General features: G+C 44.4%; 40 protein-coding genes (2 of these 40 cut by a window edge). 36 read left to right on the forward strand and 4 right to left on the reverse strand.

Annotation, left to right across the window (positions count from 1 at the left end):
• A protein-coding gene (locus tag AC0VYE_RS06585; protein WP_475446855.1) for an S-layer homology domain-containing protein crosses the window boundary here: on the forward strand, window positions 1-6,274 show its 3' portion. It extends 1,469 nt beyond the left edge of the window; the window shows 6,274 of its 7,743 coding nt (coding positions 1,470-7,743); its start codon lies off the left edge, out of view; it ends in the stop codon at window positions 6,272-6,274.
• 113 nt (window positions 6,275-6,387) lie between these two features.
• On the opposite strand, the gene AC0VYE_RS06590 is transcribed toward AC0VYE_RS06585, so the two are convergent.
• Complete coding sequence (locus tag AC0VYE_RS06590; protein ID WP_475446857.1) at window positions 6,388-6,864, reverse strand: small multi-drug export protein; 477 nt, start codon at window positions 6,862-6,864, stop codon at window positions 6,388-6,390.
• Between the two features lie 24 nt (window positions 6,865-6,888).
• Complete coding sequence (locus AC0VYE_RS06595) at window positions 6,889-7,917, reverse strand: peptidoglycan DD-metalloendopeptidase family protein (protein WP_475446859.1); 1,029 nt, start codon at window positions 7,915-7,917, stop codon at window positions 6,889-6,891.
• 193 nt (window positions 7,918-8,110) lie between these two features.
• Between AC0VYE_RS06595 and AC0VYE_RS06600 the strand changes: the two genes are divergently transcribed.
• From AC0VYE_RS06600 to AC0VYE_RS06610, 3 genes are all read left to right on the forward strand, one after another.
• Entirely contained in the window at window positions 8,111-8,869 is a 759-nt protein-coding gene (locus tag AC0VYE_RS06600; RefSeq protein WP_076271807.1) for a response regulator transcription factor, read from the forward strand.
• Window positions 8,866-10,632 (forward strand): sensor histidine kinase, encoded by a 1,767-nt coding sequence (locus AC0VYE_RS06605; protein WP_475446861.1) that lies wholly within the window; start codon window positions 8,866-8,868, stop codon window positions 10,630-10,632. The genes AC0VYE_RS06600 and AC0VYE_RS06605 overlap by 4 nt, the downstream gene beginning before the upstream one ends.
• A gap of 184 nt (window positions 10,633-10,816) precedes the next feature.
• The gene (locus AC0VYE_RS06610) at window positions 10,817-10,999 is read left to right on the forward strand and encodes a hypothetical protein (protein ID WP_475446863.1); all 183 of its coding nucleotides are present in this window, start codon (window positions 10,817-10,819) and stop codon (window positions 10,997-10,999) included.
• A gap of 79 nt (window positions 11,000-11,078) precedes the next feature.
• Here AC0VYE_RS06610 and AC0VYE_RS06615 read toward each other — a convergent pair whose 3' ends face one another.
• Both AC0VYE_RS06615 and AC0VYE_RS06620 read right to left on the reverse strand, forming a co-directional pair.
• Entirely contained in the window at window positions 11,079-11,741 is a 663-nt protein-coding gene (locus AC0VYE_RS06615; protein ID WP_475446865.1) for a PspA/IM30 family protein, read from the reverse strand.
• A gap of 62 nt (window positions 11,742-11,803) precedes the next feature.
• Window positions 11,804-12,019: a PspC domain-containing protein gene (locus tag AC0VYE_RS06620; protein WP_076271803.1), complete on the reverse strand. Its 216-nt coding sequence runs from the start codon at window positions 12,017-12,019 to the stop codon at window positions 11,804-11,806.
• A 597-nt stretch (window positions 12,020-12,616) separates the two neighbouring features.
• Between AC0VYE_RS06620 and AC0VYE_RS06625 the strand changes: the two genes are divergently transcribed.
• The 32 genes from AC0VYE_RS06625 to gatB form a co-directional block, all read left to right on the forward strand.
• The gene (locus AC0VYE_RS06625; RefSeq protein ID WP_475446868.1) at window positions 12,617-15,946 is read left to right on the forward strand and encodes an outer membrane protein assembly factor BamB family protein; all 3,330 of its coding nucleotides are present in this window, start codon (window positions 12,617-12,619) and stop codon (window positions 15,944-15,946) included.
• A 307-nt stretch (window positions 15,947-16,253) separates the two neighbouring features.
• Entirely contained in the window at window positions 16,254-16,925 is a 672-nt protein-coding gene (locus tag AC0VYE_RS06630) for a hypothetical protein (protein WP_475446870.1), read from the forward strand.
• Window positions 16,926-19,055: 2,130 nt separating this feature from the next.
• Window positions 19,056-26,360 (forward strand): endo-alpha-N-acetylgalactosaminidase family protein, encoded by a 7,305-nt coding sequence (locus AC0VYE_RS06635; protein WP_475446872.1) that lies wholly within the window; start codon window positions 19,056-19,058, stop codon window positions 26,358-26,360.
• A gap of 2,465 nt (window positions 26,361-28,825) precedes the next feature.
• Window positions 28,826-30,031, forward strand: coding sequence for an outer membrane lipoprotein-sorting protein (locus AC0VYE_RS06640; protein WP_475446874.1), 1,206 nt, complete (start codon window positions 28,826-28,828; stop codon window positions 30,029-30,031).
• 148 nt (window positions 30,032-30,179) lie between these two features.
• Entirely contained in the window at window positions 30,180-31,361 is a 1,182-nt protein-coding gene (gene alr, locus AC0VYE_RS06645; RefSeq protein ID WP_475446876.1) for an alanine racemase, read from the forward strand.
• A gap of 227 nt (window positions 31,362-31,588) precedes the next feature.
• On the forward strand, window positions 31,589-31,870 hold the full coding sequence (locus AC0VYE_RS06650) for a CopG family ribbon-helix-helix protein (RefSeq protein ID WP_028609437.1): 282 nt from the start codon (window positions 31,589-31,591) through the stop codon (window positions 31,868-31,870).
• 3 nt (window positions 31,871-31,873) lie between these two features.
• Window positions 31,874-32,224 (forward strand): type II toxin-antitoxin system PemK/MazF family toxin, encoded by a 351-nt coding sequence (locus AC0VYE_RS06655; protein ID WP_028609438.1) that lies wholly within the window; start codon window positions 31,874-31,876, stop codon window positions 32,222-32,224.
• A 247-nt stretch (window positions 32,225-32,471) separates the two neighbouring features.
• The gene (locus tag AC0VYE_RS06660; protein ID WP_475446879.1) at window positions 32,472-33,191 is read left to right on the forward strand and encodes a CpaB family protein; all 720 of its coding nucleotides are present in this window, start codon (window positions 32,472-32,474) and stop codon (window positions 33,189-33,191) included.
• Between the two features lie 2 nt (window positions 33,192-33,193).
• Complete coding sequence (locus AC0VYE_RS06665; protein WP_475446881.1) at window positions 33,194-34,042, forward strand: CpaE/TadZ family protein; 849 nt, start codon at window positions 33,194-33,196, stop codon at window positions 34,040-34,042.
• Window positions 33,997-35,412, forward strand: coding sequence for an ATPase, T2SS/T4P/T4SS family (locus AC0VYE_RS06670; protein WP_475446883.1), 1,416 nt, complete (start codon window positions 33,997-33,999; stop codon window positions 35,410-35,412). Before AC0VYE_RS06665 ends, AC0VYE_RS06670 begins: the two co-directional genes overlap by 46 nt.
• Window positions 35,405-36,340, forward strand: a complete 936-nt coding sequence (locus AC0VYE_RS06675) for a type II secretion system F family protein (RefSeq protein WP_475446885.1) — start codon at window positions 35,405-35,407, stop codon at window positions 36,338-36,340. Before AC0VYE_RS06670 ends, AC0VYE_RS06675 begins: the two co-directional genes overlap by 8 nt.
• A gap of 13 nt (window positions 36,341-36,353) precedes the next feature.
• The gene (locus tag AC0VYE_RS06680; protein ID WP_475446886.1) at window positions 36,354-37,244 is read left to right on the forward strand and encodes a hypothetical protein; all 891 of its coding nucleotides are present in this window, start codon (window positions 36,354-36,356) and stop codon (window positions 37,242-37,244) included.
• Between the two features lie 35 nt (window positions 37,245-37,279).
• The gene (locus AC0VYE_RS06685) at window positions 37,280-37,429 is read left to right on the forward strand and encodes a hypothetical protein (protein WP_179089950.1); all 150 of its coding nucleotides are present in this window, start codon (window positions 37,280-37,282) and stop codon (window positions 37,427-37,429) included.
• 45 nt (window positions 37,430-37,474) lie between these two features.
• Entirely contained in the window at window positions 37,475-37,621 is a 147-nt protein-coding gene (locus tag AC0VYE_RS06690; protein ID WP_179089949.1) for a hypothetical protein, read from the forward strand.
• Window positions 37,618-38,043 carry a hypothetical protein gene (locus AC0VYE_RS06695; RefSeq protein WP_076271747.1) on the forward strand — a complete coding sequence of 142 codons (426 nt, stop codon included), beginning with the start codon at window positions 37,618-37,620 and terminating at the stop codon, window positions 38,041-38,043. Before AC0VYE_RS06690 ends, AC0VYE_RS06695 begins: the two co-directional genes overlap by 4 nt.
• A gap of 21 nt (window positions 38,044-38,064) precedes the next feature.
• Entirely contained in the window at window positions 38,065-38,550 is a 486-nt protein-coding gene (locus AC0VYE_RS06700; RefSeq protein ID WP_475446889.1) for a hypothetical protein, read from the forward strand.
• A 63-nt stretch (window positions 38,551-38,613) separates the two neighbouring features.
• Window positions 38,614-39,834, forward strand: coding sequence for a M24 family metallopeptidase (locus AC0VYE_RS06705; protein WP_475449463.1), 1,221 nt, complete (start codon window positions 38,614-38,616; stop codon window positions 39,832-39,834).
• Window positions 39,835-39,858: 24 nt separating this feature from the next.
• Window positions 39,859-40,338 carry a PH domain-containing protein gene (locus AC0VYE_RS06710; protein WP_076271745.1) on the forward strand — a complete coding sequence of 160 codons (480 nt, stop codon included), beginning with the start codon at window positions 39,859-39,861 and terminating at the stop codon, window positions 40,336-40,338.
• Window positions 40,331-41,863: a PH domain-containing protein gene (locus tag AC0VYE_RS06715; protein ID WP_475446891.1), complete on the forward strand. Its 1,533-nt coding sequence runs from the start codon at window positions 40,331-40,333 to the stop codon at window positions 41,861-41,863. The genes AC0VYE_RS06710 and AC0VYE_RS06715 overlap by 8 nt, the downstream gene beginning before the upstream one ends.
• Window positions 41,864-42,010: 147 nt before the next feature.
• Window positions 42,011-42,544 (forward strand): RNA polymerase sigma factor SigY, encoded by a 534-nt coding sequence (gene sigY, locus AC0VYE_RS06720; protein WP_076271743.1) that lies wholly within the window; start codon window positions 42,011-42,013, stop codon window positions 42,542-42,544.
• Complete coding sequence (locus tag AC0VYE_RS06725; RefSeq protein ID WP_076271742.1) at window positions 42,531-42,869, forward strand: YxlC family protein; 339 nt, start codon at window positions 42,531-42,533, stop codon at window positions 42,867-42,869. Before sigY ends, AC0VYE_RS06725 begins: the two co-directional genes overlap by 14 nt.
• Complete coding sequence (locus AC0VYE_RS06730) at window positions 42,857-43,078, forward strand: sigmaY antisigma factor component (protein WP_475446894.1); 222 nt, start codon at window positions 42,857-42,859, stop codon at window positions 43,076-43,078. Before AC0VYE_RS06725 ends, AC0VYE_RS06730 begins: the two co-directional genes overlap by 13 nt.
• A gap of 40 nt (window positions 43,079-43,118) precedes the next feature.
• Window positions 43,119-43,328 carry a PLD nuclease N-terminal domain-containing protein gene (locus AC0VYE_RS06735; RefSeq protein WP_339207436.1) on the forward strand — a complete coding sequence of 70 codons (210 nt, stop codon included), beginning with the start codon at window positions 43,119-43,121 and terminating at the stop codon, window positions 43,326-43,328.
• Window positions 43,325-44,275, forward strand: coding sequence for an ABC transporter ATP-binding protein (locus tag AC0VYE_RS06740; RefSeq protein WP_475446897.1), 951 nt, complete (start codon window positions 43,325-43,327; stop codon window positions 44,273-44,275). Before AC0VYE_RS06735 ends, AC0VYE_RS06740 begins: the two co-directional genes overlap by 4 nt.
• Entirely contained in the window at window positions 44,272-45,117 is an 846-nt protein-coding gene (locus AC0VYE_RS06745; protein WP_083682735.1) for an ABC transporter permease, read from the forward strand. Before AC0VYE_RS06740 ends, AC0VYE_RS06745 begins: the two co-directional genes overlap by 4 nt.
• A gap of 104 nt (window positions 45,118-45,221) precedes the next feature.
• On the forward strand, window positions 45,222-45,605 hold the full coding sequence (locus AC0VYE_RS06750; RefSeq protein WP_339207439.1) for an ATPase: 384 nt from the start codon (window positions 45,222-45,224) through the stop codon (window positions 45,603-45,605).
• Between the two features lie 147 nt (window positions 45,606-45,752).
• Window positions 45,753-48,836: a hybrid sensor histidine kinase/response regulator gene (locus tag AC0VYE_RS06755; RefSeq protein ID WP_475446900.1), complete on the forward strand. Its 3,084-nt coding sequence runs from the start codon at window positions 45,753-45,755 to the stop codon at window positions 48,834-48,836.
• Between the two features lie 64 nt (window positions 48,837-48,900).
• A complete protein-coding gene (locus tag AC0VYE_RS06760; RefSeq protein WP_475449465.1) occupies window positions 48,901-50,007 on the forward strand; it encodes a response regulator in 1,107 nt (368 codons plus the stop codon).
• 170 nt (window positions 50,008-50,177) lie between these two features.
• Window positions 50,178-55,169, forward strand: a complete 4,992-nt coding sequence (locus tag AC0VYE_RS06765) for an Ig-like domain-containing protein (protein WP_475446902.1) — start codon at window positions 50,178-50,180, stop codon at window positions 55,167-55,169.
• A gap of 266 nt (window positions 55,170-55,435) precedes the next feature.
• On the forward strand, window positions 55,436-55,723 hold the full coding sequence (gatC, locus tag AC0VYE_RS06770; RefSeq protein ID WP_475446904.1) for an Asp-tRNA(Asn)/Glu-tRNA(Gln) amidotransferase subunit GatC: 288 nt from the start codon (window positions 55,436-55,438) through the stop codon (window positions 55,721-55,723).
• Window positions 55,724-55,758: 35 nt separating this feature from the next.
• Complete coding sequence (gatA, locus tag AC0VYE_RS06775) at window positions 55,759-57,216, forward strand: Asp-tRNA(Asn)/Glu-tRNA(Gln) amidotransferase subunit GatA (protein WP_076271889.1); 1,458 nt, start codon at window positions 55,759-55,761, stop codon at window positions 57,214-57,216.
• 36 nt (window positions 57,217-57,252) lie between these two features.
• A protein-coding gene (gatB, locus tag AC0VYE_RS06780; protein ID WP_076271890.1) for an Asp-tRNA(Asn)/Glu-tRNA(Gln) amidotransferase subunit GatB crosses the window boundary here: on the forward strand, window positions 57,253-57,671 show its 5' portion. Its footprint extends 1,021 nt past the window's final position; only the first 419 of its 1,440 coding nucleotides appear in the window; the start codon lies at window positions 57,253-57,255; its stop codon lies off the right edge, out of view.

Here is a 57,671-nt window from a genome sequence, read left to right on the forward strand (position 1 = left end):
ATCCTTCATTTTTAGAAACGTTGTTTATGCAAATAATCTATTTGTTGCTGTAGGAGCCAGTGGCAAAATATTTACCTCGTCAGATGGCGCCAGCTCAAACTGGACTAGTCAAGATAGTACAGCTACTGGTCTCTTAACAGGGATCGCATACGGAGCTGGACAGTTTATGGTTTCAGGTATTGGAGGGAAAATTGTATCTTCTCCGGATGGAGCAAGCTGGACTTCAGAAGCAACTAATGTAGCAGCTTTTCTTACAAATGTGGTTTATGACGGCAGTCGGTTTCTTTCACTTGGATATAATTTTACGACTATAGAGGCTGCTGCCGTAGTTCCTTCACCACCTTTAATTGTTGGGAATCCTAGCAATGCAACGATTAATGAAGGCGGGAACGCTACCTTCACGGTTGCTGCGTCTAATACGAACTCTTATCAATGGCAGGTAAATACGGGTGCTGGATTTTCAAATATTGTTAATAGTTCAACGTATAGTGGAGCAACTGCGTCAACGTTAACTATAACGGGTGCGACAGTGGGAATGAATGGATACCAGTACCGAGTCATCGCTACGGGCAGCACAGCGCCTTCGGCAATCTCAACTAGTGCAACGTTAACGATAAAAGCACCATCGATTGCTTCGACTATTATGTTTAAATCGAATGCTGGTATTGCTGGCAACGCAACCGTTGTGTCAGATGGGCAGGGCGGATCAGATGATATACCGGGCTTTTCGCTAGATTTTTCGGCAAAGGCTGCTGTAGATCCAAGTGAAAATCTTATACTCACTTATGAACGACCTTATACGCAAACAGGCGGCTTATCTGCTGGTTATGCGGATAGTGAATCCCAAAGATTATGGTCCATAAAGAGTCGCAATTCGTCTCAGAACTTCTCTTTAGAGTCTATTTATTTAGAGAATTCTGGCGGTGGCGATGTAAAAATCGGTGCATTTAATGATGGAGTTCAAGTTGGAGGATGGGTTAATCTATCCATTAATAAAGAACCATGGGTATTTACTTTCGACAGTTCTAACGCTCTAACTAATATTTTTGACAACATTGATGAGATTCAAATTGTTCCTCAAGGAACCGATATGTGGATTTCAATTAATAATGTTCAAATTGGTGACCCGATTGCAGCAGTGCCAACTCCTTCGATTACAAGCAATCCAAGCAATGCAACGATTAATGAGGGTGACAACGCTACCTTCACGGTTGCTGCATCTTATGCGAGTTCGTATCAATGGCAGGTGAATGATGGTGCAGGATTCACAAATATTATTGATAATACCGATTACACTGGAGCAACAACTGCGACTTTAGTTATAAAAGGCGCAAAAGCGGGAATGAGCGGATACCAATATCGCGTAGTCGCTTCGGGTAGTACTACGCCTGCGGCAACCTCGAATAGTGCAACGTTGACAGTAATTCCTATGAATGTACCTTTGACAAACTTTGCTAGTACGAGCAAGACCGGAACATCGGCGACATTTACATGGAGCGCAGCAACGGGCGCAACCGGCTTGAAAATTGAGCAATCGCCAACTGGCGCAAATACATGGTCAACAGCGACAACTGGAACACTTGCGGCCAATGCAACAACAGCAACGGTAACAAGTTTGTCCGCCGCAACGGGATATGATTTCCGCCTTGTTGTAACTGGCGGAGCGAATGCTGGCAACTCGAATGTAGTGAATGTGACTACTAATTCAGTTGCGTTAATAGACTTTGCTAGTACGAGCAAGACCGGAACATCGGCGACATTTACATGGAGCGCAGCAACGGGCGCAACCGGCTTGAAGATTGAGCAATCGCCAACTGGCGCAAATACATGGTCAACAGCAACAACAGGTGTGCTTGCGACCAATGCAACAACAGCAACGGTAACAGGTTTGTCGGCTGCAGCGGGATATGACTTCCGTCTTGTTGTAACTGGCGGAGCAAATGCTGGCAACTCGAATGTAGTGAATGTGACTACTAATTCAGTTGCGTTGATAGACTTTGCTAGTACGAGCAAGACCGGAACATCGGCGACATTTACATGGAGCGCAGCAACGGGCGCAACCGGCTTGAAAATTGAGCAATCGCCAACTGGCGCAAATACATGGTCAACAGCGACAACAGGAACACTTGCGGCCAATGCAACAACAGCAACGGTAACAAGTTTGTCCGCCGCAACGGGATATGATTTCCGCCTTGTTGTAACTGGCGGAGCGAATGCTGGCAACTCGAATGTGGTGAATGTGACTACTAATTCAGTTGCGTTAATAGACTTTGCAAATACGAGCAAGACCGGAACATCGGCGACATTTACATGGAGCGCAGCGACGGGTGCAACCGGCTTGAAAATTGAGCAATCGCCAACTGGTACAAACACATGGACAACAGCGGCAACAGGAGCGCTTGCGACCAATGCAACAACAGCGACGGTAACAGGCTTGTCCGCTGCAACGGGATATGATTTCCGCCTTGTTGTAACTGGCGGAGCGAATGCTGGCAACTCGAATGTGGTGAATGTGACTACTAATTCAGTTGCGTTAATAGACTTTGCTAGTACGAGCAAGACCGGAACATCGGCGACATTTACATGGAGCGCAGCAACGGGCGCAACCGGCTTGAAAATTGAGCAATCCCCGGCAGGAGCAAATACATGGTCAACTGCGGTAACAGGCGCGCTTGCGACCAATGCAACAACAGCAACGGTAACAAGTTTGTCCGCCGCAACGGGATATGATTTCCGCCTTGTTGTAACTGGCGGAGCGAATGCTGGCAACTCGAATGTGGTGAATGTGACTACTAATTCAGTTGCGTTAATAGACTTTGCTAGTACGAGCAAGACCGGAACATCGGCGACATTTACATGGAGCGCAGCAACGGGCGCAACCGGTTTGAAAATTGAGAAATCACCATCAGGAGCAAACACATGGACAACAGCGACAACTGGAGCACTTGCGACCAATGCAACAACAGCGACAGTAACAGGCTTGTCGGCAGCGACAGGATATGACTTCCGCCTAGTTGTAACAGGTGGAGCAAATGCAGGCGACTCAAACGTAGTAACGGTGACGACAAATCCAATCGCACTAACAGACTTCGCGGGTGCAAGCAAAACGGGAACAAGCGCAACATTCACATGGAGCGCAGCAACAAATGCAACAAACATTAAAGTGGAACAATCACCAACAGGTACAAACACGTGGACAACAGCGACAACAGGTGCGATTGCCACAAATGCAACAACAGCGACAGTAACAGGCTTGTCGGCAGCGACAGGATATGACTTCCGCCTAGTTGTAACAGGTGGAGCAAATGCAGGCGACTCAAACGTAGTAACGGTGACGACAAATCCAATCGCACTAACAGACTTCGCGGGTGCAAGCAAAACGGGAACAAGCGCAACATTCACATGGAGCGCAGCAACGAATGCAACAAACATTAAAGTGGAACAATCACCAACAGGTACAAACACGTGGACAACAGCGACAACAGGTGCGATTGCCACAAATGCAACAACAGCAACAGTAACAGGCTTGTCGGCAGCGACAGGCTACGACTTCCGCCTAGTTGTAACAGGCGGAGCAAATGCTGGCGACTCTAACGTAGTAACGGTGACGACAAACCCGATAGTACTTACAGACTTCGCGAGTGCAAGTAAAACGGGAACAAGCGCAACATTCACATGGAGCGCAGCAACAAATGCAACAAACATTAAAGTGGAACAATCACCAACAGGTGCAAATACTTGGACAACAGCGACAACAGGTGCGATTGCCACAAATGCAACAACAGCAACAGTAACAGGCTTGTCAGCAGCGACAGGTTATGACTTCCGTCTAGTAGTTACAGGCGGAGCAAATGCTGGCGACTCTAACGTAGTAACGGTGACGACAAATCCAATCGCACTAACAGACTTCGCGAGTGCGAGCAAAACGGGAACAAGCGCAACATTCACATGGAGCGCAGCAACAAATGCAACAAACATTAAAGTGGAACAATCACCAACAGGTACAAACACGTGGACAACAGCGACAACTGGCGCTATTTCCACGAATGCAACAACAGCAACAGTAACAGACTTGTCGGCAGCGACAGGATATGACTTCCGCCTAGTTGTAACAGGTGGAGCAAATGCAGGCGACTCAAACGTAGTAACGGTGACGACAAATCCAATCGCACTAACAGACTTCGCGGGTGCAAGCAAAACGGGAACAAGCGCAACATTCACATGGAGCGCAGCAACGAATGCAACAAACATTAAAGTGGAACAATCACCAACAGGTACAAACACGTGGACAACAGCGACAACAGGTGCGATTGCCACAAATGCAACAACAGCAACAGTAACAGGCTTGTCGGCAGCGACAGGATATGACTTCCGCCTAGTTGTAACAGGTGGAGCAAATGCAGGCGACTCAAATGTAGTGACGGTGACGACAAACCCGATCGCACTAACAGACTTCGCAAGTGCAAGCAAAACGGGAACAAGCGCAACGTTCACATGGAGCGCAGCAACAAATGCAACAAGCATAAAAGTGGAGCAATCGCCAACTGGCGCAAACACATGGACAACAGCGACAACAGGTGCTCTTTCCACAAATGCAACAACAGCAACGGTAACAGGCTTGTCGGCAGCGACAGGCTACGACTTCCGCCTAGTTGTAACAGGTGGAGCAAATGCAGGCGACTCAAACGTAGTAACGGTGACGACAAATCCAATCGCACTAACAGACTTCGCGGGTGCAAGCAAAACGGGAACAAGCGCAACATTCACATGGAGCGCAGCAACGAATGCAACAAACATTAAAGTGGAACAATCACCAACAGGTACAAACACGTGGACAACAGCGACAACAGGTGCGATTGCCACAAATGCAACAACAGCAACAGTAACAGGTTTGTCCTCCGCAACGGGTTATGACTTCCGCCTAGTTGTAACAGGTGGAGCAAATGCAGGCGACTCGAATATCGTGACGGTAACAACTTATTCGATTGAACCTTCACAGCCAAACCCGCCAAAAACGGACGAAACCGATGTTGAAGTGCTGGTGAACGGTAAAATTGAATACGCAGGTAAAGCGACTACAGCAATTGTGAATAATCAAAAGGTGACAACCATTATCGTGGATCCGAATAAGCTTAAGAACAGATTGGAGTCTGAGGGTCAGCATGCTGTCATTACGATTCCGTTAAAAGGCAGCTCAGATGTTTATACTTCACAGATAAATGGGCAGATCATTTCTGATTTGGAACAAAAGCAAGCTACATTAGTCCTTCAACATGAACAATTTACGTATACGATACCTGCTTCACAGATCAGCATTGATGCACTCTCTAAGCTTTTTGGGAAAAAATTAAATCTTCAAGACCTCAAGCTCGAGATAGAGATTGCCAAGCCATTAGCAGATACCATAAAAATGGTGGAAAGTGCAGCAGTTAAAGGCCAGTTTGAGATGGTTGTTCAACCTCTTAATTTTACAGTGCGAGCTTCGTATGATGGAAAAACGATTGAAGTTTCTAAATTCGATGCGTATGTAGAAAGAATGATAGCTATTCCAAATGGTATTGATTCTAACCGAATAACGACAGGGATTGTGGTTGAACCAAATGGATCTGTTCGTCATGTTCCAACTAGACTTATTGTTAAGAATGAAAAGTATTTTGCCGTAGTGAACAGCTTAACGAACAGCACGTATACCATCGTCTGGCATCCACTTGCATTTAAGGATGTAGAGCGGCATTGGGCAAAAGAAGCTGTGAATGATATGGGTTCACGAATGGTAATAACGGGTGTTGGCAATGAAATGTTTAATCCAAATAAATCGATTACTCGTGCGGAGTTTGCTGCTATTATCGTTCGGGGATTAGGTTTGAAATTGGAGACAAGTTCATCGTCATTCTCGGATGTGAACAAAAATGAATGGTATAGCAGCTATATTCAAACCGCATTTGCAAATGGTCTTATTAACGGATATGAAGATGGAACCTTCCGTCCTATGGACAAAATAACGAGAGAGCAAGCCATGGCGATCATTGCAAAAGCAATGAAAATCACCGGCTTGAAACCGAATGTTGCAGCGAGTGAAGCTGGAGAATTGCTGCTTCCTTATAAAGATGCGAATGCCGCATCCGAGTGGGCGAAGAGCAGCATCCTCGATTGCTTGCAAGTGGAGATCTTCTCAGGCAGAAGCAGTTCTGTGCTTGCTCCTAAAGATGAAATCACGAGAGCAGAAGTAGCTGTGATCATCCAAAGACTTCTCCAAAAATCTAATTTGATTTAAAAGACTAAATACTAAAGGGTTATCTTACAAAGGTGAATACACCATTGTGAGATAACCCTTTTTTCTGTTTGAGCAATAGGATCTAAGTGAGCCTGTAAGCTCGATCATCGCCATTAAATTATTTTCATATAGCTGAATCCATAAACAGAGCCGAGCGCCATTACAATGGTCCATACGGCAAGGCTGACTGCCATCCATTGAATGACGCGTTTTCGCGAAGAGCCTAATGACAAAGCTAATAAAGCCGCGATGTCGGTACCAACAATAAGGGGAGCCAGCAGGGCGAGTCCGGGAAGTCCGTAACGCTCCCAAATTTGCCTTGCTCGAGTCTCCTTTTTGGATGACGTGGTAATGCCCTTCTTCAATCTTCGATTCGTATTCCACTTCGAAAATTGTTTGAAAAAAATGCCGAGGAGCAGTACCAAAAGAAAGTTGCCTGCAAAGCCGATAATGGCTACAGCTACTGGTGACAATCCTGCTACGATGCCAAGAGGTACGACTAGAAATACATCCAACCACGGCGCTGCTGCGAGTAAAAATAAAACAATATATGGCCATATCCCATCCGTTTGCTGAATCCATTCAATCATAATGTTCCTCCAGTTATTATTTATCTAATTAGCTGAGGAAATGGTTTCGCCTTGAGTCGGCTTCATCGCATTTTCCCACTTCACATTGATGGATCGAGCAGTGAATAGATCGGGTCCGTCTGATAGCTGAAAATGCAAATGGGGCTCACTGCTGTTGCCTGAATTGCCGGTCAGACCGATGACGTCGCCTTTTTTGACCTTGTCTCCTGGATTAACTGTTGCAGAGCCTTTCTTGAGATGTGCCAGATGGCTGTATTCTCCACCGTGATCAATGACGACATTATTCCCAGCAGGTTCATTCGGATTCATTACCCCGACAGGCGCATTATCTAAAATATCATTCACTACCGATATGATTGTACCATCCGCTGGAGCAATGATTTCTTTCCCGAAGGCATAATAGCTTTCATTTTTGAGCGGGTCACCTTTATAGGAAAAATGATCCTTTGTTTGGATAAAATCGTACGCGTATCGCTGAATCTCTAGTTCATAATGATAATTTACAAGAACATTCTCGCCGCCCCAAAATACAAACCAGTCGCCTTCAAAAGGTAAAGCATATTTATGTTTGCTCAGCTTCGAATCGGTTTCAGGTGAGGAGGTTAGTTCCTGAACTTGAATGGATGTAATGACTCCGTCAGAATCAAACATTCCGAGCAGCCCCTTATTCCCCTCGTCACTCACCCATATGCGCCGGTCGTAACCATTAAGCTGTATAGTAGAGGATTTCTCGAAGCTTTGGATACCATTCGTAAACTCCTCTCCCGTCTTTTCTAAATCCGCTTCGCTTACCGCATCTTTTAAAGGCTGATTAAAACGGGCATAAATTTCCTGATACTTGCCGTCCAGCAGTGCCTTTGGCAGGTCGTCTGGCCTAAGTAATTGGTTCGTTGTCTCAGTGGGGCTCACTGTTTGCACAGCTCCTATGTTGGTGGTCACTGCTGAATTTTCTCCGCTGCAAGCGGCTAGAAGTAAAGCTAGTGAACCTGCGGCTAATGCCGATTTTGCAGTCATTGCTGTACCATATATATATTTCGTTGCTCCCTTTTTCATTTTCATCGCCTCCCGATAGTACCATTGTAGCAGCAGAGTCTTAGCTCTTATGAAACCCATCATTAACGCACTCTTAACTTTAAGAAGAGTGAATGGAAAGGAATTAAGCTTCCCTTAAGATTAGAATGATTTAAAGTGAAAAAAATCATGCTATGATGATATAAACATCAGTTGGCGGAAGGAGCTGGCACGAATGAACCATGCATCGATTTTGCTCGTTGATGATGAGCAAGCGCTACTGGAGCTTTTGCAGACGGTACTGCGCAAGGAAGGCTACATGAATATTGATACCGTGCAATCGGGTGAAGAAGCTATTGAAGCTTGTGAAGCTAAAAAATACGATTTAATTGTACTGGATGTGATGCTGCCAGGGCGCAGCGGAATTGAAATATGTCCTTTTATCCGTCAAACGACGAACGCGCCAATTTTATTTCTAACCGCTAGAACATCGGATTTCGACAAGCTGACAGGGTTTGCGATTGGAGGAGATGATTACATTACCAAACCATTTAATCCGCTGGAAGTGGTAGCCCGCATTAGGGCGCAGCTGCGGCGGTACTTTAGTTCGTCAACGGAAACGGATGCCTTAAAAAATACCTCAGAAGATTCTAACAATCGAAAATCTAACGTTTTTGATTACGGCAGATTTAAATTAGATGAGACAGCAGGTGAGCTGTTTATTGAAGGACAGGCTGTTTCATGTCCCGCGCTTGTGTTTCAGCTGCTGCTTTTTCTATGCAAAAACCCTAATCGAATATTCAGTAAAAGCGAGCTGTATGAGAAGGTTTGGGGTGAAGAGGCCTTCAGTGATGACAATACAGTCATGGTTCATATTCATCGGATAAGAGAAAGAATTGAAGCAGATCCGTCTAACCCAAAATTTATCGTTAACGTCAGAGGTATGGGCTACAAACTAGTTAAAGCGGAACAGCAGGAGCTTACTTTGCCATGAATATTAAGCGACAACTAACGCTAAAGTTCGTTCTTCAACTCGCAATAGCAGGAATAATCGTTCTTCTCATAGCTGCACTGACCTTTTATTGGATGCTGCAGCGGTTTAGCGAGATTAACATTACACGTGATTTTGCCAGTGTAGGGTTAGAACAGATGGTGGAATCCTCTAAGCTTGGCAAGAATGGCATTACGTTTGCACCAAGCTTGTTGAGGCAGGTGAAGAAAAATAACGGCTGGCTGCAAAGCTTAGATGAGAATGGAAAAGTCGCAAGTGCTTATAATACGCCAAAAGATGTTCCCAACCAATACGGACCAGGTGAATTAGTGGAACACTGGATGGGGAAGAGCGCATTTCCTTACCAGATTGCGCTATGGATACAGCAGAAGGATGGGAAGAAATTCACAATGGTCTATGGGGCTCCAAAAGTAATAGAGCCTATTTTGGAACAATTAAATGAAGTGGAATTCATTGTTTCTGAAAAGAAATTAGTCCTTCCAGATGCCTTATCAGGAAAAATAAGATCGGCGCATGCTTTTGTTCAACTGATCGATTCGGCAGGCGTGGAACTGGTCTCCTATAACAAACCCGATGCGGTACCTTCGTTATACTCCGTTCCGGAACTTGCGCTTCGTACATTGTATGGTGAAAGATACGGTTACCGGATAGCAACCTCGTATGATGCAGAAACAGGAAACACCTGGCTTGTAGGAGAGCCGAATACTGTAACGGGAGACTCGGGAGCGGGAGATTCGGGCAAAAAGAAATGGATACCGGAGGAAGCACAGGTAGTCATTATCGGGTCCATTTTCTTGTTTATCTCCTTACTGGTCTTGTTCGTTCTCCTCTCACTATGGCAGGCCCATCGCTTTGGCGCACCGATGCTGCACATGCTTGTGTGGCTCGATTCAATAGGGAAAACGGTGTATGAAGAACCTGTTGATCGTAGAGGTCTCCATCGCAGCCGAACGTCAGCAGGAAAATGGCGGCGAAGGTATCGTGTTTTTGCTGATGTGATGGTTTCTATTGAAAAGTTATCCAATGCCTTGAAGAGAGAGCAAGCGATGCGGGAGCAAACGGAAAGCCTGAGAGAAGAATGGATTGCTGGCGTTACCCATGATTTGAAGACGCCGTTATCCTCTATAACTGGTTATGCCCATTTATTAGCAGAGCCGGCATATGATTGGTCTCAGGAGGAGGTACGTAAATTTTCTGCGACAATGCTGGAAAAATCGGCTCATATGGATATGTTGATCAGCGATCTTGCTATGACGTACCGATTGAGGTCGGGAATTCTTCCTCCTGAGACGATGAAGGTTGAACTGAACGCCTGGCTTTATGAAGCGCTTGAGCAGGCTGCCGCTGATCCTGCTTATGGAAAAGAGCGCATTGTATTTCATGCTGCGCAAGATGATGTTTGGGTCCAACTGTATACGCCTTGGCTGGAGAGAGTGGTTAATAATTTAACCGCTAATTCGCTGCTTCATAACCCGCCTGATACCGTTTTGACGGTATCGCTTCTAGCGACTGAAGAAGGTGGCGGAATAACGATAAAATTCACCGATGATGGCGATGGTATGGATGAAGCTACATTAAATCGGCTTTTTGAGCGTTATTATCGCGGCACGGATACCGCATCCACCACCAACGGTTCTGGACTTGGCATGGCTATATCGAAGGGACTGATTGAAGCTATGGGTGGCAGGATTACGGTTAAAACAACACCGGGTGAAGGGACGACGATTTTGTTAATATGGGGCTGACAACGTCGACTTTCATCGAAAAAACAACAAATGAAGAAACGCTGTAAAAATAGTGAATAAATGAAAAAAATGCTAGATCATGATATATTGATGATCTAGCGTTTTTTTTAATCTACAAGAGAATGAAAAATGTAAAGATAACATATTCTTGTCAATCGAAATTATTTGCCAGGGAGGGGTAAGCATGCAGCAACAGGAAAAAGAAATACAGGAGCTTAAAGAACGATTAGTTAACGTCGAGGAAAAACTTCAACGTAAATCGAATTCTTCTAACGCTCTTAAGTTTGTACTGTGGTTCATCCTGATATTCGTCGTTCTACTGATCGCAATTGGCGTATTTCAATTTATTAGCTCTAATTCATCCTAATTTAAAATAATATTCTAACGAATAAAGCGGCGGTCAATGACGTTACTATACGTCTTTGCCCGCCGCTTTAAAGTTGTATTTAGGCTTTTTTAGTTTGAAGCCGTTTAAGTTCTTCATCCACACGAGCTTTGCGCTGCTCGAGCTGCTGATCGGAACCATATGCGCCAGCATGTAAGCTGTTGTATGAACCTTTTGTAAGCTCGCGTTGTGCTTCTAATTCCATCACCTTCTGTTCAATCCGATCGAACCCTTGTGAAGCGGAGCTTCCATGAAGGGAGTTGGAATAGCCGGTAGAGGTTGCAGTTGTCTGCTGCACGCGAGTAATGAGCTCAGCGCGTTTTCCTTGCAGCCGTGTTTTCTCTTCTTTCAATTCCTCAATGCGATAACCAAGGTCAAGTACGGCCTGTTTTGCTAGCTGCTGCAGTCTTGCTGTTTCTTCAGCTTGTTCTAGATACAGGAGCTTCGCTTCAAGCGCTGTACGCGCTTCTGCTTCACGTTCCTCAACTGCCGCTTGCTCTGCTTTACCCTCGTAATAGCTTACTTGACCGCTGAATTCACTTAGTTTAGATTGCAGCATACGATCCTGTGCTTGCTGCTGTGCTAACGCATGCTCAGTTTTGGCAATTTCCTCATCCAAATCTCTCAAATAATGATTAAGCATCATGACCGGATTTTCCATCTTGTCCAACATTTCATTTGCTGCTGCCTTTGTCATACTAACTACTCGTTGTAAAATTCCCATTGATAATCTCTCCTTAAAATTTTGTGTTTGGTTTTATTTTCATTTGCATTCGTTTATTTGATTTAGTAGTGATCGGCAAATCGAAAGTCGTTGTTAATTGCTTTTGGGATAAAGAGGGTAGCTATAAAATATGCGAGTATAACAGTTCCGAAGCTGAAGAACGCCGCAATGACAACTAACAATCTAACAATAGTGGAATCAATGCCGAGCCATTGTCCGATGCCTCCGCATAGACCTGTCAGCTTGCTGTCTGTCGTTGATCGAAATAATTTTTTCATATACAGTCATCCTTTCGTGTAGCTCATCTATGTCCTTATTGTAGTCTCTGGAAGATTGTTTCGTAACGGTCCTCGGGCCATTTCGGTGCTAGGCTTTAGGCGGGGACAGTCTGCGACGGGCGACGGGGCTGCGGTTATTCTTATAGCAGTTATAGGCTGTTCTTTATTAGAAATTGCAATTGGGATTGGTGGTGGTCTCAGTTGAAAATGTAAATCCATAAAAAAGCTGCCCGAGAGTCAATAGACCTTTGGGCAGCCTTATCGGGATGAACGTGTTGCTGTTAAGGTGTTAAAACCAAAGATTTACGGTTGTGGGTTGCATGTTCATTACGTAGCTAAACTGTAGAAGCGTTGCTTCTTTAAAGGAGCGGCTTAGAAATTCTATTTCTACAGGCAAACCTTCTGCTGTGTAATCAGTCGGTACCGTAATTGCTGGCTGTGAATCCTGAATAAGCGCTAAGTTGGTTATTGTTTACCGCTTTTCCGCCTTCTCGAGCGAGAGAGGCTGCTAAATTCCTTTACTCTATTCAACCAATCTACTATTATAAATTTAGATTTGAGAGATAATAATTAGTATAAATGGGAGATGGGACCAACATGAACAGATGGTTTTATTATAAAATCGGAATTTGCTTGCTGATCGTTTTTACACTGCTCCTTCCAAGCATCGGCGCTTCGTCCTCTGTCGCAGCGAATGACGCTAAGCCTGCTGCTTCCTATTTGGCAGAGCGTTGGAGCGAGAGCATCAAGGGAGGCGTAGCTGCAAATCCGGTCATCGGTGAGGACGGCACGGTGTACATCCTATCTCAGCAAGGGAAGGTTTATGCCTTTAGCCCTGCTGGCAAGCAGCTGTGGACTGCTGATGTTAGTCCTATGGATGTTACTTCTTCAGAAAGAGAAGGTCAGCTCGAAATAGGAACAGACGGGACCCTTTATGTCGGCTCAAGAGGAAATTTATATGCTTTCAACAAAGATGGCGTGAAAAAATGGGAGTATGAAACAACCTATTCAAGCTTTCAAAAGGTTGTCGTTCAACGTAACGGCTTAATCTATATTCAAGTGAGATCAAGGGACCTGCTGCTTGCCCTGCGTATGGATGGTACGAAAGCATTGGAACGGACCAATATAACAAGTTTGGTAAAGTACGCAGACACTTTAGAGGATAAGGTTTTTATTACATCTTATAAAATAGATACCAAATTTGTTGAGAACAAGCTAAGCTCCGAATGGATATCTTATGCTGAGGAATTAAATGCTAGCGGCTCATCGCGCTGGAAAGTCAATTTGAATGGATCATCTTATAATACCCCAATGACGGATAAACAAGGCAATTTAATCGTATATTTAGAGGCTTCGAAAAAAAGAGATCAATCGGGTAGTTCCCAGCTTAGTCAGGACAGAAGTCCAGGTGAGATTAAAGTGATCAGCGAGGGAGCTGTGAAAAAAAGTTACTCGCTAAGCGCAAGGTCATACGCTCCTGTTGTTTTTGATGATCAACAAAACGCTTATATTGTTACGAGAGATGCTGTCATTACTAAATTTGATACGCAAGGAAAATTGATATGGAAGCTGCAAATCGACGAAGATACTAATGTATTGGAAAACGGAACGGCCATGCAGCTGGATAAGGATGGTTCCCTTCTTTTCTACAGCTCATTGATTGGTTATGACAAGACGAAGGTTGAGAAAAACGAGCAAAGTGAATATTTTAAAAATCGCTTGCTTCGGATAAATCAAAGAGGGGAGTTGGATTCCTCTATAAAGAGCGGCCTTTATGTTAGTTCGGTTGTTTGGTTAGACAATGGAGTGAATGTAATAAATGGTTATAATAAAGTTGTTTTGTCGGATTTGAAATCAACGAAGCTAACAGAGTACAACATGAATTCCCCCATTTATTTAACGTATAGGGATACCAATACAATCTATGTTGGAACAGAGAGCGGCCGGGTAATCGCGCTTGAAATTAAACAAGCATCGAACAAGGGTGATGCGGTTTCCATCACGTTTGGGAACCTCTTTCCGTACATTGAATCAAAAAGTATATACTCGCTATTTGCAACTGTGAAGTGGGCAGATGGCAAGGAGCAAACCAATCCGCAAGGCATCGTTTATCGCAGCAGCAATGAAAAAATTGCTTATTTTGATAAACAGGGCCTTCATACGGTCGGAGCTGGTGAAGTCGAGGTGAGCGCTGAATATTTGCATTTAAAGACGACAATGAAAATTAAGGTAAACGAGCGAGCTTATATGAATGAGCCTGGGGTTACCTATAGCGCTCAGCTTGTTAAAAAATGGGGAGTGTCGCTGCTTACGCTTAATAGGAGTAATAATGAGGTATATCAGGCTCCCTTAATTTCGAATAATGGTACGGTTTATACGCTGAGCAGTCAAGGTAAGGTAGCAGCGGTCAGCTTGGAAGGAAAGCTTCAGTGGCAATACGATTTGAAGGAGCAGGTCGGGGCGAGGCCTGCAATAGGGCCGGATGGACGGCTATTTATAGGAACGAATAGCGGGTTGCTTACAGCTTTTGATCCAAGCAGCGGCAAGCAGGTTCTCCATAATATGGTGGCAGCTAATCAGCGCAATACTATGCTTGGCTGGGATCGTTCCGGTAATAGATACACAGGTTTCACAAATAATAATATTGTAAGGGATGGCAACAAACGAAGCGTTACCAGTTATCTTGAAGCATCAAATGTTTCGGATACTCGGCTTTGGTCGATATCGGTGAGTGGAGAGATCACACATTTTGAGCCAACTTTAAATGATACTGGAGACACTTTATATGTTATCACTACGGCAGATGAGTGGGTTGGTGAGAGTGCGAGTACGACTATACCTTCAGGAATAGTACAAATTCGTAGACATGGTACGCTATATGCTATTAATGCTTCATCTGGCAGCATACGCTGGAAGTATGAGCTTGGCGAGTCAGATAATACATTTTATAAACCTTTCCTTCTTCAGGATGGCACCATTGTTACAGGCAGCTCACAAGGCTCCGTAGAAGCAGTTGATAAAGACGGCAAATCGAAATGGAAGAAAAATTTGAAAGTATATGCCTATACAGGACCATTTCTAAGCGGAGAAAAGCTCGTTATATTTAAACCGGGCGAGGGTTTTGGGATGATGGAGGGAGAAGAGCTTATCCGTTTTATTAACGTAAAAAGTTATCTCGAATCCAATAACATTAATCAGCAGCAGAATGAATGGCTTCTTACTTTATCTGATTTAGGACGTCATTCCCTTGCATCCTATGATTTAGCAGGCAAGCTGAAATGGCAGCTCCCTATTGCAGGAGAAAAGACGGCAGTAAGTAAGATTAGCAACAACTTACAAGTCGCAGTTATCGATTCAGCTGGTGAATTAACCTTCTCTGATATAGAGGTTAAACATACTTCTGGACTTTTATTTTCCGATTTGAAGCTGCACTGGGCAAAAGGAGCCGTTGAGGAACTTGCTGCAGCAGGCGTTGTTGACGGTTTTCCTGATGGAACCTACCGACCTGCAGCTCAGGTAACGAGGGAACAGTTTCTGGCTATGCTTGCGAAAAAATTGAAAGTTTCTGTTAAAGCAGAAAACCTGTCATTTATTGACGTCCCCAGCACGCGCTGGTCTAGGTCATATATTGAATCGGCTGTAACACAAGGCTGGATTGACGCTTCAAAATATGGAAATCGCTTCAAGCCGGAACAGCCGATTACAAGAGAAGAGGTGGCGGTATGGACAGCAAAAGCGCTAAAGTTGATCGAAAAAACGGACGGCTTAGCTAAGATTTCTGACAAATCATCCATACAAGCATCAAACCTTGGGCTGGTGGGCGCAATAATAGATTCCGGTATTATTACTGGCTACAAGGACGGAAGCTTCAAGCCGCTCGCGACTTTGACTCGTGCAGAGGCAGTTGCTCTACTGGCACGAATGTAACAAGTTAGAGCAAAAGCACACGAAACCAGCAGCTACCTAAGATGTGTATTAGCGTATTGAAAAGTTGAATAAAAAAAGTGTGACGTAGAACGTCATAGTATGACATATTATAAAAAGATGAATAAACAAGTGTGACGTAGAACGTCATAGGCAATCTTTGAAAAGTTGAATAAGATAGTTGTGACGTAGAACGTCATAGACTGACGTCTTTTAAAAGTTGAATAAAAAAGTGTGACGTAGAACGTCCCTGGTTTTCCTCTGTACAAGAGGAGCCAAGGACGTTTTTTCATTTTGAGGAGGATGAGAGATGGAATTTGCTGAAGAACATGAGAAATGGTTGAAAAAACATTTGCGTGCAAGTAAAGGAGAGCACAAGAGCAGGCTTCAGCGGGGACATGGGCATGGCGAACGTTTGTTTTTGAAGCAAGTATGGTGGCCGATGATGGGTAGTTTTGATCATTTACATCCGGAGTATGAAGTTGTGGATTGGCGTGGGAATCCGTTTTATATTGATTTAGTTTGGCAGCGGGGAGCGACGAGGTTTGCTTTCGAAATAAAGGGTTATGGACCTCATGTTCAGAATACCGATCGAATTCGATACCGACGGGAACTAAATCGGGAAACATTCCTGCAAGTGCTTGGATACCGCGTCGTGTCCATACCTTATGACGAGCTGGAGGAAAAGCCACAACTTATTGTATCTTTGCTGCAGTCGCTGCTGGCTCCTTATTTGGTGACTCACACGCAAGTGCAAAACATGACACGCCTGGAGCGTGAGTTATTGCATTATGCGTTTAGGTCGAACAAGAACATTCGCCCTGCCGATGTGATGAAGGAGTTTCAAATTAATCGCCGCACAGCAGTCAAATATTTAAAAAGACTGTGTGACGTTGGCAAGCTGCGTCCGGTTGTATCTGGAAAAGGTATTCGTATTATCAGCTATGAGCTAATACACTCGGCTTTTAATCCTTTTTTGTAGGGAGCGGAAGTGGACGTGGAAGTAGGAGTAGGAGTAGAAGTAGAAGTAGAAGTAGAAGTAGAAGTAGAAGTAGAAGTAGAAGTGGAATTAGAAGTGACGGCTTAATATGTGTATGTGTGCATTTGTGGAGCGTATGCCATGTAAGTATGTGGAATGTGACATGTAAGTATGTGGAGTGTGACTGGATTGTATGCGAATTGTATGTATGTGGAGTGTGTCTTAATTGTATACGATTTGTGTAGGTAGAGAGGGATTGAAATGGTGTATATGGATTGTGAATGTATTGTGTGTGGGACGTGAATTTGGATTGTGCACGTAATACGAGTGAAGTGTGCATGTACCGCGCGTAAAGTTTGAATAAGTGCAGGAGTGCACCTATTTTCAATAAATGAGATGGATTTGACGAAATTAGGTGCACAAGTGCATCCATTTGAGTAAATTTTGAGAGTAGTTGGTGGAATAGGTGCATTTATGCGCTTAGATAATCCTGCTGATATGGACCGGGGAGCTCACTCAACTAATCAGCATGTAATCTCGGTTTTTTTGGTTGAAGGTAGCTGCTGGATTATGAGAGAATGTGCATTTGTTAAGTGTATTGGGTGTTGGGTAATGCGTTTGTAGAGCGTGCAAGGTGTCCGATTGGATGTGTGTTAAGTGTACAAGGAGTGCTATTAAACTATCAGTATGTTAATTGTATAGGTAGTGTGCTTTGAGTGTGTAAGTGGTTTGTGCATGTTGTGTGATTGTAGTGTGCGTGACTGGACGTGGAGTGAACATAAGCGCAGAAGTGCACTTGTTTTTATCAAATTTGGTGGAAATGACTCAAATAGGTGTAGAAGAGCATCTAGTTGAGCAGATTTGAAAGGGAGCTGGCGGAATAGGTGCAAAAGTGCGTCTTTTTGAGTGGATTGGAAAAGTAATTATCGGAATAGGTGCATTTATGCACTTAGATGACCTTCCTGATGCTGACTAGTACGCTGATTTAGCTAGCCTTCTTTGTATTCTTCTTGGCTTTTGTAAATAGTAGTAACTGGACGAGCATCAGTGTGAATATGTGAAGTGTGTTGGGAGTGGGATTATGCTTTTGTAGAGCGTGCAAGGTGCCCGATTGGATGTATGTTAAGTGTACAAGGAGTGCTATTAAACTATCAGTATGTTAATTGTATAGGTAGTGTGCTTTGAGTGTGTAAGTGGTTTGTGCATGTTGTGTGATTGTAGTGTGCGTGACTGGACCTGGAGTGAACATAAGCGCAGAAGTGCACTTGTTTTTATCAAATTTGGTGGAAATGACTCAAATAGGTGTAGAAGAGCATCTAGTTGAGCAGATTTGAAAGTGAGCTGGCGGAATAGGTGTAAAAGTGCGTCTTTTTGAGTGGATTGGAAAAGTAATTGTCGGAATAAGTGCATGTATGCACTTAGATGACCTTCCTGATGCTGACTACTACGCTGATTTAGCTAGCCTTCTTTGTATTCTTCTTGGCTTTTTTAAATAGTAGTAACTGGACGCGCAGCAGTGTGAATATGTGAAGTGTATTTGGAGTGAGAGTATGCGTTTGTAAAGTGTGCGAAGAGTGTGATTGAACATTATGGGAGTAGTGTATGTAGTGTGCTTTGAGTGTGTAAATGGTTTGCGTATGTTGTGTAATTGTAGTGTGCGAACCGGGTGCGAAGTGTAAATAAGCGCAGAAGTGCACTTGTTTATATTAAATTTGATAGAAATGATGCAAACAGGTGCAAAAGTGCATCTAGTTGAGCGGATTTGAGAGGTAGCTGGTGGAATAGGTGCAGAAATGCACTTAGATCAAGCAATTGAGGTTAACTATGTACCTAAATGAAGCTATTGAGGTTAACTATGTACCTAAATGAAGCTATAACGGTTAGCTGTGCACCTAGATCAAGCTATTACGGTTAGCTGTACACCTAAACTAAGCCATTACGGTTTAACTATTCACCTAGATGCAACTGAAGCGGGCAACACCATAGCACCCGCCCCATCCCATCCCACCCCAAGCAGACTTTTTTCAAAAAAGATCAGACTTCTAACAAAAATGATCATTCTTAAGCGCTTTCATCTGTTCTATGCTAATAAAATCCAATTAGGATCAGATTACCATGGAGGATGGGTGAAAGATGATTATGAGGAAAAAAAGCACGGTTTTCAAATTGTATGTTTGGATGATTTGTTTTGCTATTTTGAGTCAATTGGCTGTATGGCCAAGTGCGGTATCCTATGCAGAGGAAGTCGTTGAGGTAAAAACGATCGCGAGCATTCCCTCTATCGAGATGAACACAACAATAGGGAACCCGCCGATTCTTCCGCTGGAGGTACAAGCTGTATTTAGTGATGAATCCGTTGGACAAGTTCAGGTAAGCTGGGACGAAATTGATCCCTCGCAATATGCAGAGGCTGGAGCTTTTAAAGTAGAAGGCAGCGTTCAAGACACTTCCCTCAAGGCTTCCGCAGAAGTTACAGTGAGGGAGAACGATTTTACAGTATTTCTGAATGAGATTACGAGCAATGTACCAGATGGACAAAGCATCGTTTCCTACAGCAACAACTATCAGTCCATGCAGCCCGAATTGATGACTTTTATGAAAGGAAACGGGACTACATCGGTTAACAATGGGCTGACGGTAGAAATGAATTCGTTAGAAAAAAATATCGCTATTGCTGCTTGGGATAAAGGACCATGGTTGTCCGCCGGCACAATCGATGCAACGCTGCGTTACACCAGCGGGACGCAAGGCAATATCGGGTTTGTAATCGGAGCCTATAATTCTACACAAGGCTTGTCTATTCGTTATGATGCGGGTACAACTTGGGTCATTCAAAGCCCTGATGGTTCTGGCGCGTGGGAATCTTTTGAAGGACCTGAGTTGAAAATGGATACCGATTACCGGATCAAGATTGGTTATAACGGAAACAAGCTATTGGTTATCGTTGATGGCGTTACATATTACAACAAGGAAACAAATTTATTAAATCTCAAGGCTGGAATAGGTCAGGTGGCCTTGTATAAACGTTTTGCGACAGGACAAGTCATTATGAAGGATATTAACATTCAAGGCGTCGGCCAAATCGAAAAACCGTCAGATATCATCAACTATGTACAAAATTACGAAGACCCGGCATACACACCTCGTTGGTCCGGACTTAACGCTCAAGTGGTAACCGACATTACAGGCAATAAGGTATTATCGCTAAAAAAAGGCGCTAAAGAGCGAGGAGCCGATTTGGATTCTCCGCAGCTACAATCGGGTACGCTTTCATTGGATTTTAAGCTGGTCAATCCTGTTAAGCTTTCTAGCGGCCAAGGTTTTGCATTTGGCTTCAGAATGAATGAGACGGCAAGCATCTTTAGCGAAATCGGAGTCGATCCAAATCGCTGGTTGCCTGAATCCAGCTCTGGTTGGGGCAGCAATTTAAATATTCCTTATCCGATTCAGGGGAAATGGAACAATCTATTGTTCAATTTTAATGGAAAAACAATTACGGTCTATATGAACAAAAAGCTAGTTGGCGATATTACATTTGCTGATTTTACCGATGCGGCTGGCTTTTTTGGACTTCGAATTAGAAGTACAGTAGAGCTGTATATCGACAACCTGCAGTATACGAATCAAATCATTACCCCAAAGGAATTGGTGCAATACAGCAACAACTTCCAGGATGGCATTACGGGAGGGTGGAGCAGCGGCTCTTCATCCATCGTCAAAGAAGGCAGCAATCGCTTCTTGAAGTTGTCCGGCATCACGGGCACCGTATTGAATAACGATGCTCCACTCCTACAGAGCGCAACCTATATGCTGGATGTGAAACCTACGACGGATGCAATTGGTTTTGCTATAGGCAGCAGCTCTTTGGTGAAATTTGCGAACGACCGCTGGATTTTGGAGAAGGATGGCAGCACTATTCCTTTTGTAGCAAGTGACGCTGTTTCATCGAGCCCATTACTTATGAGTTGGAATAAGGTCGGATTACAATATAGCGACTCTTCGGTCACACTAAGTATAAATGGAGCTAAGTTGACTGCGAATCTACCTTCCGGGCAGCAATTCGGTGAAGGTTCGTTCGGAGTATACGGGCAAGGTGACTTGTATGTGGACAACATTTTGTTCACGGAGGAATTTATCCAAATGGATACTTCCCCTGTAGCAAGCAAGATGTATTATGAACAATATTATGAGACAGCTTCAAGCATGAACTGGACAGGACTCGGCGGCAGTCAAGTCGTCGATGGTTATTTGAAGGGAAGCATCGCTTCGGGATCAGTTGCGATAAATGAAGATATCGTACCCGTGAAAAACGGCGTATACCAGGTCAAGATGAGGACAAATGCTTCGTCCGCAGGAGTTAAAACCGGTAATGCAGCCATTTATTACGAAGGTCAAGGAAAATGGATGTATCAACCTAGCGGTGGAGAGAAAATAGCTATTGGAGACAGCGTTGAAATTGTACCTGGCAAAGATTTTATTTTGCGGGTGCGGTTGATCGAAAATGAGTTGAATCTTTATGTGAATGGCATTTTGGCGGGCACTGTTCAAACGAAAAACTTCACCCCGGGAGCGTTTGGAATTTATAATCCCGGAAATGATGTGATGCAAGTTGAGCTGGATGCGATGACCGCAGAAGAAATCAGAATTTATGAGCCTGACTTCTCCACGCCTAACTGGAGCGCGATGGATTCAAGCAGTCCGGCCGTGCTGGAAAGCGGTGAAGGCAGCGTTAAATTAAGGCTGCCGGGCGTATCGCTCGTTACCGATAATAACAGTCCAGACGTTGTCGATCAGAAAGTAACCTTTGATTTCAAGACGAGTGTAGGCGCTGGGGCGGATGGAGGGCGCTATGGATTTATTTTGAGAGGATATGACGATAACCGCTACGTATCTATCGTTCATGACATCAATGGAACTTGGAAGCTTTCCGCAAACGGCAACGATTCCAACTTCCCTACTGCATATTCCATGGCGGCTGAAACTGTGTATAAAATCGAATTGAATCTGATCGGCAACACAGTTACTTTCGCTATTACTGATGCTGATGGCAACAGAACGGATATGGGCGCGGTTACGGATAATACGGTGACCTCAGGGGCTGGGAAATTTGGAGTGCGATCGTGGTATAGCGCCAAAGAAATGACGATTGCCAATCTCAAAGTGGTTGAACAGGAGTCCATGCCAAGGCTTCAGCTTGCGGCGGAGCTTGATTCGATCACCAAAAACGATATGACTGTTACGCTGAATAAGGGTTTTCCGAGTATTTTTTCTTATCAGGTCGGCAACAAGACGATGAAAGCAGCAGACGAGCAAACCAATACATTACAAATTAACAATACGGAGTATACAGCTCAGACGGTTTCGCAAAAGGTAGGCGAAAGCAAATATGCCTATACGATGGCTTTTGACGAAATTGGCGTGGTGATTAAGGCTTTCATAGAAGCAAAAGAAAATAATGTTGTTCGATTCGAAGTGAGCGAAATTCAAGAAAAAAGTGATTTTGTTGTCAGATCTCTCGAATTGAACAGTTCACTCTTCTATGTAGATAGCTCAATGAAAGGCGCGACGTATGCTTGGAACAAGTCTGACGGCAAGTGGCACGGGATTACGGAAGAGCTGGTTGACGACATGTCCAAAATGAATCAAACCGGTTCATTCGGCGCAACGATGACGATGGTGAGCGCAGAAGGACTGGGCGCGTCTATGGAAAATAACGTGATGAGCGGCGGCAATAAGATACTCGTTAACGCCGAGAAAAAGTCCCTTGTAAACAAGCTTACGGTAAAACCAGGATCGTGGACTTATCGTCATACCCAGAGCAATGAAAAGGAAGCGCTGCCGTGGTATAACGTTGTTCTTACAGAGGATCGCAATTCTGATGGAAAGGTAGACTGGCAGGATGCGGCTGTGGCTTATCGTAAAGAAATATACGTGCAGCCGTTCGGCGCCGAAGACATGAAAAACAATATGATGTACATTGCGTTCAACTTCGCCAGTCAGGCAAATGATCCGTTCCTGAACGCTTTGGACACCGGTAAAGTGCTGTACAATTATTCCGACGGCTTTGGACAAATGATTTTGGAAAAAGGTTATCAGGCGGAAGGGCATGACGATGATATTCCTTCTTATTCCAACATTGGGGTGAGACAGGGCGGATTAGCCGATTTTAACTACTTGATTGACGAAGGGGCCAAATATAACCTTCGCGTCGGCGTTCATTTAAACGCCACAGAATACCATCTTGATGCAAACGAGCTGAACTATTCCAATCTGACAGGCGCTACGCCAAACGGATATAAACAGGATCGGCTATCAAAAGGTTGGGATTGGATCGATACGAGCTACTATGTAGATCAGACAAAGGATGTTTTGAGCGGTGATCTGAAGTCACGATTTACAAACTTGTACAATCTCACCAAAGATCCAGCAAACCCGAATGACCCAGCTTTGGATTTTTATTATATCGATGTATACACAGGCAATGATTACAACGCTTATAAATTGCTGCAGTATGCGAATGGCTTGGGGTTGAAAGTAGGAACAGAATTTGCGGGGCCGATTGAGCCCGGATCGGTATTTGTCCATTGGGGAACGGATTTGGGTTATCCGAACCAAGGGAACAAAAGCATTCTTTACCGATTGGTTAAAAATGACCTCGATATTTTCGTCGGCAACGCGCTGTTTAAAGGCCAGAAAATCCCGGTCGTAGCGACTTGGGGTGATTCGAAGCCAGATATTCAACAGGGTGTAACCGTGTTTTTCAATGAAGTGCTTCCGACAAAATTTATGCAGCATTATGGCGTCATGAAATATGAGACGGATCAAGTGACTTTTGAACAAAATGTTGTATCCAAACGAAATAAAGCAAGCAACAAGATTGAACTTTCCAAAGACGGGAAAGTCATCTCTTCTTGGAAAGATACCGGAACAACGACAGATACAGCCGAGCGTCATACGAGCGAAGCAGACTCCTTGATCCCGTGGCTGTGGGATGTGAAGACCAACCAGCCTCTAGGAATAAACGAAGGAGCTAAATTGTACCACTGGAATACGACCGGTAATACGACGACTTGGCAGCTGACAAATGATTTTAAAGACGTTGCATCGTTTAACATGTATGAATTAACACAGCAAGGCAAGGTGCTTGTAGATACGATTGCTGCGGTGGATGGATCGCTAACGATTGCGAAGGCAAGCAAAAATACGCCTTATGTTCTATACCCTGCGACAGCAGACGCTTTAAACCTGATTCCTTCTGCAGGTGAATGGGGAGAAGGCAGTCTGATTAAGGATTTTGCTTTCAATTCGGAGAAATTTAATGTTGAAGGATCATGGACAGTTAATGATACGGCCAATGCTTCCATTAAGGTCGTTCAAGGTGATGTTGGATACGACACGACAAAAGAGATGGTAAGGTCCAACTGGAACCGCTATGCGGAAATTGGAAGCCGTGCCGGTGAGTTGTCTCAGCAAATTACTGGATTGATTCCGGGAGGAGAGTATACGGTTGGTGTATGGACTCAAACCGTTAAAGGAAGAAAATCCTCTTTACAGATAACCATGAACGGCAAAACGTACAGCAATTATGTAACAGGCTTGGACGGTTCACATCAAAGCTCATTTAAATATGTGGACACAACTTGGCAGAGAATGAATGTGAAATTTAAGGTGCCAGATGGCACGACAACGGCAACAATCAAGTTAATCGCAGATGCTGGAGCTGGCACTGTGCTATTCGATGATGCCCGAATTTGGAAGCATCTGACGTCGGGAAGCGGTGCTGAACAAGCTGGTTACGTCGTGAAGGAAGATTTTGAGAATGTGTATGAGGGCTGGGGGCCTTTCGAGTATGGAGGCGGCAGTCGAATGATTCATATCGCATCGGATCAGAGCAACCCGCATGACAACAATCCGATTGTTCAGGCAGCTGACCAAAAAATCGGTCCTGTCATGACTTGGGTATTGAATGGTCAGAATTCATTAAAGCTGAACGAAACTGACGTTGGAAGACTGATCAAATCAAATGAGTCTGACATTAAATTAAAAGCGAATAAGACGTATGAGCTTGGCTTTGCTTATACGATGGAAAATGGGGTTACCTACGAGGTCAGCGTGTTGTCTCGTTCGACCGGCGCTGCCGTGTTGAAGGAAACGCTGCAAAACAAGCCTAATTCGGGGATTAAGGCAGAGGATGGCTACATCCGCTATAGCCAAACCTTCACCACTGGGGCCCAAGACGATTATCAGGTCGTGTTCAAAATGATAGCCAAAGGCGCAGGTAATGCGACTTCTGATTATGCTTTCATATTGGACGAATTCTATATCAAAAGTACGGGCGTTGACTATGCGAAGGAGCTGCTGCTGCAAGCAATTAAAGATGCACAAGGGCTTAAAGAAGCAGAGTATACTCCTGTGACATGGGCGACTGTTGCCGCGACTCTGCAAAGCGCTATCGAAGTAAGCAGCAATGCTGAAGCGACAATAGAAATGATTGAATCGGCGAGGATAGCTTTGGATAAGGCTGTGAGCGAGCTGGAGACTCATGTCATCGCTATTGTAAGCTTGCAGGCAGTGTCAGTGACCACTACGGTTGGTAAGGCGCCGGTGCTGCCTCAGACTGTGAGGGCTGTTTACAGTGACAAATCGGTTAAAGATCTTTCGGTCGTCTGGAATGAGATCAAAGCTTCCGATTATGCGCAAACGGGCACTTTTGAAGTAGAAGGCACGGTTGCAGGTACCACGCTAAAAGCGATCGCTACGGTACAAGTGCAGGCGGACAACAGCGGACCGGGTACAAATCCAGGGACAGATCCAGGTACAGGGACGAATCCTGGAACAGGCACTGATCCAGGCACAGGTACAGATCCGGGAGCGGGAACTAAAGTCACTTTCCAAGATACAGCCAGCCATTGGGCAAGAAAAGAGATTGAAGCTCTTGCAGCCACAGGCATACTAACTGGCGTATCAGAGAACAAGTTTAACCCTAATGCGTCCATTACTCGCGCTGAAATCGCGGCTATGTTCACTCGGGGATTCAATCTCGAAGCAAGCACTTCTCAATCGTTTGAAGATGTGCGTGGGGACAAGTGGTACAACAATGTGATATCTGCTGCATCGGAATCGGGATTGCTGCAAGGAACAGGAGGCAATCGATTCGAGCCCGACCGTTCCCTTACCCGTGAGGAGATGGCTGTCATTATCACGCGAGTGCTGCAAATGAAAGGCAAGCTGCCTACTCTTGCGACATCCGAAGCTGCCATTTTAGCAAGCTTTAAAGACGAAGATCAAGCAGCCGCTTGGTCCAGAAATGCGCTGGCTATTTGTATCCAAGCAGGCTTGTTGAAAGGCATGCCGGATCAAACGCTCAAAGCCAACAAAGAGCTGACTAGAGCGGAAGCGGCGATTGTACTGAGCAGATTGTTCGACTATTTGAAATAGATTTAAAGTTGTTAGAGGACTAGTGGCTTTCTCTACATTTTGAATGAGCTGTCCTAGAAATAGTCGGTACGCTTTGAATTTTTAAAAATAGCGATATAGGGAGTTATTCCTGTATCGCTATTTTTCTATTCTGATCCATGGCTGCTTGCTTAAGCAAGTAGCGGGCAATCAAACGCCGCTCGACCCATTGGATGACATTCTGACAGCCGATAAGCGGGAGACGGAACTCAGGAATCCATGGATTCTGTAGCCCCTGTAGTAGCCCCTTAAAGCCCTCAAAGCCCTCAGAACACCCCGAAACCCCGAAACCTCGAAACCTCGAACCCCCGAACCCCCGAACCCCCGAACCCCCGAACCCCCGAACCCCCGAACCCCCGAACCCCCGAACCCCCGAACCCCCGAACCCCCGAACCCCCGAACCCCCGAACCTTCGGAACTGCTAGAACCCCTGAAACCCCTTTTTGTGAAGGTGGTGTGCTGGGAATGTGAGTGAACCGATTGTGGAGTGTGAATAAGTGCAGTAGTGCACTTGTTTTTAATAAATGAGATGTAAATGACGAAAATAGGTGCACAAGTGCATCTATTTGAGCAGTTTTGAAAAGTAGCTGGTGGAATAAGTGTATTTATGCGCTTAAATGCTGCTGCTAATCGGAGTGTGCTCACTAAACTAACTAATTTATATTCTTGGTATCTGTAAGGAGTGGCGATTGGATGTGTGGGTGTGCATTTGTGAAATGTGTAAAGAAATGCAAATGGACTGTATATATGGATAGTGAAGGTAGAGTGATTAGAGCGTGCTTGAACCGAACTTGGAGTGAAAATAAGCGCAGAAGTACACTTGTTTTTAATAAATGAGATGGATTTCACGTAAATAGGTGCACATGTGCATGTATTTGAGCAGTTTTGAAAAGTAGTTGGTTAACTAAGTAGACTTATGCGCTTAGATGCCTCGATGCTGCTGCTAATCGGGGGTGTAGCCACTTAACTAGCTAGTTTTATATTTTTGGCATCAGTAAGGAGTGGCGACTGGATCTGTGGGGCGTGCATTTGTGAAGTATGTAAGGAGTGCCAGTAGACTGTATATGTATTGTGAAGGCAGTGTGATTAGTGTGTGAGTGAACCGAACGTAGAGTGGAAATAAGCGCAGAAGTGCACTTGTTTTTAATAAATGTGCGGGAAATGACGAGAATAGGTGCACAAGTGCATCTATTTGTGCATTTTTGAAAAGTAGTTGGAGGAATAGGTGTATTTATGCTCTTAGATGTCGCGATGCTGCTGCTAAGAGGTGTATGCTGACTAAACTAGCCAGTTTTACATTCTTGAAATTTGTTGGGAATAACGGCTGGTTACGTGAGAGAGCGTGCTTTTGTGAAGTGTGTAAGAATTGCGATTGGACTGTATGTGAATAGTGTAGGTAGAGTGTTGGTGGTGTGATTAGAGTGTGCTTGAACCGATCGTAGAGTGTAAATAAGAGCAGAAGTGCACTTGTTTTTAATAAATGAAATGGAAATGAAAAAATAGGTGCATAAGTGCATCTATTTGAGTAGTTTTGAAAAGTAGTTGGTGGAATAAGTGTAATTATGCACTTAGACGATTAAATACCGCGATGCTGTTGCTAATTGGAGTGTGTTCACTAAACTAGTTAGTTTTGAATTCTTGGAGCTTGTAGGGTGTGGCGACTGCATGTGTGGGCGTGCTTTTGTGAAGTGTGCAGGGAGTGCGATTGGACTGTATGTGAATTGTATAGGCAGAGTGTGTTGGTAGAGTGATTAGAGTGTGCGCGAACCGATCGACGAGTGTAAATAAGCGCAGAAGTGCACTTGTTTTTTATAAATGAGAAGGAAATGACGTGAATAGGTGCACAAGTACATCTATTTGAGCAGTTTTGAGAAGTAGTTAGTGGAATAAGTGTAATTATGCACTTAGACGCTTAGATACCGCGATGCTGCTGCTAATCGGGTGTGCTCACTAAACTAGTTAATTTTGTATTCTTGGCACTTGTAGGCTTGGCTACTGGATGTGTGGGAGCGTGCTTTTGTGAAGTGTGTAAGGAGTGCGATTGGACCGTATGTGAATTGTATAGGCAGAGTGTTGGTAGTGTGAGCAGTGTGATTAGAGTGTGCGTGAACCGATCGAGGAGTGTAAATAAATAAGCGCAGAAGTACACCTTTTCACAACAAATATGATGGGAATGAAGCATATAGGTGCAGAAATGCATCTATTTGAGCAGATTTGAGAAGTAGTTGGAGGATTAGGTGTATTTATGCGCTTAGATGCCGCAATGCACGATGCCACAATGCTGCTGCCAACCGGCGGAGCATTAAACTAGCGCGTCAAAATGAGCTTAGATAGCCATATATTTTGATCCAAGCCCCTGCTTGTCAAACTAGTCCGCATAATTGGTCAAGTCCCCTCATAGACATGTTATCAGCCAGTAAAAAACAATGTGCAGAGGGGATGATTACATGCGTCGCATGACATGGACCGCGGCAATATTATTAATTTTTTCATTAGCATTAGCGGCTTGCGGAACGAAGGACGCCGAGTCCGTGGTTAAGGAGCTCGACAAGGTAGTAAACAGTATGGAGAGCTATCAAGGAAGCGGGACGATGACGCTGCGAACGGGACAGCAGCCACTCGAATACAAGGTGGAGGTTTCCTATCAAAAGCCGCAATTTTATCGGATCAAGCTGACAAATGAAGAGAAGGACATTACACAAATCGTGCTTCGCAATGACGACGGCGTATTCGTTCTCACACCGAAGCTGAATAAAGTATTCCGCTTCCAAAGCGATTGGCCGCAAAATCAAGGGCAAGTATATTTGTATCAAACACTCATTCAAAGCATCCTAGTTGATAACTCTCGGCAATTTGTAATCGATCAAGATGCTTACGTGTTTGATGTCATGGCTAACTACAACAATGGTTCATTGTCTCGTCAAAAAATTTGGCTCAATAAAACAGACTACAAACCGGTTCAGGTAGAGGTCAGCGATACGAATGCAACGGTAATGGTCGAAGTGAAATTTGACAAATTTGATTTTGGTCCAAAATTTGATAAAGCTGTATTTGAGACAGAAGCAAACATGAATGCTGCTCCTACTAATCAAGCGACGGAAGAGCCAACGATGACTACGCCGGAGCAACCCAGCAACAAGGGAACAAATACGAATACTGAAGTAGAAGCAGGAACTCCAGGCAATAAAGTGGACAAAGACGGGAATAAGCCAGGAACTGACAGTGCAGTAGACGGTAATAATCAAACGAATAATAGCGGCAATGCTGCAGAAAATGAAGGCGATGGAGCTGCAACGGGCACTACTCCTGAAGCGACTAATTTCACAGCAATGGAGCCTTCGTACATTCCAGATGGTGTGGGCGAGCCGGAATTAGTTGATATCAAGTTTGGCGGTAATCCAGGTTTGATGCTACGTTACACTGGCGATTATAGCTACACGTTGATTCAGACGGAGCCAAAGGATCAAGCAACCTCCCTAGTAGATGGAGTGATGGTCGATCTAGGCTTTACGTGGGGTCAGCTCAGCGGTGATGAACAACAGACGCTCACTTGGACTTACGAGGGTCATCAGTTCCGGCTTACCAGTGCAAATCTGCCTGAGTCCGAAATGCTTAAGGTCGCACAGTCGGTACAGGGAGAAATCGGGAAATAAAGCGGGGAAAAGAGCGAATTTCCAAGACGTACTAGCCAATTCCGAGGTTCGTTTCATTGACAGTCTTAGCAGCAAGGTTTAACATTATTGCTATTGATGTTTGCTGCTCGGACTGTTGTGGCTGAAAGATGAGGAGAAGGTGAAAGACTTGGATTCGTTTTATCGCCCGACTAGGGTTGAATTATCACTTGATGCATTACGACATAATTTACAAGCTTTTCGCAATGCCATGCCACAGGACTGCAAGCTAATGGCCTCCGTTAAGGCTAACGCTTACGGACATGGCGCGGTAGAAGTAGCAAGGGAAGCAGAGCGCTTTGGCGTGGACTATTTAGGAGTCGCTTTTCTTGATGAAGCATTGCAATTGCGCAAGGCAGGCATCCGAACCCCGATTCTTGTACTTGGATTCGTGGCTGCGGATGCCTTGTCTGTCGCTAGAAGCAATGATATTACAATAAGCCTGTTCAGGGATGACATCATGGATGCAGCTGCAAAGTTGCCGCCTGACATAAGTGGACGGAAGCTTAAAGTTCACATCAAGATCGATTCCGGAATGGGACGGCTCGGCATAATCGGGAAAGACGCTGCGATATCTTTTATTGAAAAGGCGCTGCAGATACCTCAAGTTGAAGTTGAAGGATTGTTTACGCATTATGCGCGTGCGGATGAAGCGGATAAGAGCTATACGATCATGCAATACGAGCGATTTCGAGAAGTGGCAGATTATGTCCAGCAGAATGGATTGCCTATACCGATTATTCATGCGGCAAACAGCGCCGCAGGCATCGACACTCCGCAATTTGCGGACGGTATGCTGCGATTAGGAATTAGTATGTTTGGTCTTTATCCTTCTGAAGAAGTTAATCAGCAGCGAGTGGAGCTGAAGCCGGTCTTGACGCTGAAAACAGAAGTGGTTATGGTCAAAAAAGTACCCGCCGGCTGGGGAATCAGCTACGGCACTCGTTATTTCTCAAAAGGCGAAGAAGTCATCGGTACGCTTCCCATTGGATACGCAGACGGCTTTAGTCGCATGCTAACAGGTAAAGCCCACGGACTTGTACGGGGTGTAAAAGTGCCAATCCGAGGTACGATATGTATGGATCAATGTATGATAGCGCTTGATGCTGCTGAAGCGGGAGCGTTGCCAATTGAGCCAGGTGAAGAGGTTGTGCTCATTGGACGCCAGGGCAATGAGGCTATTACAGTGGAGGAAGTAGCTGAGCAGCTAGGAACGTTAAATTATGAATTAATCTGCATGCTTGCTACACGAGTACCTCGCGTATATGTCAGAGGTAACCAAATAATAGCTGTGCAAAACCCCCTAACTTAGACATCATTCGAATTGGTAATTGTTTCATCTTACAATTTTTCGTAAATGAAGAGGATTTTCGCCAAATATCTCGAATGTAGTAAGGCAGATCATCTATAATGGCTATACATGAAAACATACAGCATATTTGATATACGGCTATCATAGATATGTTGAAGTATAGCGACGGCAATATATTGTCATAATGTGTATTAAGGTTATGGAAAAGTTTTGGGGGTGCGAGTTCGGTGGCCAATGTACAAAATACCAAAAGAATCATGATTAGCCTGCCAGATCACTTGCTGGAGGAGGTTGACGGGATTGTAGCCAAGGAAAACTCCAACCGCAGCGAATTTATTCGGCAAGCCATGAAGCTGTATTTGGTGGAGCGCAAAAAACGTCAAATTCGAGAATCCATGCAGCGCGGGTATATGGAAATGGCGAAAATAAACCTGAACATGGCCTCGGAAGCTTTTCAAGCGGAGGAAGAAGCAGATCATACGTTAGGCCGTCTCGTTAGCGGGGTGTAGAGGTTGATTGTAAAACGTGGAGATGTCTTTTTTGCGGATTTATCGCCTGTCGTCGGATCGGAACAGGGTGGTGTTCGCCCCGTCTTGGTCATTCAAAATGATATTGGAAACCGTTTTAGTCCAACGGTAATTGTGGCTGCAATCACAGCTCAAATTCAAAAGGCAAAGCTGCCTACCCATGTTGAAATGGATGCAGCCGCCCATGGATTTGATCGTGATTCCGTCGTATTGCTTGAACAAATTCGGACGATCGACAAGCAAAGATTAACGGATAAGATTACGCATTTGGATGACGAAACGATGCGTAAAGTTGATGATGCTTTGTTAATCAGCGTTGGATTAATTGATTTTTAATGAGTGAGAGGGCTATTTGGCATAGGAAGGGGATTTCCCTTCTGCTGAATGGCTTTTTTTGTCGACTTTTACTGAATGTTGTTGAACTTGGAAAAATAATGATAGACAAATGAAAGTTCAATTTGCTATTATGAACTCAATTACTTATTGCAAACCTATATATGAGCTTTATTATGCGAAGAACGCACGTAGTACGCCTTAGTTGGCTGCTGCTGCGTTCTTTTTTTGTGCTCAGAGAGGAATGGGGATGAAAAAGAGACGAAATGCAATCATTAGTTTAACAGCTGCGGTGTTGTCGGCAAGCCTCGTGTATGGCATGTATGAGCTGCAAAGAATTCAAATCCAGGGGGAGGAGACGGTAGCTGTTCTCGTACCCAAACGATTTATTGGGGCTGGCGAGCGTCTTAAGGAAAGTGATTTAGAGTACAAATTGGTTCCGCAGTCTGCTTATGTCTCCGACATGGTATTGAGGCTGGAGCAGGCTGCTGGGAAGGAAACGATGATCCCCCTTGGCAAAGGGGAGCCGCTCTTGATCTGGAAGGTCGATGATTATTATTTGCAGCCTAGAAGAAGCGAGTCGACATTTCAAATTCCGAAGGAGTATATACGCTCGATTTCGAATGGGATCAGAGCAGGTGACAAGGTTCTTCTATACGCTTCAGGTGATGCGTCTCCCTCGACGAGGATTTTCTCTGAGGCAGTTACTGTAGCCTCGGTTAAGACATCTGGCAACGTCGAAATAGATAATATGGAGAACCCGAATTTATTTTCGCTGGCGGAGGGAAATAAAGAGCAAATGTATGCGTCAAGGCGGGAAGCTAACGGAATGATTGATTATTTGAATTTAAATTTGTCGGAGGAACAATGGCTTAAGCTCGACAGCTTATGCAAGGGAGGCTCTTTGAAGCTGGTTGTAGCTTACAGTCCGACATCGCTTGATTTGGTTGCTGGAGAGGAGGCTGAGTAATTGTGAATGGAACGCCAGCGCCTCTTGCAGTATTTATCGGCACGACTCCCAATATCGGAACGACAACCGCGGCGTTTGCAACTGCATATCGTATGGCGGAAGCATGCGGCAAGCCAATCGGCTACTTATGCCTTAATCTCAAAAGTGCGAAGATCCATCGGTATATCGGTGTAGACGAGCCGCTTGTAACGCTGGATAAGCTTCGTCCAGAGCTTCGTTCCTATACGTTGACGCCGGAGAAGCTTCGCAGGGCTGTATATTCAGTGCCCGATCAGCCGAATTTGCAGGTGCTGTTCGGCAATCTCATGAGAGATCAGGCCGAATATTTCACCCCAGAAGAAGCAGAGCATTTGCTTTCGATTGCGGAACAAACCTTTGCATTTGTCATTATGGATGTGGGTGCCTATTGGGACAACGCAGCGACTATTTGCTCTATCCGTAGAGCGGGCTCGCGCATACTCGTTACAACTCCTGCATTATCGCATTTTCAAGAGGATGGAAGACGCTGGATAGGTCAAGTATCGCCATTATTTGAAGTCACGCCTGAACAATACGATTCGGTCATTATCAACGGTCCATGGAGAAACGGAGGTTATCAGATGAAGCATATTTGCAAAGAGCTGGGAACAAAGGCACTTGGACAGCTTCAATTAAGCGAGCCAGTTTTTAGTCAGTTGGATAGTGGGACTTATGCACAGTGGCTTAAGGTTGATACGGAGGGCAAGCAGGTTATGCAGGAGCCCGCCAAAGCAATGATGAAGAGGCATAATATACGCAGTATGAGCACTTCTGTTGCAGTACAGCCTTGGTATCGCAAACTGTTAGCACATCGCAATGGTACGAGTTCGTGACAGCGGGTCCAAATCGATTTTCACCTTCCCAATTCGCAGCTCAAATGCAATCGGAGAAAGAAAAACGTGAGCATGATGAAGTTGGTTCCTATTTGCCATCGGACGCACAAGAGGAGATGGGCAAGCTTGCCGATGATATTCGAACTTATTTAAGCGCCCCACACGGGCTTGGCGAGGAAGAGCGCAGGCAATACAGTGAGACATTGAACCGTGCTGTGCTTGGCTATGCGCAGGAGCGTGAGCAAATTCTTGCGGTTATTACGGATCGATTAATTAGGCTTCGAATACATGGAGCAGCTAATATAAATCATTCGTTTCAATCGCTGGCAGAGGCGTTATTCGCGGAAGTGATAGGATTGAATGTTCTGGAGCTGGTGCTTGCTGACAAGGAGGGCTTGGAGGAAATACAAGTCGTTGGCGAGAGGATTTTTACGGTAAAGAATGGTGTTACATATGCTTCAGGCTACCGCTTTAACGACATTCGAGAGGTGGAGCGCATCCAGCAAAATTTAGTGCTCTACAATAATGACCGCATCAATCCGCGTAAACGATGGGCAGAGGTAATGCTGCGAGATGGATCGCGTGTTACGATGACAGGTTTTGGCTTCACGGCAAACCCGACCTTAACGATTCGATTCTACACGGTAAGAAGCTTCAGTCTTGAGACATTAAGCAAACGTGAATACCAGACGATTAATGCGCGAGTAGAGAGCTTGCTTAAAGCCATCTTAGCTGCACGATTCAATATGGTCATTATTGGACCAACGAACTCAGGAAAAACCAATTTAATGAAAGCTTTAATTGCTGAGCTGCCTGATGAAGAACGAATCATTACGATTGAGAGTCGGTTTGAGATGATGCTGGGGCGTGATTTTCCAAATAAAAACGTTGTGGAATATATGACCGATGAAGAGGATTCCTATCATCGCTCGGATCAAGCTTTTAAGCTCGCGCTCAGGCAGTCGCCGCAGCGCATCATCCATGCCGAAATTCGCGACATGGATGCGAACATTTATGTCCGTGCATGCACGCGTGGGCATACCGGAAGCATGACGACCGTTCATGCGAATAGGCTGGAGGATGTGCCAGAGGCGATAACCGATATGTGTATGCTCGACGGAAGAGGCATGAACGCTGAACGGCTCGCAAAACGAATTACACAGTATGTAACCGAAGTCGGCATTGAAATGAGTTACTTGGGCGGACGGCGAGTCGTTAGTCGGATAGGGGAGCTATGCTGGGAGAATGGGCAGACAATCGTTCGAGACTGGGCAAGATTTGATGAGTCGCGAAATAATTGGCAATTTCCAATGGAGCCATCTGTGAGGTCGGCTAGCAGGCTAATCACAGGGGGGCACAACGATGAATAAACTTTCCACAGCTGCAGCGGCATCCTTATTATTTTGCTTAATGTTTATCGCGTTGTATCACCTGTTCAAGCTGTGGTCGGCTGAGCAGCAGCTTAGAAGCAAGCTGGCTTACCGGGCAAATAACGGCTGGCGCAAGAAGCTGACTGAAGGGTTCAGACGTTATAGCTGGCTGCATGATCATTTGAATGAACTGCTCGAGACGCTCCGATTGAAAATAACGCCTGCTACTTTTGCTTGTGTATCAGGATTACTGCTGCTTGCGGGGATTGCTTCTGGGGGCCTATTTTTTCAAAGCGTCAAAGGAACCTTGTTGTTCGGCGCGTTGCTAGGTTTTTTCCCTTATACCATATTACGAGCACTGCTGGTGCACCGCAGAATGCAGACGCAGATGGATTTTTTACCTGCGGTGGAGCTGTTTTATCAATGTTATCTCGTAACAGGTGAGCGGCATGTCCGGGTTGCGCTGCAGCGCACGGTGGAGGAGAGAAGGCTGCTTGGACCGATGCAGCTTGTTTTTGAACAGCTGTATCGTAATTTATCGGTTCGAGGCGATGATGAAGCAAGCCTGAGGCTGCTCTCCGTTTCACTTGGCCATTTGTGGGCGGATTATTTTGTTCATATTTTGCGGGTGGCGCTTGTTGAGGGAGCTCCTATAGCAGATAGCTTAAAAGAGCTTCTAACCGATATGCGCAAGGCAAGAAGAGCGGGCGAGCAGGAACGAAATCGATTGCTGGAGATACGTGTAGCTAACTTCACGCCAATATTGTTCCTAGCTTTATTTGTAGGCATTAATCTCAGATACAACAAAGATAACTCTTATTATTACTACATCGTTGACCCGATGGGAAGAGATATGCTGCTAAATGCAATGGTGCTCATCTTTGCATCGTTCCTAATGGGTTTGTGGCTTTCACGCAAAAAGATGTGAAAGGAGGCAGTAAATGCCTGAATGGACAGGAGCATCAATACGGTTAGCGCTGCTAATTAGTCAGTTCATAGGCGGTGCGGCTGCGATTTATATACTTTTGCAGCTGTGGCCGGAGCGGCCATCGAGATGGAAGCACCTCGCTGTATTCGGGTGGCGAACGAGACAAGCACCCGATAAGTGGCTGCGGCTTTTGCTTATTTCAAGGCAACACCAATCGTTTATAGAGCGGGAGCTGCTGCTCGCAGGCTGTGGTGTAACCATCGATACAGGTTGGTATGTTTTTGCAAGGCGATCGTTATTAATTGGTGTAAGCGGGATGATTATCTTGGCTGCTGTATGGTATGAGCGTATAAACGCGTATATCCCGATGTCGTATGCGGGTCCAGGCTTACTCATTGTGATGCTTGTTTTGTATGTTGACCTAATATGGCTGCGTTCTATTCGGAAGGTGCGCACCCTGCAAATTACGAAAGAAATATTCATTATTAGCAGGCAGCTTCTTTATTTATCCGATTCCTCACTGCATGTCCATGCGAAGCTTCTAAGATGTGTACCCTTTACGAGAGCGATGCGCTCTGATCTTGAACGGCTTCTGGCTGAATGGTATCACGATGCGGGCGGGGCACTTCAACGGTTTAAGCAAAGGCTCGGAACGGAGGAGGCTTTGAGCTTTGTAGAAACGATTGATGCGCTTCGACTCCATGAGAGTCCGCAATATTACGAACTGCTGCGTGTACGTATAGAGGATTATAAAGAGAAGCTGGAGCTGGCTAAAGAAAGCCGTAAGGAATCAACCTCTTATTTTTTGTTTGTCATCGCGGGAATTCCCATCTTGTATACCTTTCAAGTGTTTATATATCCATGGGTGAGAGAAGGACAGAAGCTGTTTGAATCGCTGGGCTAATCATTAAACGTTTATTTTGGAAAGGAGGTGGTAGCATGCGTAATATTTTGATGACAGTCATGATGCTAGTTGTTGTTATCGTTTTGTTTAATTCAATCATCGCTGAGGACAAGACTGGAACTAGCAGTCAGATCGAATCGCAAGGGACAGCAGCCAATACGAAAATTGGCGCTCTGCTTCCTTAAGCTCAGCTGCATAAATTTATAAAGTAGAGCGGAGGTGTTCCATTATTGCGCTCAATACTTGTATCGATGCTGCTGCTTGTTGCCGTAATTATTTGCTATCAAGCAGTTGCTGATGGTGATAAGGGAATGAAGAAGCAAATCGACGGGGCAGGCAGCTCGATAAGCAGCCATATTAGGGAAATGAGTCCATGAAGCAAATATTGATTTTCGTTTTGTTTGCGGGGCTTTTATGCTGGCTTATGTTTTCGCCCATATATAAGCATGTTCTCATTGTTAGACAAGCTGTTTTGCAGCAGGAGGTCGATTATTTACTGGAAATAGGGGCGAGCGGTACCTACGGCTACATTAGCGAGGAAATGCAAGAGCAGTCTAAGCAGCGTATGGCTCGCTTTGGCATGCAGGCTGACCAGATCGAATATAAACTAGCTACAACGAGCGGTGTCACAGCTTCAAACCCTAGCGCCCCTGTTGTAAGAGGGACCGGCATTTCGTTGACACTTAGCTACCCGTATGAGGATTTATTTGAAATAGATCGATTAATTGGTCTGGCACCTCCGCTGCCAAGCGAGCGTATGCGGGCTTTTGGAATGAAAATGAGTGAATATTTGCCATAATGGAAAGAGGTGAATGAATCGATGTACAAGCTATTGCTTATCGTGTTGATGATGACGGTCTGGATATCGATTCATTTGCTTCAGGTTGAAGAGGAGCTTGCGATGCGCACCTTGTTTCAAAGCAAACGAGCGATTAATCGAGCTGCGCATGCAGCAGCACAACAGCTTGATCCAGCGGCGCTTGGCAATGGCGTGCTTCGATTATCTCCGGGTGAAGCGGCAGCGGCAGCGACTTTATATTTGCGGGAAAATTTAAGGCTGGATGAACAAGGCATGCCGCTGTCGGAATCATTTCTGAAAGAGCGAGTTGATGTACTCGTATTTGAGATCGTAAATGATGAAAATTCTTTTCCATACCTTTATCGAAATGAAACCTATGATTATGAGGTAACGCTTAATCGGCCAGGAGTTGTGTTGATTGTACATATCGTATATCCGCGAGCGTTTCAAGTGATGGATGCCATTGAATGGGATATTAAGGGGGCGGCAGAGCTGGTAGCAGGTTGACGAAAATTTGGAAAATTGGTGTAATAAGAGGAGGGAAATAAATAGGAGTTGATTAACGAAGTGATGGATATTAAAGCAGATGTTCCTGCTGAGCTTATCAAACAACGAATAGAGCGATTGCAGGACGTTATGAAAGCAGAGAGTATTAATGGTTTTCTTATTACTCAAAATGTAGATCTATATTATTTTTGCGGATCTATGCAAACGGGTTATTTATTTATTCCAAGCATTGGGGAACCTACCTTTTATGTACGTCGCAGCGTTCAACGCGCTAAGCTGGAGACGACCATTCAGGTAGAGGAGCTCGGTGCTTTTCGTGTTTTTGGAGAAACGTTGGCAAAGAACTATGCGTATTTGTTTAACAAAGGAGAGGAGCTGCGGATAGCCGCCGATCTAGATGTGCTTCCAGCGCAGCTTTACATCAAGCTGACGGAGCTGCTTGGCACAACGGGGCGTTGCGAGCTGATGGATGGCTCAGCTCACATTCGGAGATTGCGAATGATTAAATCTCCATGGGAAGTAAGCCGAATCGAGGCAGCTGCCGAAGTAGTGGCACAAGCATTAAGCGAGGCGCTGAATGACCTTAAGGAAGGAATCAGCGAGCTTGAATGGATGGCGCGAGTTGAATATGAGCTTCGCATTCGCGGACATATTGGTTTGATGCGCATGCGCGGCTATAACCAAGAGATAACGACCGGTATGGTTATTTCGGGAGCTGCAGCAGCGGTTCCATCGTATTTTGACGGACCTGCGGGCGGACTTGGTCTTGGCGGGGCATCGCCGCAAAGCGTAAGCAGATCGATCATCAAACGCAATGAACCTATATTAATTGATATTGGCTGCTGTGTAGATGGATATGTTATCGATCAGACACGTACAGCCGTAATAGGGAAGCTTTCTGAAACCCTTCACCATGCCTACAAGGTGTCGGAGTCAATAATTGCTGATTCTGAGAAACTTATGATTCCTGGCACGCCTTGCGCAAGGCTTTACGAGGTTGCGCTTGAGAGCTGTGCAGCGGCTAAGCTAACGGATCATTTTATGGGTTATGGTGCGGATCAAGCGAAGTTTCTAGGGCATGGCATTGGGCTTGAAATCGATGAGTGGCCTGTGCTGGCAAAAGGTTTTCAAATGCCTCTGCAGTCCGGCATGGTTATCGCAGTTGAACCGAAATTCACGTTTCCGGGAGAAGGCGTGGTCGGTATTGAGAATAGCTATTTAATTACGGAGCAAGGCGCTAGAGCTCTGACTCGTTCCAAGGCGGAGCTCATTATTTTGCCTTAACAAATAGAGGGGGAAACTATAGAAATGAATCGAAAGTTAACGAATCGGCTTCATCGTGATTATATTACGGTTTACCGCATTAGCGAGTTAATCACGAATGGTATTTTTCTCGCTTTAATCATCGCCTATTTTTGTTGTGCAACGATTTGGGATTGGACGCTAATACCAGGATGGATCGCATTATCCATTTTTGCCATCTCTTTTATTATGTTCACTTGGGTTATTCCAGAAATGAAGTATACGCGATTTTCATATGAGCTATTTGACGATGAGCTTGAAATTCAATCAGGTCTTATCTTTTTGAGCAATGTACTTGTTCCGATGGTACGCGTACAGCATGTTGAGCTTGAGAGCGGTCCTCTGATGCGGAAGTATGATCTGGCAAGCGTATCGATAGTTACAGCTGCTACAACCCATCGAATCAGTGGTTTGAAGCAATCGGAAGCAGAGCAGTTGAAACGTAAAATTGGAATTTTGGCTAAGGTGGATGATCAGGATGAATGATCGCCGTACGCTTCATCCAATTTATATATTGTTCGGACTGCTGAATACGATTAAAGGTTTTATTCCTGTTATTTTGATCGGCGTATTGAAAGGGACCAGTTGGACTAATTTGAATTGGTACTGGTATACCGGGGCAGCCGTGTTATCTCTCATATTATTAGTCTTTAGTTTTTTTGAATGGAAGCGTTTTGGATTTTGGCTGGAAGAGGATCGTATTATCATTCGAAAAGGCTTGTTGTTCAGGGATGAGAAAACGATCTATTATACACGTATCCACTCCGTTAACGTCGAGCAGCCGCTTATACAGCGGATACTCGGGGTTGCTCAAGTGAAGATCGAGACGCCTGGCGGCAATAAGAAGGCAGATGGTATATTGCCAGCGCTCTCTATAAAAGAAGCAAATGACATCCAGTACATGCTTAGAAAACAAGCATCGTCGATCGTTGTACCAATTGATCCGGCTGCTGAACATATCGCGGTCAATGAACAGGCTGATGAGCAGGTTGTTGTAAAAATAAACAGTAAGCCGCTTACACCGCAAGCTCCGACTGCCTTGGCCAGCACCAAAAAAACGGAGATAACGTTATCGGCTGCGCAGCTTCTTCAAGCAGCTGCGACATCGACTAATTTTGGTCTCGTAGCGGCGTTTTTGGCGGGTTTGTTTTCTTTTGCAGATGATATTATCAATCAGCTTCTCCCGGATCACTTTTTTGAAACGGTTGTCGAGGATTCAACTAGTTTAATGCCAAGCTACATACTCATCGTAATTGTTGTCGTTATTGGAATTGTGCTGGCATGGCTTCTGTCTATTGTTTTGTACGTGCTGAAGTATAGCGGCTTCTCCATTAAAAGAGATGGCAGACAAATTGCAGTTTCTTATGGTTTGCTTGAGAAAAAGTCGTTTGTTTTTGATCCGAAAAAGGTTCAGGCGGTTATCGTCAATGAAGGACCGCTTCGGCAGGCAATTGGTTATGCGGAAATCCAGCTTCAAATCGTATCATCGGACAAAAAGGAACAGCTTATGCTGCATCCTTTTCTGAGGTTTTCCGATATTCAAAAAGTTCTCGATGAATTTGTTCCTCAAATGAACATTCCTTCGAGAGCTAAGCTGATCGGTGCGCCAAAACGTGCCTTCATTTATTACGTTAGAATTGAGTTATTGATTACTTTGCTTTTATGTACCGCATTAATCGTATTATTTAAAGCAGATGGGTTATGGTCGCTAATACTGTTGCCTCTAGTTATTTTGTGGAGAAAAAGCTGCTATAACGCTGCGGGGGTTCATTTGGGAGCAGGCCAGTTAACGCTTCGCAATCGTTTTTTATCACGATCTACTTATATGGTTAGGCGCCCGCAAATTGTAACGATGAGAGTAAGCCGCTCCATTTGGCAGCAGAAAAAAAATCTGTTTGCAATAGCGGTTCGGGTTCTAGGCAGCCCTTACGAATATCGTGTGAAATCACTCGATCGTGCGGACTTGCAGCCTGTATGGAATTGGTACAGCCGCAGTCATAACAAACAATAGAATATGGTTTCCATTCAACAGCTGCGGAAGAGCTACTATTTCCGCAGTTGTTTTATTTTAAAAAAATAAATTTAAAAGGAAATGAACGAAATGTGCTAGTGAACCGTCTAAGCTACAAGTGAATGAAAAAGAGGAGGTTGCGCGCTCGTGCATGACGAGACGAAGCTAATTAAGCAAGCAGTTCGCGGTGATTCGCGAGCGCTCTCTGAACTGCTGCGACAAAATTATTCATTTCTGTATCAATACGCACTTAAAGTAACGATGAACAAAACACGTGCGGAGGATGTCACACAGGAAACGATGCTTAAAGCGATTGAAAAAATAGCGACCTTTCAGAATAAAGCCAAATTTTCTACTTGGCTTATAACGATAGCATCAAGACTCGTTGTTGATCGCATTCGTCGAAACGAGCTTGAAAAGCATTGGGTGCAAGAGGAGCAGTCGCTCAGGTCCATTCGCTACAATACTTTGCAGCGAGGAGATGAATGGCCTGAGGCGCTTCAAGCATTAGGTGATCTGAATAGCGATACTCGAATACCGGTATTGTTGAAATATTATTACGGCTACTCACAAGAGGAAATTTCCTCGATGCTGGATATCCCAGTAGGGACAGTAAAATCAAGGCTGCATAATGGGTTGAAGCAGCTGCGGAAGGAGCTAACGGAGCATGAAGAAGCTTAAAGAGGACATAGAGGATCAGAAGTGGTTCGACGATCAACTGCAAGAGACATTAAATCGATTTGATGTTATTCATGCACCGCATGTTCCAGAGCTGCAAAGATTCGAGGACATGGTGGATGCGCATAAGCAGCAAATGAAAAGAAAGCTATGGAAGGATCTTTTGATTTTTTGGCTGTTAGCTTGTTTGATTTTTGGAATGATGATGTGGATGTTGGATCGTAACTTGGTATGGTTCGCTGTGCTTCAAGTGGTCATTGCCGTTGGAGGCATAGGTTTTGTTGGCATAACGTTTGGTCCGAGGAAGGTGCGAACATGGAAGAGCTGAAGATCATACCGATTTGGGGATGGATTTTGCTTATCTCTGCTTTGATCGCACAATCAACGTGGCTGTTCATTGATGCTCGTAAAAGGGACAGTATGCCTTGGTTTTGGGGGTTATGGGGGTTGATTCAGGCGCCGATGCCGCTTCTCTTTTATTTTATTTTTGTGCGGAGCGGATGGTTTCCACGTCGCCGTGGAAAAGGAAAAGAATAGCCTGATCATTTTCTAAAAAACGAACTAGGGGGGCTTTATAATGAATAATCAAATCGAATTATCGGATATATTACCTATCATTGCACCAATAATCGTTATTCAATTGATCTTAATGGTGATTGCATTGGTATTGTGCGCTAAGGCGGAGAGTACACGCGGTCCTAAGCTGATGTGGGTTTTAATTATTATATTTGTAAATATTTTTGGCCCGATCGCCTTCTTTATTGCTGGAAGGAGGAATGAAAGATGAGCGCATTGCTTCAGGTGAAGGGACTCACAAAAACGTTCGGCACAGTTGATGCAGTAGCTGGAATTGATTTTTCGATTGCGACAGGCCACTGTGTTGCCCTTCTAGGGCCGAACGGAGCAGGGAAAACGACAACAATTAAGATGATTACAGGTCTGCTTAAGCAGACCGCAGGACATATGGATTTTATGGGATCTGCTCAAGCAGGCAATCATCGTGAGTTGATTGGATACTTGCCGCAATCACCGTCGTTCTATAATTGGATGACTGGAATGGAATATGTGATATATGCAGGGAGATTATGCGGTCTCAGCGCTGCAGAGTCCAAAAAACGAGCCAAAGAGTTGCTGGAGCGTGTCGGGATTTCCTCTGCTGCGAAGCGGAGAATAGGCTCCTATTCCGGAGGCATGAAGCAGCGCTTAGGTCTGGCTCAAGCGCTTGTCCATCAGCCTAAGCTGCTTGTTATGGATGAGCCGGTTTCAGCGCTTGATCCGATTGGACGCAGAGAGGTGCTTGAATTGCTGCGTGAGCTGAAGCGGGAGACGACGGTGCTTTTTTCGACTCATGTTCTACATGATGCCGAGGAACTGTGTGATGATGTCATTATTATTCGGAATGGGAAAGTTGCGCTGCAAGGAGCGATTGAGAAGATTCGCAATGAGCATCGCAAACCGATTATTGAGCTTCAGATTGAACGTGATGCAAATTCAGAACGCTGGTTATCCTCTTATGTAGAGCGTATCCAGCCAGCCCTTACGAATAGCAGCAAAACTAGTCCCTTTCAAGATGTTCAATTGCTCAATGGCATTGCACGATTTACTGTAAACGAAGTGGATGCAGCTAGGCGGATTTTGCTTGAAGAATTGACGAGAGAACAAATTAAGGTAAGCAAATTGGAGATTGGTCATTCATCATTGGAGGATTTATTTATGAGGGTGGTGACTGCATGAGTACAAAAGAAATGAGTCGTTTACAGACAGTTACTGTTCCTTCAGCTGGAACGTCAAGCTTTACTCGATACATGGTTATGGTTCAAAAGGAGCTTCTCGAACTTTTGCGAAGCTTTAAGCTGCTATGGGTGCCATTAGTATTTATATTGCTCGGTATAATGCAGCCGGTATCAACCTATTTCATGCCTGTCATATTGGAGAAGGCAGGAAGTTTGCCAGAGGGAACGGTTATCGAAATCCCTACGCCGCTCGGTACTGAGGTTCTTGCACAAACACTGCAGCAATTTGGCACACTAGGGGTTCTTGTTCTCGTGCTCGTTTGTATGGGGACAGTGTCTGGTGAGCGTATCAACGGCTCAGCATCACTTATTCTTGTAAAGCCGATTTCGGTATTATCCTACATCTGCTCCAAATGGACAGCTATCGTTTTGCTTACTTGGGGCTCATTTATAGCGGGATATCTTGCTTCTTGGTACTATACAGACTTGTTGATCGGCGATGCTCCAATGGATAAGGTGTTTAACAGCTTGCTTATCTACGGTTTATGGCTCACCTTTGTAGCAACGATTACGCTCCTTTTCAGCTCGCTGCTTCGGAGTCCGGCGGCTGCGGCGTTCTCGGCATTGGGGGGAGCTGTCATCTTATCCATTTTGACGGGGCTGTTTCCTAAGGTACTGGGGTGGAGTCCAGGCGCATTAAGCGGTTTTGCCTATCAAGCCGCGGTATCAGGTATAGAAAATAATAGTCGATTCGGGTGGTCGATTCTGATTACGATATTATGTATTGCAGCGTGTATTAGCTTATCAGCAACCGTTCTTCGCAGAAGTTCAGCTGTTGAATAATGTAATTAATCCGTCTATCAACTCTCTTCGATTGGACACCGCTATCATTTTTTAGTAGGATAGTAGTGAAAGAATCAGCGGCGAAGAAACAGGAGTTGAGGACGATGCTACAGCTAGGCACAAAGGTCGTCATTGTGGCTGACCAATATGAACAAAACCTGCCCATCGGGGAACATGGTTATATTATAGCTTACGACCGCAATGCGGATAATGTATTTGATTACGTGCTCAGAGTACCCTCTGCGAATCGTAATTTCCTTATTCCTGATGAAGATGTAGAACTTGAAGAGGTACTCATTCAAGATGAGGTTGACCGCATTGAACGTGAGGCTTTAATTGATTTTGCTCTTGCTACACATAATGAAGAATTGTTTAAACGAATTATGAACGGCGAAGAAGAAACGGAAGCGGAGCCAGAGAGCACGGCTACGGAGACGCTTAGCCCAGCGGACTTTATTCGTCAGGTTAATTTAAAGGCTTGGATTTAAAAGAATAGCTTTGAGCATTGGACTGTCCTGTAAGTCACTTTGGTGACCGCGGAACAGTCTTTTTTTTGCCTAAAATTATAGAGATTTATGTGAGCTTGTGGTGATAAAATGGACGAAATGTTATGAACCGTGGAAGGGGCTGCTGCATTGCACAGAGAGAGTGTTGGAAGATTGATCAAAATAGCAGTATTTCTACTCATTACAATCTTATTGACAGCCAGCCTGCAGGTATTAACGCAATCTAACCGGGACTTGCCGCAAGCAAAGCGGGGAGTGCTGGATTTGTCTAATTGGAGCCTTGAGCAGGATGGCCCTGTTTTTCTTGATGGTGAATGGGAATTTTACGAAGGACAGCTGCTTACGCCTGCCGATTTTCACCTACATAATTCGGGAATTTCTTATTTATCGGTACCTGCTACTTGGACAGGGAAAAACGCTAAAGGAGGTATGGCTCGAAAAGGCTTTGGGACCTATCGTCTAAAGGTTCTGCTCCAAGATGAAAACGAAGGTTTGGGTCTGAAAACAAGAAGTATCCGAATGGCTCATCGGTTATTTATTAATGGCAAATTGGAAAGTGAAAGTGGACAACCATCCTTGAGCAAAAAATTGAACAAACCTGGAAATACGCCTTCTAGCGCTTTTTTTCAAACGGAAACGAAGGAAGTTGAGCTTGTCATTCAGGTATCCAATTATGAGTTTGTCACTGGGGGGATCGTCAATTCGATTTCGTTCGGATTGGATTATGATATTAGCAAGATGAATGGCAGACAGCTAGGCATAGGCATTGGACTTGTTTTAATTATGGGTATGTTCGGGGCGTATCATCTTATCTTTTATTATCTTGGGCGAAGGAATAAAGCTTACTTGCTTAGCGGGTTGTACCTTCTAATCTTGTCTTTAGAGCGTTCAATGAATGGTGAGAAAATATTTCAACAGCTGCTTCCGAACATTCCATTCGACATCACTTATAAGCTGCTTGATTTGAGCCAAGTTTTAAGTGCTATGGTCATTATTATATTTTTTTGTTCATTTGATGCAAGGTTATTGTCGCCGAGAAACATAAAGCTGTTTCAAACGCCATTTATCCTTTATATTGCTGCTGTTTTGCTGCTGCCGTACAGCGTTCACATTAATGTAAAAGGTTTAACTTTATATTATTTAGGGCTGTTGGTCTCCTATATCATTTTGAAAATGGTTGTATTTTACATACGCAGTGAGAGTACTTCGTCTGAAGGGAAAGAATGGCTTCTGTTCATTGGGAGCGGCGTTTCTTTGATGGTTTTTCTCATATACGATGGTCTCTACTCGACGAATGTCGTTGACACTAATTTAGTGGGAACATTCGGTATTATCGGATTTATTGTCATTATCAATATTTTGCTCGCTGTAAGATTCTCGAATGCCTATGAGAAAACTGAAATACTCTCCCGTCAATTGCTCGTTTCCAATCAACTGAAGGATGAGTTTTTAATGAGTACCTCTCATGAGATCAAAACACCTCTGCACGGTATTATGAACATGACGGCTCATTTGCTTGAGGATGAGGATCATAATTTGCAGCCAAAGCAAAAACAAAATCTTTGGTTAATCAAGGATACTTCCACTAAGCTATCTATGTTAATTCATGACTTAATTGATGTAAGCCGCTTGAAGCATGGAGAATTAAGGCTGCATATGTCAGTGGTGGATTTGCGAGTAGCCGTCCAGATCGTATTTGATGTGCTGCAATTCGAGCTAGCTGGGAAGTCGGTGCGATTAGACAATCAGGTGGAAGTGGATATTTGGGTAGTTGCAGACGAAAGCAGACTTAGACAGGTGCTCTATAATCTGATTTATAACGCAATCAGGCATACAGAGAATGGCTGGATAAGGGTTAATTCGAGGTTGTTGGACAATAGTAGGGTAGCTATCACTGTTGAGGATACGGGAAAAGGAATTCCAAGCAATAAATTTTTGAAGGTTTTTGAATATTTTGAGCAGCTGGAAGAAACGCTTCCGACGGATGGTTATATGGGAATGGGAGTTGGTCTGTACATTAGCCGCAAGCTGGTTGAGCGAATGGACGGCGAAATTCGAGTGGATTGGTCCGAGATCGGTGAAGGAACTCGTATGCTTTTTACACTGCCTAGGGCTTTAGATATTCAAGGCTATCGGGAAGCTTCGGCATCCTCAGAAAATGAAATGGTGCAGCGAGTGACAGCTGATCACGCCTCGCTCGACGTTATAGGCTATCATGATCATACCATTTTAATAGTGGATGACGAGGCCTCCAATATTTATAGCTTATTACATATATTAAAGCAGCATCGATACAATGTGATTACAGCATTTTCGGCTAAAGAAGCGATGTTCAAGATGGACGAGCATCCTCGTGTGGATCTTGTTATTTTAGATGTCATGATGCCGGGTACTTCTGGTATTGAACTATGCCGTACACTGCGAGGCCGCTATTCTATTCTAGATTTGCCCATTCTTTTCGCGACTGTTAAGGACACACCTGCAGATATTGCGTTAGGTTTCAGGGCAGGTGCTAATGATTATATAACGAAGCCATTTGATGGTGAGACGCTGCTTGCTAGAATCCAAACATTGATTGCAATGAAAACCTCCATTCAGGAGGCCATTCAAAATGAGCTAGCTTTTCATCAGGCTCAAATTAAGCCTCATTTTTTGTTCAACGCGTTAAGCAGCGTTATTTCCTTCTGTTATACTGATGGAGAAAAAGCAGCCTATTTATTGTCTATGCTCAGTCAATATATACGCTACATTTTAGATACGGATCGATCTAATTTAGTCGTTCCTCTAGACCGTGAGCTTGAATTGATTCATGCCTATGTTGAGATCGAAAAGGCTAGGTTTGGAGAGCGGTTTACTTTTATCTCTCATGTAGATGAAGGTCTTCAAGATGTAGAGATTCCTTCTTTATGCATACAGCCTTTTGTTGAGAATGCGATCCGTCACGGATTGTTTGATAAAGAGGGAGAGGGCACTGTTTCATTAAAGATTAATGAAGGGCATGGCTATATACAAGTAACCGTCGAGGACGATGGTGTTGGAATGTCGGATATTCTGCTTAGTCAAATAACGAGCGGAGAGAAGCGGGATGGGGGCATTGCTATCGCTAATATTCGAAAGCGGCTAGAGGCCATTTCTGGTGCTGCATTCACCGTTCATTCAGAGCAAGGGAGCGGAACAAAGATAACGATGTATTTGCCTTATGGTATCGTATAGGGTGAATAATCATGACGCAACACTTGGACGATAGTTTGGATGAAGGATTAAAGGGGTGAAGATTATGTTTCGGGCTGTCATTATTGAAGATGAGAAGCCGATATTGGAATTGATGAAGGTTATTTTAGGACGGAATACTAATTACACCATTGTGGGAGCTTTCACTAATCCTATTGAAGCGCTAGAGAAGATGGAAGACATTAAGCCCGACGTAGCTTTCATAGATGTGGAGATGCCTAAGATGAATGGGCTTGAGCTTGCACGGAAAGTGCGAGCGTTAACGATACAGACAGAAATTGTTTTTACAACTGCTTACAAGAACTATGCTCTGGACGCGTTTGGAGTAGAAGCGATTGATTATATTTTAAAGCCAGTAACACCTTCAACAATTGAACGGGTGACAGAACGTTTAGTTAATCGGCAGCGCTCAACTACAATGGTCATCCCTCAAAAGGATTTATCTATGATCCAATGCTTTGGTGGGTTCGAGGTTCGCAATTCGGAAGGGGTTCCTGTACATTTTCGGACACGCAGGGCAGAGGAGCTGTTTGCCTATTTTCTGTGTCATTCGGGACGCAATATTAGCAAATGGCAGGTAATGGATTTGTTGTGGCCGGATATGCCGGAGGAGAGAAGCTCTTCCAATCTATACAATACAATTTATCTTATGAAAAAAATATTGAAAGAAAATGAACTCGGCATGAGCATACGCAAAATGAATGATGGCTACATGATGGAAACGGGAAACCAAATGTATGATGCGCTAGCGTTCCAACGCTCAAATGTCTCTTTTGCCGAGGGGAAGCTGGATAGGGAGCAAATGGAGTATTTATGTGCGCTGTTTCAAGGGCCGCTGCTGGATGGGAAAACCTATCTATGGAAAATACCACTGGAGGAAGCTTATTTTAAACAATACTCCACGATGACCAAAAAGCTAGTCGAAGATGATTTATTATCGAATGACTGGAATCAAGCGGAGCAGCGCCTCGATAAATATTTGGCTGTTTATCCGCTTCATGAAGAGATGAATCAGCTTATGATCGATATTTATGAGAGACAAGGGAACAGAGACAAGATGCTTCGACTATATACGAAATATGAGAGGGCCAGCCGCGAAGAGCTTGGAATAGAGCCGTCTTTGGATATGAAGAGCAGGTTATCTACGTTCTAGATCCATCAAAAATCTTGTTATAAACCATTAGAGCAGAGGAACGTCCTCTGTTCTTTTTTTTGTTTTTTCGACATGTTGTGACGAATTGTGAGATTTTGTTGAGTTCTAATTGATAAGATTCTTCCAAACATGGTAATAGCCAATCACACGGTGGGAGAGAGGTCAAAAATATGCTTAGTTTAGTAAAGTCCAAGAAGATAATCAGTATTGTTTTATTCGCGCTGATGGTCAATCTATGCTCGTCATTGTTTATGGAGGATGGGAGAAAGGTAAAGGCGGCTGGAGCTGGAGAAGTTTCTGTATTTAAAAAAGCGTATATTACAAGCTTTATCAATGGTACTGTCGATGTTGTTAATCTATCGGATCTGACTGTAGAAAAGGCTAAAATCACGGTAGGAAGTCAACCGAACAGCGCTGCGATCAACCCCAATCAGAAGCAGGTGTTCATAACCAACAGAGCAAGCAATACAGTCTCGGTTATTGATCCGGCGAAGGATGAGGTAATCGCGACCATACCAGTTGGAGTTCAGCCTCATGGCGTTGCCTTTAATAAGGATGGAAGTAAAGCTTATGTGGCAAATGACTCAGGAAGCTCGATTTCAGTTATAAATACAGCCTCGCTTGTAGAGGAGAAAAAAATATCCGTAGCTACGCCTATAGCGATGGCATTGGTTGGGAATGATCTTTATGTTACTAGTAGAACCGGAAAACTTACGATTATAGATATAATAAGCGAAACAGTTGTGAAGGAAATTACCATTGAGGGGGAACTTTACGGACTCTCGGTTAATCCCTCAGGCACAAAGGTTTATGTGGCTAACTTAGTAACTAATTTCGTAAACATAATTGATACGAGTTCAAAAACTCACGAAGCGGATATACCGGTTGGCAGCAAGACGACTGCAACAGAAGTTAGTCCTGATGGCAGTAAGATATTTGCAGCACATGGCTATAATGACTCTGTGTCAGTAATCAATGCGGCAACCCTTAAAGTGGATGCTACCATAAATGTTGATGCTAACCCTTACGTCATCGGCGTTTCCAAAGATGGTCTTCAAGCGTACACGATTAATTATGGCTCTAGCAATATGAGTGTTATTAATACAACGACAAATATGGTCGACAAAACAATTGAGCTCAGTGCGGGACCTTTTATGGTCGGAACCTTTATGGTTCCTGTTGCTGTTGCGTTGGATGCTGAACCTTCTGAACCGTCAGAGCCAGTTGATAATCAAGCCCCTGTTGTGACAGCACTAACTCCAGTTAAAGGTGCACAAAATGTTGGTGTGGATGCTAATCTTAAATTAACGTTTGATGAAAAAGTAAAGGTACTGGCGGGTAAAAAGATAACGATTTGGAAACCACGGGAATTATCAATGATCAACGGACCTGATTATCCGATCTTAATAAGCGATGCAACGTTAGTAGAAACAATTGATGCAGGAGATTCGACAAAGGTAACAGTCTTGGACAATGTTGCAACGATTAATCCAGAAGCGGATCTGGAATATCAGACGAATTATTTTGTGAAGATTGAACCATCTACTTTTACGGATATTGCAGGGAACGGCTATGCTGGATTATCAGCTGATGTCGAAATTCATGATGGTCAAGTACAGGATACAGATATTGAATCATGGAATTTCAAAACGGGTAAGGCAGCAGATACTGTCGGACCGGTGGCGACAACATTTGTTCCAGCGAAAGCTGCTGTGGATGTTTCCATCAGTACGGACATGACATTAACGTTCAACGAAAATGTGAAGGCTGGAACAGGCAAGAAAATAAAGATTTTTGAACCGGGCAGAGCCACACCAGATGGAACAAATCCAAGTGCTCCCATTTTGCTAGAAGAAATATCTTCAACAGATACGAGCAAAATAACGATTTCTGGGAACAAAGTTACCATAAATCCGACGAAAAATATGAAAAACAATACCTATTATTATATCCTCATGGATAAAGGTGCGTTTCAGGACATATACAATAATGATTTTGATGGCATGTTCCAATACATTCAATTAATGAACGAAAACGTAATGTATATGGGCGAGCCAGGGAAGATATGGTTCTTTAAAACAGAAGCTGCACCAGACACAACTGCGCCTATAGCTACTGGATATTCACCAGCGAATAATGCTCTTGATGTGGCGGCAGATGCGAGCTTACAGCTGACTTTCAGTGAGATCGTGGAAGCGATGGCAGGCAAAAACATTAGCATCCGCAAAGCAAGTGATGATAGTGTTGTTGAAACCATTGCAGCTAACGATACTGCAAAATTGACACTAGCAGGAACTAAGGCGACCATTAAATTGTCAGCTAAATTAGCTAACGATACGGGCTATTACGTTCTGATTGATGATGGAGCCTTTAAGGACAAAGCTGGCAATACGTATAAGGGCATTACAGGAAAGACGATCTGGAGCTTCAAGACAGCAAAGAGTGTTTCGCCACTAACTGTCACGTCTTTATCGCCTGTTGATGATGCTTCAGCAGTTGCCACTAACTCTGATTTGTTGCTAACTTTTAGCGAGAATGTACAAGTGATTCCGGGTAAAAAGATTTTTATCAAAAAACAATCCGATGACAGCATTGCTCATACTTTTGAAATTAGCAGCATAAGCGATGTAAGTGTATCGGGTAATAAAGTGAAAATAAATCCTTACCTAACGGTACCGGATGCACCTGGGAATTATTTGGATTACAATACTGCTTATTATGTTCAAATCGAAGAGGGAGCACTGAAAAGCACGACCAGCAGCGCACTATACGCAGGCATTGCGGACAAGACAACTTGGAATTTTACTACAGGTGCTGCACCTGAAAAAAATGATCTGAAGGTTGTAGCATACTCACCTGCCGGTGGGTCAAATGATGTATCTCAGAGTACACCTCTGAAACTGACATTTAGTACAAATGTTCAGGGAGTAAACGGCAAGAGCTTTGAAATTAGAAAGAAGTCTGACAATAGCGTTGTGCACAAAGTGAATTTCGGAGAAATGGGAGTCGAGATATCGGGAAGCACAGTAACGATTAATCCTCCGATGATTCCACAACCAGGCAATGGGTCTATGGTCGAATATTTGGAGCCAGGTACAGAATATTACGTCCTAATTGCAGCAGGAGCTTTGAAGGATAAAGACGGAAACAGCTATGCGGGTATTTCTGATAAATTAGTATGGACCTTTACCACGGAGTCAGATTTGGAACTGGATACAGACGGAGATGGTATTCCAGACTCCATTGATCCAGATGATGACAACGACGGTTTGACGGATGAGCAAGAAGCGAAAATAGGTACAAATCCAAAAGATCCAGATACCGACAAGGATGGAATCAATGATAAAGATGATCCATTCCCAACGGATGCAGCTAAGCCGGGTACAGCAAACGGTGAGCTGGATACAGACGGAGATGGCATACCAGATTCGACTGATCCAGACGATGACAACGATGGATTGACGGATGAGCAAGAAGCGAAAATAGGTACAAATCCCAAAGATCCAGACACCGACAAAGATGGAATCAATGATAAAGATGATCCATTCCCAACGAATGCAGCTAAGCCGGGTACAGCAAACGGTGAGCTGGATACAGACGGAGATGGAATACCAGATTCGACTGATCCAGACGATGACAACGACGGTTTGACGGATGAGCAAGAAGCGAAAATAGGTACAAATCCAAAAGATCCAGATACCGACAAGGATGGAATTAATGATAAAGATGATCCATTCCCAACGGATGCAGCTAAACCGGGTACAGTAAACGGTGAGCTGGACACAGATGGAGATGGTATTCCAGATTCGACTGATCCAGACGATGACAACGACGGTTTGACGGATGAGCAAGAAACGAAAATAGGTACAAATCCAAAAGATCCAGACACCGACAAGGATGGAATTAACGATAAAGACGATCCATTTCCAACGGATGCAGCTAAGCCGGGTACAGCAAACGGTGAGCTGGATACAGACGGAGACGGTATTCCAGATTCGACTGATCCAGACGACGACAACGACGGTTTGACGGATGAGCAAGAAGCGAAAATAGGTACAAATCCAAAAGATCCAGACACCGACAAGGATGGAATTAACGATAAAGACGATCCATTTCCAACGGATGCAGCTAAGCCGGGTACAGTAAACGGTGAGCTGGACACAGATGGAGATGGTATTCCAGATTCGACTGATCCAGACGACGACAACGACGGTTTGACGGATGAGCAAGAAGCGAAAATAGGTACAAATCCAAAAGATCCAGACACCGACAAGGATGGAATTAACGATAAAGACGATCCATTTCCAACGGATGCAGCTAAGCCGGGTACAGTAAACGGTGAGCTGGACACAGATGGAGATGGTATTCCAGATTCGACTGATCCAGACGATGACAACGACGGTTTGACGGATGAGCAAGAAACGAAAATAGGTACAAATCCAAAAGATCCAGACACGGACAGAGATGGTGTCAATGATAAAGATGATTATTATCCGCTCGATCCAACGAGATCCAGTTATTCAGGCAACAACTCGGGCGGCAACGTGACGCCAAAGCCTGATAAGCCTGATCCGGTTGAAGTTCCAGATCACAAAGAAGTAAAAGCTTATATTATTGGTCATCAGGACGGAAGCTTTAAGCCAGAGAAAGGGATTACACGTGCTGAGATGGCAGCGATACTTGTGCGCATATTGGGCAAGGAAGCTGAATTATCTTCCGTGAGCAGCACGGGCGTTGATGCTGAGCATTGGGCTACAAAATACATTGCAATCATAACGAAATTGGGCTTGATGGTGGGTTATCCAGATGGCAGCTTCAAACCAAATCAGACGATTACTCGTGCGGAAATGGCTGTTATTATTAATCGATTGATGGAGCATATTGAAACTGGTGGCAAAAGCTTCTCTGACATTAATGGGCACTGGGCGCAAACGGCCATTGATCAGGGTACTGCAGCAGGAATTTTCAACGGGTATAAGGATGGTACATTTGCGCCAAATCGCGTTCTTACGAGAGCAGAGGCTGTTGTTATATTCAATAGACAGCAGGGCAGATCTCCTCTAGCAGGAGCAGATCAACAATGGAGTGACGTTTCGCAGAAGCACTGGGCATATGAAGATATTCAGACTGCGAGCATCGACCATGAGATTAAAGAGCAATAATGCTAACGGTCATCTAGAGCATTTCAGTAAGAACCTGATTCTCTAAAACTAAAAAAGCAGCCTGCCTCACAACAGCTTAAGTTGTGAGAGTAGGCTGCTTTTGTTTGTTTGATAAACGATTGCTTTTACGCCCAACTCTTCTGCTTTAGATCCAGTTTCTTTTATGTGGAAATTAAGAAGTGATTTGCCGTTTACATTGATGTTCTCCCTGTATGTGCGATATAATAGGAAGAATGATTACAGGAATAGGAAAGGAAGAATACCTGATGAGCATTTCACCTAAGGATGTAGACCATGTAGCAAGACTTGCGCGGTTAGAGCTAACCGATTCGGAGAAGGATCAGTTTACGGAGCAGCTCAATGCGATTTTGAAATATGCGGAAAAGCTTGAAGGCTTGGACACGGAAAATGTTGAGCCAACCAGCCATGTGCTCCCTATAACGAATGTAACGCGCGCGGATGAGAAACGCCCGTCGCTGCCGATCGAGAAGGTTTTGCTAAATGCGCCTGATGAAGAAGATGGACAATTTAAAGTACCTGCGGTGCTTGAATAATACGAATGGGTTTAATTTGAAGGGAGGAACTACTGTTGGCACTGTTTGATTTGCGCCTGCAGGATGTACATAACAAGCTTAACAATAAGGAACTGTCTGTTTCTGAGCTGGTTAGCGCATCATTTGCGAGAATTGCGGAAACTGAGCCTGCTATTAAGGCTTTTATTACATTAAATGAAGAGAATGCACGCTTGCAGGCTTCCGAGCTGGACAAGCAATTGCAAGAAGGCGGCGATCAAGGTTTATTGTTTGGATTGCCGGCGGGTGTTAAGGATAATATTGTGACTGAAGGTCTACTGACCACTTGTGCGAGTCAGTTCTTAAGCAATTACAATCCTATTTATGATGCCACTGTTGTTCGCAAGCTGAAAGCAGCTCAGTCGGTAACGATTGGCAAGCTGAACATGGATGAATTTGCAATGGGCGGTTCCAACGAGAACTCCAGCTTCTATCCAACTCGCAATCCATGGAATACGGATTATGTTCCAGGCGGCTCAAGCGGCGGATCGGCAGCTTCAGTTGCTGCTGGACAAGTTTATTTCTCACTTGGCTCTGACACTGGCGGCTCTATTCGTCAGCCAGCTGCTTATTGCGGTATCGTTGGCCTCAAACCAACTTATGGCCTAGTATCACGCTTTGGACTTGTTGCTTTTGCATCTTCTTTAGACCAAATCGGTCCGCTTACCAAAAATGTTGAAGATTCCGCATTTGTGCTGCAAGCCATTGCTGGTTACGACACAAGCGACTCTACATCAGCGAATGTGGATATTCCAGATTACACAGCAGCTCTTACAGGTGATGTAAAAGGTCTGCGTATCGGTGTGCCTAAAGAATACCTCGGAGCTGGTATTGATCCGCGTGTGAAAGAAGCAGTACTTAAAGCGCTGGCAGTATACGAATCACTGGGCGCGACTTGGGAAGAGGTATCACTTCCTCATACGGAGTATGCCATCGCTACTTACTATTTGCTTGCTTCTTCGGAAGCATCGTCAAATCTAGCTCGTTTTGACGGCGTACGTTACGGTGTACGTGCGGAAGATCCTGCAAATCTCATTGATTTGTATAAGAAATCCCGCAGCGAAGGATTTGGCGCTGAAGTAAAACGCCGGATTATGCTTGGAACCTATGCTCTAAGCTCTGGCTATTATGACGCATATTATTTGAAAGCTCAGAAGGTGCGTACACTTATCAAGCAGGACTTTGACCAAGTGTTCAGCCAATATGATCTCATCATCGGACCTACGGCTCCGACACCTGCGTTCCGAATTGGAGAGCAAGTTGGAGATCCATTAACGATGTATTTAAACGATATCTGTACGATACCGGTAAGCTTGGCTGGCGTTCCTGCGATTAGCGTTCCTTGTGGAACGGCAGATGGCTTGCCGATTGGCTTGCAAATTATCGGGAAAGCGTTCGACGAATCGACGGTGCTGCGCGCCGCTCATGCGTTCGAGCAGCATACAGAGCATCATAAACAACGTCCGCAGCTATAAGCGGACCTATATACGTTTACGAAGGGATCGATACGAATGTCTGAACCGAACAAATACGAGACGGTTGTCGGGCTGGAAGTCCATGTGGAGCTGCATACGAACAGTAAAATCTTTTGCGGCTGCTCTACGGCTTTCGGCGCGCCGCCGAATACCCATACCTGTCCAGTATGCCTTGGACATCCCGGCGTTTTGCCGGTATTGAATCGCCAAGCCGTTGAATATGCAATGAAAGCGGCAATGGCTTTGAACTGTCAAATTGCAGATATCAGCAAGTTTGACCGTAAAAACTATTTTTACCCCGATTCGCCAAAAGCGTATCAGATTTCGCAATTCGATCAACCGATCGGTGAACATGGCTGGATTGATATTGAAGTGGGCGGAGAAACGAAACGAATTGGGATCACAAGGCTGCACCTTGAAGAGGATGCAGGCAAATTGACTCACGTTGATGGCGG

This window comes from Pristimantibacillus sp. Z349TD_6 (genome assembly GCF_056173205.1).

Bases quoted from the DNA above. Each gene is read 5' to 3' on its own strand.
- AC0VYE_RS06590 (WP_475446857.1), bottom strand. From the start codon at position 6,864: ATGATTGAATGGATTCAGCAAACGGATGGGATATGGCCATATATTGTT.
- AC0VYE_RS06595 (WP_475446859.1), bottom strand. From the start codon at position 7,917: ATGAAAAAGGGAGCAACGAAATATATATATGGTACAGCAATGACTGCA.
- AC0VYE_RS06600 (WP_076271807.1), top strand. From the start codon at position 8,111: ATGAACCATGCATCGATTTTGCTCGTTGATGATGAGCAAGCGCTACTG.
- AC0VYE_RS06605 (WP_475446861.1), top strand. From the start codon at position 8,866: ATGAATATTAAGCGACAACTAACGCTAAAGTTCGTTCTTCAACTCGCA.
- AC0VYE_RS06610 (WP_475446863.1), top strand. From the start codon at position 10,817: ATGCAGCAACAGGAAAAAGAAATACAGGAGCTTAAAGAACGATTAGTT.
- AC0VYE_RS06615 (WP_475446865.1), bottom strand. From the start codon at position 11,741: ATGGGAATTTTACAACGAGTAGTTAGTATGACAAAGGCAGCAGCAAAT.
- AC0VYE_RS06620 (WP_076271803.1), bottom strand. From the start codon at position 12,019: ATGAAAAAATTATTTCGATCAACGACAGACAGCAAGCTGACAGGTCTA.
- AC0VYE_RS06625 (WP_475446868.1), top strand. From the start codon at position 12,617: ATGAACAGATGGTTTTATTATAAAATCGGAATTTGCTTGCTGATCGTT.
- AC0VYE_RS06630 (WP_475446870.1), top strand. From the start codon at position 16,254: ATGGAATTTGCTGAAGAACATGAGAAATGGTTGAAAAAACATTTGCGT.
- AC0VYE_RS06635 (WP_475446872.1), top strand. From the start codon at position 19,056: ATGATTATGAGGAAAAAAAGCACGGTTTTCAAATTGTATGTTTGGATG.
- AC0VYE_RS06640 (WP_475446874.1), top strand. From the start codon at position 28,826: ATGCGTCGCATGACATGGACCGCGGCAATATTATTAATTTTTTCATTA.
- AC0VYE_RS06660 (WP_475446879.1), top strand. From the start codon at position 32,472: ATGAAAAAGAGACGAAATGCAATCATTAGTTTAACAGCTGCGGTGTTG.
- AC0VYE_RS06675 (WP_475446885.1), top strand. From the start codon at position 35,405: ATGAATAAACTTTCCACAGCTGCAGCGGCATCCTTATTATTTTGCTTA.
- AC0VYE_RS06680 (WP_475446886.1), top strand. From the start codon at position 36,354: ATGCCTGAATGGACAGGAGCATCAATACGGTTAGCGCTGCTAATTAGT.
- AC0VYE_RS06685 (WP_179089950.1), top strand. From the start codon at position 37,280: ATGCGTAATATTTTGATGACAGTCATGATGCTAGTTGTTGTTATCGTT.
- AC0VYE_RS06695 (WP_076271747.1), top strand. From the start codon at position 37,618: ATGAAGCAAATATTGATTTTCGTTTTGTTTGCGGGGCTTTTATGCTGG.
- AC0VYE_RS06700 (WP_475446889.1), top strand. From the start codon at position 38,065: ATGTACAAGCTATTGCTTATCGTGTTGATGATGACGGTCTGGATATCG.
- AC0VYE_RS06705 (WP_475449463.1), top strand. From the start codon at position 38,614: ATGGATATTAAAGCAGATGTTCCTGCTGAGCTTATCAAACAACGAATA.
- AC0VYE_RS06710 (WP_076271745.1), top strand. From the start codon at position 39,859: ATGAATCGAAAGTTAACGAATCGGCTTCATCGTGATTATATTACGGTT.
- AC0VYE_RS06715 (WP_475446891.1), top strand. From the start codon at position 40,331: ATGAATGATCGCCGTACGCTTCATCCAATTTATATATTGTTCGGACTG.
- AC0VYE_RS06725 (WP_076271742.1), top strand. From the start codon at position 42,531: ATGAAGAAGCTTAAAGAGGACATAGAGGATCAGAAGTGGTTCGACGAT.
- AC0VYE_RS06730 (WP_475446894.1), top strand. From the start codon at position 42,857: ATGGAAGAGCTGAAGATCATACCGATTTGGGGATGGATTTTGCTTATC.
- AC0VYE_RS06735 (WP_339207436.1), top strand. From the start codon at position 43,119: ATGAATAATCAAATCGAATTATCGGATATATTACCTATCATTGCACCA.
- AC0VYE_RS06740 (WP_475446897.1), top strand. From the start codon at position 43,325: ATGAGCGCATTGCTTCAGGTGAAGGGACTCACAAAAACGTTCGGCACA.
- AC0VYE_RS06745 (WP_083682735.1), top strand. From the start codon at position 44,272: ATGAGTACAAAAGAAATGAGTCGTTTACAGACAGTTACTGTTCCTTCA.
- AC0VYE_RS06750 (WP_339207439.1), top strand. From the start codon at position 45,222: ATGCTACAGCTAGGCACAAAGGTCGTCATTGTGGCTGACCAATATGAA.
- AC0VYE_RS06760 (WP_475449465.1), top strand. From the start codon at position 48,901: ATGTTTCGGGCTGTCATTATTGAAGATGAGAAGCCGATATTGGAATTG.
- AC0VYE_RS06765 (WP_475446902.1), top strand. From the start codon at position 50,178: ATGCTTAGTTTAGTAAAGTCCAAGAAGATAATCAGTATTGTTTTATTC.
- gatC (WP_475446904.1), top strand. From the start codon at position 55,436: ATGAGCATTTCACCTAAGGATGTAGACCATGTAGCAAGACTTGCGCGG.